This is a genomic window from Mesorhizobium sp. ORM8.1 (assembly GCF_053005525.2).
In genome coordinates this window covers 3,036,760-3,093,536 of record NZ_CM132600.1, presented here as the reverse complement: position 1 = coordinate 3,093,536, position 56,777 = coordinate 3,036,760, and the positions used below count along the sequence as shown (strand labels likewise).

Here is a 56,777-nt window from a genome sequence, read left to right as displayed (position 1 = left end):
CACCGGGCAGCGGCCGAAGGTGGATTTCTTCGAGGATCATGCGTTCGTCGTCATGCGCATGATCGATGAAGTCACGTCCCATCGTTACGAGCAGATATCGCTGTTCTTCGGCAGGAATTTCGTCGTCACCTTCCAGGAGCGCGAGGGCGATCCGTTCGATCCTGTAAGGAAGCGCATCGCGGGCGCAATGCCCAACCGGCTGCGCTCGCGCGGTTCCGATTATCTGGCCTATGCGCTGATCGATGCCATCGTCGACAGCTACTTCCCGCCGATCGAGGCGGCGAGCGAACAGGTCGACGGCATCGAGGATCAGATGCTCAACATGCCGCATAAGCACCAGATGCAGCAACTGCATGAGCTGAGGCGGGACGCCAATGTGCTGAAGGGCGTGCTATGGCCGATGCGCGATGCGCTGGCGACGCTTATCCGCAACGACGTGCCCTTCGTGAAGGCCGAGACCAAGATCTTCTTCAACGACACGCTCGACCATTCGCTGCGGCTGATCGAACTGGTAGAGAACCAGCGTGACATGCTGACCGGCCTGATCGAGATGCACGTGTCGCTGACCCAGGCGCGCACCAACGACGTCATCTCCTATCTAACGATCGTCTCGGTGATCTTCATGCCGTTGACCTTCCTAGTCGGTGTCTGGGGCATGAATTTCGACCCGGCAAGCTCGCCCTGGAACATGCCGGAGCTGAAAGCCTATTACGGCTATCCAGTGTCGCTTCTGCTCATGGTGGTGGTGGCTGCCGGGCTGATTGCATTCTTCAAATGGAAGAAGTGGTTGTAGGCCTGGAATTCTTCTGTTTTTGCAACCGGAACCTGCGACAAGCCGGCTTGACAATTAGGCTGGTGTTTTCTCGGGAATTGCACTATATGCGCGGCAGCTTCGCGCCCTGACGCGTTGCTTGCACTGGCCCCTGCTGGACGACATCCCGGCTGTGGGCGTCCCGTTTCCTCCAACAGACAAGGAAAAGCACGATGTCGGTTACTGCCGAACGCAAACAGGAATTGATGACTGAATTCGCAACCGCCAAGGGCGACACCGGTTCTCCGGAAGTCCAGGTTGCCATCCTTTCCGAGCGCATCAAGAACCTGACGGAGCACTTCAAGGATCACAAGAAGGATAACCATTCCCGCCGTGGTCTTCTTGCTCTCGTCTCCCAGCGCCGCAGCCTGCTTGATTATCTCAAGCGCAAGGATGACGCGCGCTACCAGACGCTGATCGACAAGCTCGGTCTGCGTCGCTGACGAATTGACCGGCGGGCTCTCCAAAGGGCCCGCCGGTCGCGCATTGGCGCATCGGATAATCCGGTGTCTTAATGCTCAGGAGCGAAACTCGCTCGAGAGCGAAGTTCGCTCCACACATTCGCATTCGCGCGGGACGTGTCTCGGAAACAGGGTTTTCGACGTCATGCGCAAAGTTGGCCGATCAGTCGGCCAAGACCCGGTTCCGGACGCGCAGAGGGCCATTCGGAACCGCCCGTGGACGGTCATGGGGCAGGATTGCAGGGTGCTCGCTCGGGTGATGCCGGATCCAATCGAGCTTCCCGTTGTCTTGCCCGTGGCTGCCCGAAGGAAGCCAGGGAAGGGATGACCCGTGACCGTCAAGACGGCGCGGCCCTTTCCGCATATGAAGGACAAGATATGTTCAATCAACACAAAGTCGAAATCGAATGGGGCGGCCGGCCGCTCATCCTGGAGACGGGCAAGATCGCGCGTCAGGCTGACGGCGCCGTGCTCGCCACCTACGGCGAGACCGTGGTGCTTGCCACCGTCGTCTCGATGAAGGAGCCGAAGCCCGGCCTCGATTTCTTCCCGCTCACCGTCAACTACCAGGAAAAGACCTATGCCGCCGGCAAGATCCCGGGCGGCTATTTCAAGCGCGAGGGCCGTCCGAGCGAGAAGGAAACGCTGGTTTCCCGCCTGATCGACCGCCCGATCCGCCCGCTCTTCGCCGATGGCTACAAGAACGACACCCAGATCGTCGTCACCGTGGTTCAGCATGATCTCGAGAACGATCCGGACATCCTGTCGATCGTCGCCACCTCGGCTGCGCTCACGCTTTCCGGCGTGCCCTTCATGGGCCCGATCGGCGGCGCCCGCGTCGGCTACATCAACGGCGAATACGTGCTCAACCCGCACATCGACGAGATGCAGGAATCCAAGCTCGACCTCGTCGTCGCCGGCACCGCCGACGCCGTGCTGATGGTCGAATCCGAGGCCAAGGAACTTGACGAAGAGCTGATGCTCGGCGCCGTCATGTTCGGCCACAAGGGCTTCCAGCCGGTCATTGACGCCATCATCAAGCTGGCCGAAGTCGCTGCCAAGGAGCCGCGCGATTTCACCGCGCCGGATCATTCCGCGCTTGAAGCCGAGATGCTGAAGATCGTCGGCGACGAGCTCAGCAATGCCTACAAGAACGTCGACAAGCAGAAGCGTTACGCCGCCGTCGACGCCGTCAAGGCCAAGGTCAAGGCAGCGTTCGCTCCGGCCGAAGGCGAGGACGCCAAGTACACTTCCGAGCAGATCGGTTCGGTGTTCAAGGAGCTCCAGGCCAAGGTCGTGCGCTGGAACATCCTCGACACCGGCTCGCGCATCGACGGCCGCGACCTGAAGACGGTCCGCAAGATCGTCTCCGAAGTGGGCGTCCTGCCGCGCACCCATGGCTCGGCGCTGTTCACCCGCGGCGAGACCCAGGCGCTGGTCGTTGCCACGCTGGGCACCGGCGAGGACGAGCAGTATGTCGATCCGCTGACCGGCATGTACAAGGAGAAGTTCCTCCTTCACTACAACTTCCCTCCCTACTCGGTCGGTGAAACCGGCCGCATGGGATCCCCGGGTCGCCGCGAAATCGGCCACGGCAAGCTCGCCTGGCGCGCTATCCGCCCGATGCTGCCCTCCGCTGACCAGTTCCCCTACACGCTGCGCGTCGTCTCGGAGATCACCGAGTCGAACGGCTCGTCCTCGATGGCCACTGTCTGCGGCACCTCGCTGGCGCTGATGGATGCCGGCGTGCCGCTGGCCAAGCCCGTTGCCGGCATCGCCATGGGCCTGATCAAGGAAGGCGAGCGCTTCGCGGTTCTTTCCGACATCCTGGGTGACGAAGATCACCTCGGCGACATGGACTTCAAGGTCGCCGGCACCGATGGCGGCTCACCTCGCTGCAGATGGACATCAAGATCGAGGGTATCACCGAGGAGATCATGAAGATCGCGCTGGACCAGGCCAAGGATGGCCGCCAGCATATCCTCGGCGAGATGGCGCATGCTCTGACGGGCGCCCGTCCCGAACTCGGCGAGTTCGCGCCGCGCATCGAGGTCATGCACATCCCGACCGACAAGATCCGCGACGTCATCGGTTCCGGCGGCAAGGTGATCCGCGAGATCGTCGAGAAGACCGGCGCCAAGATCAACATCGAGGATGACGGCACGGTCAAGATCGCTTCGTCGAACGCCAAGGAGATCGAGGCGGCCAAGAAGTGGATCCACACCATCGTTGCCGAGCCGGAAGTCGGCGAGATCTACGAAGGCACGGTCGTCAAGACCGCCGACTTCGGCGCTTTCGTCAACTTCTTCGGTCCGCGTGATGGCCTCGTCCACATCTCGCAGCTCGCCAACGACCGCGTCGCCAAGACCTCGGACGTCGTCAAGGAAGGCGACAAGGTCTGGGTCAAGCTGATGGGCTTCGACGAGCGCGGCAAGGTCCGCCTGTCGATGAAGGTCGTCGACCAAGCCACCGGCAAGGAAATCGCCCGTGACAAGAAGGCCGAGGGCGAAGAAAACGCCGCCTGATCGGCCTGGTGAAGTAATCAAAACGGGCGCGCCGCAAGGCCGCGCCCGTTTTCGTTTGAAGAATGGACGAATGGTCGCGGAGCCGCTGAAGACGCTGTTCTATCCTTTTGAGGCTGAGGCGTTGCCTCTGCCGCGAAAGGATGCCCGCGTCCTGTTCCTGGGCGCCGAGCCCGGTTTCCGTCTGCCCGACGGGTTCGAGGCGGCACTGCATCTCGTGCAGGGTTTTCGGCCGTATTTTCGCGCCTTGCAGGGATCGGGCCGGACGGTCACACCACGAGCAGAGGGGGCGGACTTCGACATGGCCCTGGTGCTTGCCGGCCGTCACCGCGGTCAGAATGAGCGGCGCATCGCCGATGCCATCGAGCGTGTCCTTCCGGGCGGACTGGTCATCGTCGCCGGCGGCAAGGAAGACGGCATCGACAGCTTGCGCAAGCGCATCAACGCGCTGGTGCCGCTCGAAGGCCATTTGCCGAAGCATCATGGCCTGGTCTTCTGGTTTCGCCCGATGGCCACCGATACCGCAGCGGCACTTCGCGCCGCCAATCCAGATCATCTCGTCGAAGGCCGCTTCCACACCGCGCCCGGCATGTTCTCCTTCGATCGGATCGATGCAGGGTCGAAACTGCTGGCCGCGAGCCTGCCCGGCGATCTGAAGGGCAATGTCGCCGATTTCTGCGCCGGCTGGGGCTACCTGGCCGCCGAGGTCGCGGCGCGCTCCCCCAGGCTGTCGGGTCTCGATCTCTACGAAGCGGATTTCGAGGCGCTGGAGGCGGCGAAGCTTAATATCGCGGACGGCGCAGTGGCGCGCCTTGGCGACGCAGTGGCGTGCCCTGGCGACGCGGTGGCATCCCGCTTTTTCTGGACCGATCTGTTGAACGAACCGGTCGAGCGGCGCTACGACGCCATCGTCATGAACCCGCCCTTCCACAGCGGGCGCGCAACCGAGCCTGAGATCGGCGCCGGCATGATCCGCGCAGCGTCGAAGGCGCTGAAACCGGGCGGTCGCCTGTTCATGGTCGCCAATCGTCAACTTCCATACGAACAAGTGTTGTCGGCGGGCTTTGCCAGCCATGCCGAGATCGCCCGCGACGGCATGTTCAAGGTGTTTTCGGCGCGCCGCTGAGGGGCCGCTGCAGCTGCTCTACTGCACGCTGACGATGCGTGCCGGCTCGCGCGTTTCAAAGGCCGGGCGCGCCTCGCCGAGGTCGATCTTGAGCGGCGCCGGCCGGCCGAACAGATAGCCTTGCACCACCTCGCAGCCGGCAGCCCTGAGCAGGGTCGCCTGGTTCTCGGTCTCGACGCCCTCGGCGATGATGCTCACACCCAGCGCCCGCGACAGTCCGACAATGGTCGAGACGATCGCGCCGGAGCTGGAATCGGTGTCGATACGGCTGACGAAGGAACGGTCGATCTTCAGTTTGCCGAACGCAAAATCGATCAGATAGCTGAGATTGGAATAGCCGGTGCCGAAATCGTCGACAGCCACCGAAATCCCCATCTCGGCAAGCTGCTCCAGGATCGCAGCCGCGCGGTCGCGATCCTGCATCATGGCCGTTTCGGTGACCTCGAGCTCAAGCCGCGACGGCTTGATGCCGGTCGATTCCATCGTCTCTCGCACGATGCCGACAAAGTCCCTGGTCATGAACTGCACAGGCGAGATGTTGACGGCGACGAAGCACTCTTCCGGCAGATACCGGGCATCGTTGCAAGCCTTGCGCAGCACCCACTCGCCGATCGGGTTGATCATGCCGGTTTCCTCGGCGATCGGAATGAACTCCATCGGCGGGATCATGCCGCGTTCAGGATGCTTCCAGCGGATCAACGCCTCATAGCCGACGATGCGGCCGCTCGGCAGGTTGAGCTGCGGCTGGTAGTGGAGGCTGAAGTCACCGCGGTCGAAAGCGGTCTTCAGCTCGGACTCGATCCATTGCCGATAGTCCGCCACGCGGCCCATGTCGGCATGGAATACCGACCAATTGCCGATGCCGCTGGCGCGTGCGTTCTGCAACGCAAGGTTCGAGCGGCGCAGGATCAGGACCGGATCGACGCCGTCCTTCGGCATCGCCACGATGCCGACCGAAAGGCTGACCGACTGCAGATGCGTCTGCAACTGGTAGGGCTCCATCATCTCGTTGATCAGCTTTTCGATAAGCCGCTCGATCGAGCCTCTTATCTCGCGATCCGGCAAAAGCACGGCGAATTCGCCGGCGCCGATGCGCCCGATCAACACATCCTTCGGCAGGTTTTCCTTCAGCCTGCTGGTGAAGCCCCGGATCAATTCGTCGCCCTGGCTGTAGCCGATGGCGTCGTTGATCTGCTTGAAGCGGTCGATGTCGATGTCGACCAAGAACATCGGCTCGCCGGTCCTGATTGTCTGGGAGGCGGCATCGGCGATCTTGCCGACCATGGCCGGACGCGACAGCAGACCCGTCAGCTTGTCGAAATGGGTTTCCTTGAAGACATAGGCCGCGGATTCATCGACGCCCGCGAAGAAGGAGAGCGCGGCGCCCCCGGCAGCCAAAGCGCAGAGCGCGGCGATGACGCCCGCCATCGTTTCGGCCGGGATGCCGGCCATGCCGTCACCGAAGCCGAAGCGCAACCCCCACAGCCCAAGGATGAAACTGCCCATGCCCGAACTGGCGATGGTGATCAGCCGGAACAGCGGCGTTCGCTTCGGGTTGCTGACTGCAGGCATGCATGGTCCCTAGATTACAGAACCTTTTAGCGGACATCTCCTTAAAATGCGTTTCCGCCAATGCATCCAATTTTACGGAAGGTTAATATTTGGCCGGTGAATTACTCGCGGCCGCCGTCGTTCTGCTTCAATTCCTCAAGCGCCGGCATCGAAACAATATGGTAACCGGAATCTACATAGTGGATTTCGCCGGTGACGCCCGACGACAAGTCGGACAAAAGGTAAAGCGCCGAGCCGCCGACCTCGTCGATGGTGACGGTACGCCTGAGCGGTGAATTGCGCTGCTGGTAGGAAAACATGTGGCGGGCGTCGGAAATGCCCGAACCGGCCAGCGTCCGCACCGGCCCGGCCGAGAGGCCGTTCACCCTGATGCCGCGCGGACCATAATCGTTGGCAAGGTAGCGCACGCTGGCCTCGAGCCCGGCCTTGGCGACGCCCATGACATTGTAGTTCGGCATGACCCTGACCGAACCGGCATAGGTAAGCGTGATCATCGAGCCGCCATCGGTCATCAGCGCGGCGGCATTGCGGGCAATCTCGGTGAAGGAATAGCAGGAGATCACCATAGTGCGCACGAAATTGTCGCGGCTGGTGTCGGCGTAGAGGCCCTTGAGCTCGTTCTTGTCGGAAAAACCGATGGCGTGCACCACGAAGTCCAGGCCGCCCCAGGCCTTGCCCAGCGTCTCGAAGGTCGCGGTGACGGAGGCGCTGTCCTCGACGTCGCAAGGCACGACAAGCGAGGCTCCCAGCTTCTCGGCCAGCGGCTTGACCCGCCGCCCGAAGGCGTCGCCCTGATAGGTGAAGGCGAGCTCCGCCCCGTGTTCGGCGAGCTTCCTGGCGATGCCCCAGGCGATCGAATGATCGTTGGCGACACCCATGACAAGCCCGCGCTTGCCCTTCATCAACCCGTCCATAGAAGGCAATCCTTATAAAAACGCCGGCTTTATGCGGAGTAACGCTGGAAAATCAGCGTCGCGTTGGTGCCACCGAAACCGAAGGAATTGGACAGGACGGTGTCGATCCTGGCGTTGTCGATACGCTCGCGCACGATCGGCATGCCTTCGAATTCCGGATCGAGTTCCTCGATATGGGCGCTCTCGCCGATGAAGCCCCCTTGCATCATCAGGATCGAATAGATCGATTCCTGAACGCCGGCCGCACCCAGCGAATGGCCCGTCAGCGACTTGGTCGATGTGATGTAGGGCATCTTGTCGCCGAACACCTCGCGGATGGCGCCCATTTCCTTGGAATCGCCGACCGGCGTCGAGGTGCCGTGGGTGTTGATGTAATCGACCGGCGATGACACGGTGGCAAGCGCCTGCCGCATGCAGCGCATGGCGCCCTCGCCGGATGGCGCCACCATGTCGTAGCCGTCGGAGGTCGCGCCATAGCCGACGATCTCGGCATAGATCTTGGCGCCGCGCGCCTTGGCGTGTTCAAGCTCCTCCAGGATGAGGACGCCAGCGCCGCCGGCGATGACGAAGCCGTCGCGGTTCACGTCATAGGCGCGGGACGCGGCCGAGGCCCGGTCGTTGAACTTCGACGACATCGCGCCCATGGCGTCGAACAGGTCCGACATCGTCCAGTCAAGGTCTTCGTGGCCGCCGGCAAACATCACGTCCTGCTTGCCCCATTGGATGAGCTCATAGGCGTTGCCGATGCAGTGCGCGGAGGTCGAGCAGGCCGACGAGATCGAATAGTTGACGCCGTGGATCTTGAACCAGGTGGCCAAAGTGGCCGACGCGGTCGAAGACATCGCCTTAGGCACCGCGAACGGGCCGATGCGTTTGGGGCTGTTGTTCTTGAGCGTGGTTTCCGCCGCCTCGACGATGGTGCGCGTCGACGGGCCGCCGGAGCCCATGACGATGCCGGTCCGCTCATTGGTGATGTCGCTTTCGCTTAAGCCGGCATCGGCGATCGCCTGGTCCATGGCAACGTGGTTCCAGGCCGCGCCCTGGCTCAGGAAGCGCATGGCGCGGCGATCGATCATCGCCGACGGATCGAGCGTCGGCGCGCCCCATACCTGACAGCGGAAGCCGTGTTCGGCGAAAGAATTGGAAAAGCTGATGCCGGATTTGGCATCGTAAAGCGAGCTCTGCACCTCATTGGCATTGTTGCCGATCGACGACACAATGCCGAGGCCCGTCACTACGACCCGTCTCATTCGCAACTCCTTCCGGCGTATTTGGCGAAAAACCTAGTCGGTTTTCACCCAAGATCATACGCAAAACAAACTGTTGCGACGCCCTTCGCGTGTCCGCCGGACACCATGGACGCCGTGGCGAAACAGATCAGGCGGCCGACTGTTTGGACAGGCCGACCTTCAGATCCGTTGCGGCGTATATGGGTTCGCCATCCGCCTTGAGCCAGCCATCGGCGATGCCGAGCACCAGGCGGCCGCGCATCACGCGCTTGAAGTCGATGCCGTATTCCACCTTCTTCACCGACGGCGTCACCATGCCCTTGAATTTCACTTCACCGGTCGACAGCGCCATGCCTTTGCCGGGCTCGCCGAGCCAGCCGAGGTAGAAGCCGGTCAACTGCCACATGGCGTCGAGGCCGAGGCAGCCCGGCATGATCGGATTGCCGATGAAGTGGCAGGCGAAGAACCACAGGTCCGGCTTGATGTCGAATTCGGCGCGGATGAAGCCCTTGTCGTGGGCGCCGCCGGTCTCGCTGATCTCGGTGATGCGGTCGAACATCAGCATCGGCGGATAGGGTAGCTGGGCGTTGCCCGGTCCGAACAACTCGCCGCGGGCGCAGGCAAGCAGTTCCTCGTAATCGTAGCTGGACTTTTGACCCGCCATCAAATTTCTGTCCCCATAGTTCTTCGCGGACGCCGGGCGCCCTTGTCGTTGGTTTCCTAACACACTCTGTTTGTGGCCGGAAACCGGCGTTTGCGCTTAACCCGTGCGCCTGCCCGGGTCAATGCGCGCTATTGATCGCATCCGGACTACAGAATATATCTCGAATGGTGTCCGGTTTTGGCTTTTGACGTCTTTTTGCCATTCCGGATCTGTTTAAGGGCTGGGCCATAAGCTTCGACGCATAGATGGATACGGGCTACCGGAAGGAAAATGTCGCTGTGGACAAGCGGGTTCGCGAAGCCGGCCTGAGGCCGACACGCCAGCGCATCGCGCTGGCCGATCTGCTTTTCGCCAAGGGCGACCGCCACCTTTCGGCCGAGGAACTGCACGAAGAGGCGATCGCGGCCGGCGTGCCGATTTCGCTGGCAACCGTCTACAACGCGCTCCACCAGTTCACCCAGGCCGGCCTGCTGCGTATCCTGGCGGTCGAGGGCTCGAAAACCTATTTCGACACCAATACCTCCGATCACCATCATTTCTATATCGAAGGCGAAAATCGCATCTTCGATATCGAAAGCGGGCCAGTGACGGTCTCCAACCTGCCGGCGCCTCCGGAAGGCATGGAAATAGCCAATGTCGACATCGTCGTGAGGCTGCGCCCGAAGCGCGGCGGCTGACCGGTTCGCGATGCGGCCCGTCGACCTGGTTGTCCGGTTTGAATGGGTCTCGGCCGCCGCGGTGGCTATCATTTTCTACGCAATGTCGGGCGTCTCATGGTGGCTGTTCGCGCTGCTTATCCTGGCGCCGGACCTATCGATGCTGGGCTATTTGGCCGGGCCGCGTGCCGGCGCTGTCGCCTACAATGCGTTGCACATCCTTATTGCCCCACTTGTCCTTGGGATCGCGGGCATCCTGCTTGCCGGGCCGATCACCACCGCCGTGGCGCTGATCTGGATCGCCCATATCGCCATCGATCGCGCTCTGGGCTACGGCCTGAAGTTGCCCACCGGTTTTCAGGATACCCATCTCGGCCGCATCGGTCGCGACCCGAAGGCCAGCTAGCTCAATTCTTGAACTTCTCGCCGGGATAGGCGCCCCAGACCTGCGACTGGGCCATCCAGCCGGTATGACCCTCGAAGGTCATCTCGCACCACTGGCCATCGCATTTCTTGATGGCGCCGATCACTCCAGGCTCGATGATGGCGACGACGCCGGCATCCTTGTCGGGCTCGTTGAGCAGATTGATTCGCCCACCCTTGCTGCGCTGCCAAGGCGCCACGATCGCGGTGCGGCGGCCCGAAAGCAGCGACTGGTTGATCCAGCCTTCCGATCCGTCGGCGTCGCGCACGCGCCGCCATGTGTCGAATTCCTGGATTATTTCCATAGGCAGCCCGGCCTTCATGTACATCCAGTTGACGGAATAGTTGGCGCCGGGACCGACGCGCGCGTTGACGCGTGCGGGCTTCAGGCTGACAAAACGCGGCAGCGGCAAGCCGCTCGGGCCCAGTGTGATGGTTTGCGCCGGTGCGGCGGCACTTTGCGCCAGCGCCTGGGGCGCGCAAAGCAGGGAGCCGAGAACGGCCGCGCTGAGGACCAGGCGAAGCGACGCGAAACCAGACACTTTCTTATCCTTTCGGCGCTCCTCCTTCAGGATGAGCGCCCCTTTTTCTTTGTCTTCGGCGGCACTGCTTGTTACAGGAGTGGGCTGATACCGCGACTGGTTACAAGTTTCGCCTGTCTTGGTTAAAGAGGTCTCAACGAGATCGGTTTCGAGAGCAATATCCCGAAAAGTGGGAACCGGTTTTCGGAGAAGATCATGCGCCAAAAAAGAGTAGGATCAGGATGGCGATCCAGCGAAACGTCATTCTGATCTAGCAAGCTTCAGGGATAAAATGGCAGGCAAAAAACGGCCCCTCGTCGTCATCACGCGCAAGCTGCCCGATCCGGTCGAGACCCGCATGCGCGAGTTGTTCGACGCGCGGCTGAATGTCGAGGACCGGCCGATGACACAGCCGGAGCTGGTCGCGGCGGTCAAGGAAGCCGATGTCCTGGTGCCGACCATCACCGACCATATCGATGCCGCGCTGATCGCCCAGGCCGGCGAGAACCTCAAGCTGATCGCCAACTTCGGCAATGGCGTCGACAAGATCGATGTCGCCGCCGCCGCCAAGAAGGGCATCACCGTCACCAACACGCCGAACGTGCTGACCGAAGACACCGCCGACATGACCATGGCGCTGATGCTTGCCGCGCCGCGGCGCCTCGCGGAAGGCGCCAATGTGCTGACCGGCGAGAAGAAATGGGCCGGCTGGTCGCCGACCTGGATGCTCGGCCGGCGCATCTGGGGCAAACGTCTGGGCATTGTCGGCATGGGCCGCATCGGCACGGCCGTCGCCAGGCGCGCCAAGGCTTTCGGCTTGTCGATCCATTACCACAACCGCCACCGCGTGCTGCCGGCGGTCGAGGACGAGTTGGAGGCGACCTATTGGGAAAGCCTCGACCAGATGCTTGCCCGCATGGACATCATCTCGGTCAACTGTCCGTCGACGCCGGCGACTTTCCATCTGTTGTCGGCGCGCAGGCTGGCGCTGATGCAACCCACGGCCTACCTCGTCAACACCGCGCGCGGCGACATCATCGATGAGGACTCGCTGGTCAAGCTGATCCAGGACGGCAAGATCGCCGGTGCCGGCCTCGACGTCTACGAGCACGAGCCGGCGCTGAACACCAAGCTCCTCAAGCTCGCCGCCAAAGGCAAGGTCGTGCTTTTGCCGCATATGGGTTCGGCCACGCTCGAGGGCCGCATCGACATGGGCGAGAAGGTGATCATCAACATCCGCGCCTTCTTCGATGGCCACCGCCCGCCGGACCGTGTGCTGCCGCTCAGGACGTGAACAGGACCTGAGCAGCCGCGGTCGTTCAGGCGGCGACGCTAAGCGAGCCGTTTTCAGCGACTTTGACAGAGCGGCCCCGATAGGTGTCGAACCCTCCGCGGTCGAGGCGCACCGCGATCGGCGTCTCCCAACCCATCTCCTTGGCAACGATCAGCCCCAAGAGCAGGATGGCGTCCGGCTCATGCAGCACCAGCGCCGCCGGCGCGTGGCCGTTATGCGCCAATTCCATCAGCACCGCCGAGGCGGATGACGAGCCGATCGTGCCCGGCAGGAACAGCACCCGGCCCGAAATGCTCTCGCCATGCTGGGGATGGCGGACGTCGGCGATACGACCGGTTCTGGCGTCGACACCGCCCCAGAAGCTGATCGGCGCCGTCAGCAGCAGGGCCTCGCCTTCGCCCGCCTTGCCCTGGACCAGGATTTCAGCAACGGCGCTCATGCGGCGATATCCGTAAAGACGGGCCTACCCAGCACCGCGCTCTCCACACAGTCGGCGAGCGAGGCATAGAGCACCGCGTAACCGGTGTTGCCCGGCGCGTAATGCGCGAACTTGCCCGAATTGGTCATCAGCACGCCATTGCTGAGCTCCGGCATGATCGGCGTCACCACCACGCAGGTGTCGGCGACGATGACGACGCCACTGGCTTCCAATGCCTTGCGTCGGCCGTTCTGTTCCAGCGCGACAAGCGCGTGGCGGCCGGTGCAGGCATAGAGCGGCACGGCGAGCCGCCGCCCGGCGATCAACCGCTCCAGCAGATCGAACTCGGCTGGCGACAGATGCGGGCTGCCGATCGCCACCGCATCTATGGCCTTGGCCTGCGTGGCGGTCGATAGCCTGGCGCGAGCCGTCGCTATCATCTCTGGCGTGACCCGGACCACTGCTTCCGGTTCCTTCCCGGCTAGAATGGTTTCAGCATCGGGCGCTTCCGGCGTCACGCCGGCGATGTGGAACAGGCCGACCGCGCCGGAAGACGCGGCGGCGGCGCCAAATGCCTTCAACGCATCCTCGCCGGGATGGCTCGCAATGCCGGTGACGACAGCGATCGCGTTGCCGACCTCGCGGCCATAGAGGCTGCCCAGCACCGGCCAGGCGATCTCCGAGGCGAGAAAGGACGGTGACAGGTCCGAGACGTCGAAGACAAGTCGCGCGAGGCGGTTCTCCGGCCGGTGCAGGCCGTAGTCCGGCGCGCGACCGGTGATGGCGCAGGCGATGTCGAGAAAATCGCCGTAGCGGTTGGTGCGCGCGCCCAGCACCGAATTGCAGAACACCACCGCGTTGGACTCGCCCCAGGCGACGTCGCTGCCTTGGGCCGGCCTATGCCCGGCCTGATAGGGCGCGCAGGTCCAACTCTGTTCGCAGCCAAGCTTGCGATAGGCCTCCATCATCCGCCGCGCCATGCCGCGCTGCGGCTCCTCCAGCCGGATGCGCGAGCAGCCCATCAGGTCGAGCGCGCCGACATTGAGCGTCGAGCGCACCGCGACCCTGGCGCCGCCTTCGACCAGTCTCTCGGCAAACAGCGTGCCGGAATCGCCGTGGTAAAGCGCGCCATCGATATGCGTCGAGGCGATCGGGATCAGCCGTGGCGCGCCGAGCAGGCGCGCGCTCTCGGCGACGATGCGCATCGCCATCGCCTTGCCGTCGTGGCCGGCGGCGACGGCCTGTTCGTCGGCACTGAGCATGAGGGTCATGAGAGTTCCTTGCGCATGGTGATCGAGGTCGGGTGGTCGTAGCCCCGATGCGCCGTGCGTTCCGTCTCACGAAAGCCGAGGCGGGCAAAGGCCGCGTGGTTCGCGGTCAGTTCGATACGGGTCTGCAGTTCGATAGCGTCTTTGCCGCTCGCACGGGCAAGCCGTTCCACGGCTTGCATCAACCGGGCGCCGACACCTTGGCCCTGACGTTGCGGGTCAACGGCAAGCTTGCCGACATAAAAATCCGTCTCTCTGGCCAGCGCGAACACGCAGCCGACGATCCGGGTATTGTCGATGGCCAGGAACACGGTTTCCAGTTTCGCTTTCTCACGAAGGCTCCCGGGCGTCAAAAGATGGGCCGAGGATGGCGGATCGATGACGGCGTTCATATAGGCGAAGGCGCGCAGGATCAGCGCCAGCAATTCGTCCCACTGGGTGAAATCCGGCGCAAGCCCGGTGATTGAGATGCCAATTTTCTGATCCATTTGGCTCAAGTCGCCTTGTAGCGGATGGTTTCAAATCGCGCGGTGAGCGCATCGTAGAGCAACAGCCGGCCGATCAGCGGTTCACCAATGCCGGCGATGAGCTTGATCGTTTCCATCGCCTGCAATGTACCGATGACACCGGTCAGCGCACCGATGATGCCGGCGACGGCGCAGGACGGCACCAGGCCTTCCGGCGGCGCTTCCGGGAACAGGTCTCGGTAGCTCGGATTGCGCTTGCCGTCGGCGCCAGCCTCGAACGGCTTCAGCACCGTCAGCGAGCCGTCGAAGCGGCCAACGGCGGCATGCACGAGCGGCTTGCCTTCAACCTCGCATGCATCGGCCACCGCATAGCGCGTCTCGAAATTATCCGAGCCGTCGACGACCACGTCGTAGCGCGCGACGAGGGCAGGGGCGTTTTCGGCAGTCAGCCTGAGGCGATGCAATTCCACCGTGACATTGGGATTGATGCGCTTGATCGCCGCCGCGGCGCTGTCGGCCTTGGCCATGCCGATCGCGTCGCTGCCGTGGATAACCTGGCGTTGCAGGTTGGACAGCGACACCGTGTCGTCGTCGACGATGCCGAGCGTGCCGACGCCGGCCGCGGCCAGATATTCGAGCACCGGGGCGCCCAGCCCGCCGGCGCCGATCACCAGCACCCGCGCCCGCTTCAGCTTCTGCTGGCCAGGGCCGCCGATCTCAGGCAGCACGATATGGCGGGCGTAGCGTTCGAGCTCTTCGTCGGTCAGCACTGTGTTGGTCATGGCCGGACCATATCGCCGGCGCGCTGCCTTGTCATGCACGGGCAAGGCGAAGCCTTGTCCCGCGGGCAAGCGCCGCCATCCCTGATCTCCAAACGAGATCAGCCGGTTGGGCCGACGCTGCCGTGATCGACCGTGAGGAATTGCGCCCGCCCTGCAAGACTGGAAAACAGCGCCGCATCCGTTCCGGTCATGAAGGACTGGCAGTTCAGATCCTCGAGGATGGCAAACAGCGCCGCGCGGCGGCCTGCATCGAGATGCGCGGCGATCTCGTCGAGCAACAGGATCGGCGTCAGGCCCGACATCTCGCCGGTCAGCCGCGCATGCGACAGGACGATGCCGACCAGAAGCGCCTTCTGCTCGCCGGTCGAGCACAGTTCCGCCGGCATCGACTTCGGCCGGTGCCGTACCACCAGGTCGGAGCGGTGCGGACCATCCAGCGTGCGGCCGGCGGCCCGATCGCGCTCGCGACCGCTGGCAAGGGCACGGCGGAAACGTTCCTCGACATCGACGGCTGGAGCGACCGCAACCTCGCTTTCCAGTTCGCCGGAGAGGCTGATGTCGGCCTGCGGAAACGGACCGCTGTTCGGCAGCTTGTCGATCATGGCGGCAAGCAGGCGTACCAGCTCGGCCCGCGCCGCGGCGATCGCCACGCCGGTCTCTGCCATCTGCATCTCGATGGCGTCGAACCAGGCGCCATCGCGCGAGCCTTCAGTAAGCAAGCGGTTACGGCCGCGCATGGCTTTCTCATAGTCGAGCGCGCGCTGACCGTGGCCGGGATCTATCGCCAGCACCAGACGGTCGAGGAAGCGGCGGCGGTCGGCGGCCGGACCTGGGAACAGTCCATCCATCGCCGGCGTCAGCCACACCACGCGCAGCCATTCCAGCATCTCCTCGATCGATCGCGCCGGCGCGCCGTTGATACGCACGCGCCTGCCGCCTTCGCCGGCCGCGTCGCCGCCGGAAATCCCGGTGCCGATCTCGACCTCGCCTTCCGGCCCCTCGATCCTGGCGTGCAATGCAAATCCGCCGTCACCACCTTCGCGCGCCACGTCGCCATAGGGTGCGCGCCGCAAGCCGCGGCCTGGCGTCAACAACGAGATCGCTTCCAGGAGGTTGGTCTTGCCGGCGCCATTGTCGCCCGACAGCACAACCGCGCCAGGCGCAAGGTCGAGCGACAGTGCCGCATAATTGCGAAAATTGGTAAGTATCAGCTTACTTATGTGGCTCTGTTGCCGGAGCTGTTTGGCATCCTCGGTCACGGCGACACGGTAGCCTGCTCAGGCCTATACACGCATCGGCATCAGCACGTAGAGCGCGGTCTCGTCGGCCATGTCATGGATCAGCGTCGGCGAGCCGGCGTCGGCAAGCATGAATTTCGCTTCCGTACCGGTGAGTTGCGCCGCGACATCGAGCAGGTACTTGGCGTTGAAGCCGATCTCGATCGGGTCGGATGAATAGTCTGCCGCCAGTTCCTCGGTGGCGCTGCCGGAGTCCGGATTGTTGACCGCAAGCGTGACCTGGCCCTCGGCGATCGAAAGCTTCACCGCGCGGCCACGCTCGGAGGAAATCGTCGACACGCGGTCGACGGCGGCGGCAAAGCTCTGGCGGTCGATGATCAGCTTCTTGTCGTTGCCGGTCGGAATGACGCGCTGATAGTCGGGGAAGGTGCCGTCGATCAGCTTCGAGGTCAAAATCACGCTGCCGATGGTGAAGCGGATCTTGGTGTCCGACAATTCCGTCGTCACCGCCACATCCGGATCGTCGACCAGCTTCTGCAACTCGCTCACCGTCTTGCGCGGAATGATGATGCCGGGCATGCCTTCGGATCCGGCCGGCGCGTCGATCTCGGCGCGCGCCAGGCGGTGGCCATCGGTCGCCACCGAACGCAGCTTCAGCTTGCCGCCGGATTCATGCGTGTGCAGGTAGATGCCGTTGAGATAGTAGCGCGTTTCTTCGGTCGAGATGGCAAACTGGGTCTTGTCGATCAGTCCTTTCAACGCGGCGGATTCAAGCCGGAAGATATGCGAGAACGACCCGGCCGAAAGCTCCGGGAAGTCGGATTGCGGCAGGCACTGCAGGCGGAAGCTGGAGCGGCCGGAGGTGACGGTCATCGCATTGCCGTCTTCGTCGGTCTTCAGCATCACCTCGGCGCCATCGGAAAGCTTGCGCACGATGTCATAGAGCAGATGCGCCGGAACAGTCGTTGCGCCGCCGCGTTCGACCTTGGCGGGCGTCGCTTCCGTCACTTCGAGGTCGAGATCGGTGGCCTTCATCTCGAGGCTGGCGCCCTCGGCGCTGAGCAGCACGTTGGACAGGATCGGTATGGTGTTGCGCCGCTCGACCACGCGGTGGACGTGGTTGAGGGACTTCAGGAGATTGGACCGTTCCAGGATAACACGCATGACGAAACAGGCTCGCTTCAATGAATGAGCGGGTCACCGTAGGCGGCATCCCGCGAAAGCTCTGAAAGGCTTCAGAATCTTTGTAAGCTGACAGTAAAAAGCCTGCGAACGCAAGCCCGCGGCACCGGTTCAGGCCGGTTGCGCGGCCTTTCTGGGGATAAAGCCGGCCAGCGCGCCGCCCAGCGCATGTCGCCCAAAAGTGTGTAACGGTTTTGGGCCACGACATGCGCCAGAAACAGACGCCTGTCGCCCAAAAACCCGCGGCGGCTTTGGGCAAGCTACATGCATAAAAACAAACAGTTAAAGCGCGTCGCCCAAAACCGTTGCGGGGCGACGCGCTTCAGGATTTCAGAACCGGCTTAAGCCTGGTCGTTGATCAGCCTTCGGAGCAGTTCGAGTTCCTGCGCCAGCGTGTTGTCGGCGCCCGAAAGGTCCTCGATCTTGCGCACGGCATGGAGCACGGTCGTGTGGTCACGGCCGCCGAAGCGCCGCCCGATCTCCGGCAGCGAGCGTGGTGTCATCACCTTGGACAGATACATCGCCACCTGCCGCGGCTTGACGATGGTGCGCGTGCGCCGGTTGGACAGAAGCTCCGTCTTCGACACGTTGTAGTGACGTGCGACGATACGCTGGATGTCCTCGATGCGCACCCGCTTCGGCTCACCGGAGCGGTAGATGTGGCCGAGGATCTCGTCGATACGGTCGATGGTGATCTGCGGCTCGAACGACTGGCGGAACAAAAGCTGGTTGAAGGCGCCTTCGAGCTCGCGTCCGCTACCCGTCACCGTGCGCGCCACATGGTCGAGGATCTCGTCTGAAATGTCGAGTGAGGTGTCATCGGTCTTGGCGGTGGCGCGGCGCAGCTTCAGCATGCCGAGCCGCATGGCGAAATCGGGCGCCGACATTTCCAGCGCCACGCCGCCATTGAGGCGAGAGCGAACGCGCGGCTCCAGCGATTCCAGTTCCGAAGGCGGACGGTCGGCCGCGACCACAACCTGCTTGGCGCTGTCGAGCAGCATGTTGATCAGGTGGCAGAACTCGTGCTGGATCGACTTGCCTTGCAGGAACTGCATGTCGTCGATGATCAACAGATCGATGTCGCGCAGCTGCTCCTTGAGCGTCAGGGCGTTGTTGTCGCGGATCGCGGTGGCAAAGCGCCACATGAAATACTCCGCCGTCAGATAGACGACGCGCGACTTCGGGTTGTGCCGCAGCGATTCCGCCGCGATCGCCTGCAGAAGATGCGTCTTGCCGAGCCCGACAGTGGCATGCAGGAAGAGCGGATTGAAACGCACCGCGCTCGACTGCGATTCCGCCACCGCCCTGGCAGCCGCGAAGGCGACCCGGTTCGACGGACCTTCAATGAAGGACGCGAAGGTGTAGCGCGGGTCGAGTGGCGATCCGAGCACGTTGTGCCGGAACTCCTGCTCGATAGGCGCACCCGGGCGCGGTGCCGGCGCCCGCTCCACCCGACCGGCGGCGACGGTGCCGGCGGCCAAAGCGGTCTGCGTCTGCTTGGTCATCTTGCGCGCCGGCGCGACTTCCGGCTCGATCGGGTTGCGGCCCTGGCGCGTGGCGGTGCGCACGACGATCTCGATCTTGAGGATGTTCGGATCCTCATGCCGCCACAGCTCCGCGATCAGGTCCAGATAATGACCGTTGATCCACGACCGCAGGAAGGCCGTGGGCACGGAGATGCGTATAATACCGCGGGAGGCCTCCGCGACCTTCATGCGGCCGAACCAGCTCGAATAAACCTCGACTCCAAGACGCGCCTTCAGCTGGGTCTTGACCCGCTCGAACTTCTGTTCCGCGTCGTTGGATGCCACCATGTCGTCCCCTCCGACAAAAGTTGCTGGAAATGGCAGTTCGCCCGTCAGATCCCGTTCAATGCCGCTTTGCATGTCAAGTCCTTCGCTCTCTCGTACCCTTCATTCCGTCGGGAGTGCGCCTCCTGCACCCTTGGTCCGACGATCCTATTCGTCGCTTCGCCACCGCCGCCGGTGACTGGCAACTTCACGCAAGGGACCTGCGCCAGCTCGCATAAGCCAGCTTGCTGACAACGTCAGGACAATACGATACCGCCCGGCGAAAATCGCCGGCACAAGATCGACCGCCATGTACAATTACGCCAGTCCCCTACCCGCACCGCAGAGACAAACCAAACCCTGCGCGGAATTGCTCCACGTCATGAATTCTGCCATTTTGTGCTGGCCGATCCAGGCTTGGGTCAGGGGCAAAAGCCCGTCCCTTCGATGAATGGACATTACCGAAATCGCTGTGGATAGAGCAAGGCCACGTCTAACGGATTTTTAAGGAATCTGGTTACGGATGAGAGGTCGCAAGCAAGTGTCGCGACGGCATGTTTTGACAAACCCGTTGTGATTCAAACCCTTTTGCCGAGAATATGAAACGGGCAGCCTGAAACGAAATTTTCTGAAATAATTCTCTTGACACCGACTTGTCCCCCGCCGCTCGACTTTGAGTTGAACAAGCTGTGGACGACTATCTGTAACACTTTGGAAAATATAAAGATTTTCTGACAGGCTATATTGTGGCCACTGTCGCATCAAGGACGCGCCGATATCCGTGACGCGGTGTATGCCGGCAAAACAATCGCACCGTTGAAATTCAGCGGCAAGAACCCATCGCGAGCATTCTTTTAAGTACTTGCCGGCAAACGAAAAAACCCGGCCTGTCCGGCCGGGTTCAAACGCGATAGCGGAAAGCGGAGGTCGGTTAGGCCGACAGCGTCTTGACCCGCTGGGCAAGCCGCGAAACCTTGCGGGAAGCCGTATTCTTGTGGACGACGCCCTTGGTGGCGGCGCGCATCAATTCCGGCTCCGCGATCTTGAGGGCTGCCACCGCCGCGGTCTTGTCGCCGGCGGCGAGCGCCTCTTCGACCTGGCGGATATAGGTGCGAACGCGCGAACGGCGGTTCTTGTTGACCGCCGCGCGGCGGGCGATCTTGCGCGTTGCCTTTTTGGCCGAGGAAGTGTTGGCCATGATGCCTCTCTTCTGATCTGGTGGGCGCCAGCGGTATGCCGCAGGGCGCAAAAAACAAACGGGCAGCCACAGGGCCGCCTCGGTTGGTGCGGCTTATAGTTCAGCTTTTCCGGCGCGTCAACGCTATGTCACGGTCTTTTTGCGGCACCGGATGTATGCCGCCCTGAAGCGCCTCAGCGCAACGCCATCCATCAAGAGAAGCGACTGAAAATGTCTCGCTCGACTCCCTTCCGGGCGACACGCTTCAGCGATTGCTGAAATTTGGCTTCCGCTTTTCGACGAAGGCGGCCATGCCTTCCTTCTGGTCGTCGAGCGCGAACAGCGAGTGGAACAAGCGGCGCTCGAACCGCAGCCCCTCGGCAAGTGTCGTCTCGTAGGCGCGGTTGACCGCTTCCTTGGTCATCATGACGGATGGCAGCGAAAACGCCGCGATCTTTGCCGCCGCCTTCAGCGCTTCCTCGACAAGGTCCGGGGCAGGCACCACCCGCGAAACCAGCCCGCAGCGTTCGGCTTCGGCGGCATCCATCATGCGGCCGGTCAGGCACATATCCATTGCCTTCGACTTGCCGACGAAACGCGTCAGCCGCTGCGACCCGCCCATGCCCGGCATGACGCCAAGCGTGATTTCGGGCTGGCCGAATTTGGCATTGTCGGCTGCAATGATGAAATCGCACATCATCGCCAGCTCGCAGCCGCCGCCGAGCGCGTAGCCGGCCACCGCGGCGATGATCGGCTTGCGCGTCCTGGTGAGTTCCTCCCAGCCGACGAAGAAGTCCTGCGTATAGGCGTCGGCAAAGGAGATTGCCTGCATTTCCTTGATGTCGGCGCCGGCCGCGAAGGCCTTGTCCGAACCGGTAAGGACTATTGCACCGATATCGGCATTGGCGTTGAATTCCTTGACCGCCGCGACGAGCTCCGTCAGCACCTGCGAATTCAGCGCATTGAGCGCCTGCGGCCGGTTCAGCGTGATCAACCCGACCTTGCCGCGTGTCTCGACGATGATGGTTTCATAGGCCACGGCTTCGCCTCCTTGTCCGGCAACGGGATGATCGTTCCTAGCCTAACGCTGACAGGTCCGGCAATAGAAGGTCGAGCGGCCCGATTGCACGATGCGTTCGACATGGCCGCCGCAGCCCGGCGTCGGGCAAGGCGCGCCCTCGCGATCGTAGACCGCGAAGGAGTGCTGGAAATAGCCGAGCGATCCGTCAGTCTGGACATAGTCGCGCAGCGAGGAGCCTCCGGCGGCGATCGCATCGGCTATGACCGAACGGATCGCCGCGGCGAGGCGGTCGCTCTGCGCCTTGGCCTTCTTGGCCGAACCGGCAATGGTGCCGGCTTCGCGCAGCGGCGACAGGCCTGCGCGCCACAGCGCCTCCGAGACATATATGTTGCCGAGCCCGGCGATGAGCCGCTGGTCGAGCAGGGCCGCCTTGAGCGGTGATCTGCGGCCTTTGAGCAGCGAAGCGAGCAGGGGACCGTCAAGCGCGTTGCCGGTCGGCTCGACGCCCAACCCGGCAAGCATTGGGTGCGTATCCGGGGCGCCTTCGGCAAACAGCATGAAGCCGAAGCGGCGGGGATCGTTGAAGATGACGCGGGAGCGTTCGCCCCGCGGCGAGACGACGTCGAACACGACATGATCATGCGCGGCGATTTTCGAGCGCTCGTGATGAAAAGCGCCGGGCACGTCGTCGGTGCCGGCCGTCTCGATGCGGAACGATCCCGACATGCCAAGATGGCAGATCAGCAGCGGACCGTTGTCGATATGCATGATCAGGTATTTGGCCCGCCGTCCGAGCGCCGTCACGGTCTTGCCGGTCAACCGCTCTGAAAACCGCTCCGGAAAGGGAAAGCGCAGGTCCGGCCGGCGCGCCTCGACATGGACAAGCCGCGCGCCTTCCAGAACCGGCTGCAGTCCGCGTCGTACCGTCTCGACCTCCGGCAACTCAGGCATGGCCGCCTATCGTCGCAAGGAAAGAGCTGCCGTGGCGGCCGGGCGCCAGGCCGAGATGGTCCGCGACGGTCTCACCGATATCGGCAAAGCTCGGCCGAAGCCCGATATCGCCGCCTTCCAGCCCGGGTGCGATGCCGATCACCGGAATGCGTTCGCGCGTGTGGTCGGTACCCCGCCATGTCGGATCGTTGCCGTGGTCGGCGGTGAGGATGAGCAGGTCGCCCGGCCTGACGCGGACAAGCGCCTCGGGCAGCCGCAGGTCGAAGGCTTCCAGCGCCGCGGCGTAGCCGGCGACATCGCGCCGATGGCCGAATTCGGTGTCGAAATCGACGAAATTGGCAAAGACCAGGTCGCCGTCGCCGGCGTCGTCCATCGCGCCAAGCGCCTTGTCGAACATTGCCATGTTGCCGCCCGCCTTGCGCACTTCGGAGATGCCGCGATGGGCGAAGATGTCACCGATCTTGCCGACGGCGATCACCTTGCCGCCGCGCTCCGTCAGCCGGTCGAGCAAGGTCGGCTCCGGCGGCGGGACCGCATAGTCGCGGCGGTTGTGGGTGCGCTGGAACGTGGCTGGCGTCTCACCCACGAAAGGCCGCGCGATCACCCGTCCGATCTTCAGCGGATCGACCAGCCGGCGCACCGTGAGGCAGAGTTCATACAGCCTGTCGAGCCCGAAATGCGCTTCATGCGCGGCGATCTGCAGCACGGAATCGACCGAGGTGTAACAGATCGGCTTGCCCGTTCGGATATGCTCCTCGCCGAGCCGCTCGATGATCTCGGTTCCTGGTGCATGGCAGTTGCCCAGGATACCCGGCACTTTGCCCTCGCGGATGATCGCTTCGGTCAGATCGGCGGGGAAGGCGGGCACCGTGTCGGGAAAGTAACCCCAGTCGAAACGCACCGGCAGGCCTGCGATTTCCCAGTGGCCGGAAGGCGTGTCCTTGCCGCTCGACACTTCCTGCGCGGCGCCATGGAAGGAGGAGGCAAGCAGCGCACTGTCGATGCCGAGCTGCAATCCTGTCGCGATTTGCGCTGCCCGGCAGAGCCCCAGCGACATCATGTTGGGGACGGTGAGCGGCCCCTTGCGCAGGCCGTCCCGATCGGCGCGGCCTTCGGCGCAGGCTTGCAGTATATGCCCGAAGGTGTCGGCGCCGGCATCGCCATAGCGCTCGGCGTCGGCCGCGCCGCCGATGCCGAAGGAATCCAGAACGAACAGGAAAGCGCGGGCCATGGGTGTCGTCGTTGCCAGTCCTAACTGCCAGACAGTCTGAACAGCCAGATATTCTGAGCAGCCAGACATAAGGTTCGTCGGCGGCATTGGCAAATCGGAAACCAAACCGCAACGGCTTGGCGTCATAGTCGGGAGAGGCGGAACTGCGTGGGCTGGAGCGGCAAGCGGATGGTGAGGCGCGGCGGAACCGCGGCAAGGCAGGGCTGCGCGGCGGCGGTTGCGGTCCTCGTTGCATGCTTGCCGGCGCACGCCGACTGGCGCGACGACATCGGCGTCTTTCGCATCGGCGTCGTCGCCGAGCCGGGCGGCGGCAACACGGTCCCTGGCCTGGCGCGCCTGACGGAGGCCTACACCAATGCGCTTGGCATGAAGGTGGAGTTCGTCGTCGCGCGTGATTATGCGACGCTGATCGAGGCACAGGCGAGCGGCCGCGTGCAGTATGCGATCTATTCGGCACTTGCCTACGCCACGGCCTCCGAGCGTTGCGGTTGTGTCGAGCCGCTGGTCGCGCCGGTCGACACCGATGGCGCGGTCGGCATCAGGTCCATCCTGGTGACGCGTGACGACAGGCTGCCGGACCTTGCTTCCATAGCCTCGCACCGGGTCGCGATCGCGCCCGTCGACAATGTCGGCGGCGCGTTGATGCCTCTGGCGGGGCTGTCGGCCGACGGTGTCAAGATCGCGGAAGGATCGCCGTTTCTGGTGCGCGCTGCCACGGCTACCGCAGCCGAGACGATGCTTGGCGATGGCGAAGCTGACGCCCTGTTCGGCTGGGCGCCGGCCGACGCAGATGGCCAGCCGACCAATTCGGGTGGGACGGTCGCAAGATTGGAGGCCGCCGGCATTCCAAACACCTCGCTAAGGGTGCTGTGGACCTCGGGCCTGCTGCGTTACGGCCCGCACACTGTCCGCAGCGATCTCGATCCCGAGGCAAAGCGCCGGCTGACCATCTTCCTGACCAATCTCAGATCCATGACGCCCGACGTCTACGACCTGCTGGAATCGGCCCATTCCGGCGGCTTTGCATTGGCCGCGCCGAAGGACTACGCGATGGCTCTTGCGATCGTGCGGCGGGAATCTGCCGGACAGGAATAATCCGTCAGAGCATTCTAGCAGTCGCTGCAGGGAATGGCCGAGCTGCGGCGAGGCCTGAGGTAATAGGTCTCGCTCATCGATATGTTGTTGAAAACCGAGGTCAGTCCAAGCGTCTGGGCGTTGTTGGCCGACCAGGTGATCATCGGCTTGTAGCCGAGGTCGCTTTCCACGCGCACCAGGAAGGTATTGCGGATTTTCAGCGTCGCGGGAACCGTGGTGATGGTGTTCACCGCCGCGTCGGCGCTGTAGGCGGTGCCGACCAGCTTGCGCGACCACGCCACCAGCACCCTCGGCGACGTTTCATCCGTGATCTGTATGCCCGTGATGATGATTGTCGGCGATGAGCGGTTGTATGGCTGCAGTGTCGAAGTGCCGATCTTCATCATTGCCTCGAGGTCGGCTTTCTGGACCGACTGCTGCTGCGTGACGAGATCCGCCACCATGCTGCCGATGCGGCTGACCTTCTTGCTGGTCTCGATGGCCTGCGAAGCTTCCATCGTGATGAAATACATGACGAGCAGCACCGGCACGATGAACGCAAACTCGATCGCCGCGACGCCGCGCCGGTCGCGGCCAAACCGCTCGACTTTCGCCGCAATGGCCGAAATCCCCCAATGTGCCCCCGCACGGTACATATTATCTTATCCTCCATGCCGCGGTCTTAGCCGTCGAGCAGTCTTCAGTTGTCGTCGAATGGTTCGTTCTGCCAGGTCACGGACGCGAAATGCAGCGTGTTGCCATCCTTAAGATTGGCCATCGACTTGGCCAGGAAGTCGGTCATCACCGGCCATTTGTAGAACACCCGCAGCATGTTGATGGACTCCGCCAATCCCGGCGAGACCGTGAAGGCCATCGAATTGGTGCCTTGCGTCAGCACGATGTCTCCGTTCACGATCTGGAAGCCTGCCGTGGCGGCGTCCGCGAAGGTCGCATATTCGCGCAGATCAACCACCAATCCAGGACAGTCCTTGGCCACCATGATCTCCAGCCGGCTGCAGATCAGCTGCTTGATCGAGGCTTCGGTTACGTTTGACTTCTGGAGTTGCCCGGTCCGCAATTGTCGAGCGACATCGTCGGTGACGTTGGCCATCACCTCTTGACCGGCAAACGAAATGCAGCTTTCGAGGATGGCGAAGACGAGAAGCGCGAACGGGATGGCCAGCATCGCGAATTCCATCGCCGTGCTGCCGCGTTTGTCGCTGAAGAAGCCGGGGCGGGATTTCGCTCGCGCCTTGCTATCCATGCCGTTGCCGGATGTCGCGTCCTTGCTCATCTCCGTTCCTGCCGATCCCCCTTGCGGTACCGGCAGCAACATAGCGAAAACCCATTGAGGTCCGGTTTGGATGATCGTTAAATTCGCCGGGCGTGATTTAACCTGCCTTTAATATCTGCAGGTCCGGCGTCTCAGTGCCCGGCGCTCATTTCGGTCTCGGAGGCTTTCTCGGCGTCGGTCTTGTAGGCGCTCTCGCAGTAAGGCGTGCAGGACATGGTCTGCACTTCGGCGCGCCTGTAGATGCGCACCGAGGAGGCGGCCTGTCGCACAACGGTCACCTGTTCATCAATGATCGGGCTGCCGTCCGCATCGAGCACGACCAGATTGGTCACGCCAAAGCCCTTGCCGGTGAGAACGATGGTCGAGGCATCCTGCACCGAAGCGTCCGCAATCGCGGGATTGCCGATGACGACGGTGTCGGCGGCGCGTGTCAATTTGACGATCTTTGCCTGGTTCATGGTGACCTCTATACCCGCTTCGCTCTTGGCCGGCATCGCGAAAGCGGCAGTTGCCAGCAACGCGACAACTGGAAACAGCGATCTCGACAAGCTCATTTAGGCGCTCCGGGCGGCAGATTCTTCAATGGAACATGAACGAGATTGGTAAACCAACGGTTAAGCCCTGCCCACCCACGGCAGGGATCGGCCCTGCTCGTGCTTCACGCGTCAACCGGACATGCCGTCTTAGCGGTATTGCATAAGCTTCGGTTTCCGCTGTTTTCCCGGGGCATCAGGCTGGCTGACGGCGCTTAGGCCACGGTTAACCACACAACGCGTTCACCCCCGGAAAGGAATCGGTAAGGCTGTTTATTAAGCCGATTGAAAGGGCTTCTCCCTAGATTTGCAGCATCCGATCAACCGCAAGAGAAGTTGACGGAAGTGCTGTAACACGTGGAGTAGGAGCTCTCGAATGTCTAATCTCATTGCACGTTTTGTGAAGGACGAATCCGGCGCGACCGCCATCGAATATGGTCTGATCGCCGCTCTCATCGCGCTCGCCATCATGGTCGGCGCTAGCCAGCTCGGCACCGCGCTGAACACCAAGTTCGCCAACATCGCCACGGCTGTGACCAACGCCCCGTCGGCTCCGTAACAGATATCGTTTCTGTTTGAATAAAAAGGCCGCCTCTGGCGGCCCTCAGACTGCTGACAAACCCCTGGCATTTGCCGGGGTTTTTGATTCACTGGGTCATGTTGAAGCGACCCGCCCCTGAACAGACCGCGCTTGAGATGGTAACGTTGGATCAGCTGGTTCCGGCTGATCACTTGTTGCGCAAGATCGATCGAGCGATCGACTTTTCCTTCATCCACGATCTGACAGCGCCCTTGTACTGTGCCGACAATGGTCGGCCGCCGCTCGACCCGACCTTGATGTTCAAGGCGCTGTTCATCGGCTACCTGTTCGGGGTGCGCTCGGAGCGGCAGTTGGTGCGCGAGATCGAGGTCAATGTCGCCTATCGCTGGTTCCTGCGGCTGAAGCTGACCGACAAGGTGTTCGATGCCTCGACGCTGTCGCAGAACCGACGCCGTCGCTATCAAGACGAGACGGTCGCGCAAGCGATCTTCGACCGCATCGTCGAACAGGCGATCGGGGTGGGGCTGGTGGACGGGACGGTGCTCTATACCGACAGCACACATCTGAAGGCCAACGCCAACAAGGGCAAGTACGACCTTGCCATGGTGGCCAAGTCGCGCGCCGACTACTGGGCCGATCTGGACCGCGCCATCGAGGCGGAACGGACGCTGCATGGCCAAAAGCCGCTGAAGGCCAAGGAGCGCAAGCCTGCGCAGAAGCAGACCAAGATCTCGCGCGCCGATCCGGATGCCGGCTACATGGTGCGCGAGGGCAAGCCGAAGGGCTTCTTCTACCTCGATCACCGCACGGTGGATGGGCGCTGCGGCATCATCACCGACACATACGCCACGCCGGCCAACGTGCATGACTCGATCGTCTATCTAGGCCGGCTCGACCGTCAGGTTAAGCGCTTCGGCTTCACCGTGGCGGCGGCGGGGCTGGATGCCGGCTATGCCACGCCGGGCATCGCCAAGGGCCTGGAGGACAGGAACATCAGCGGCGTCATCGGCTATCGCAACCCGACCCCGCCAAAGCCTGGCAAGATGAGAAAGAGCAACTTCGTCTATGAACCGGAGGCGGACGGCTATCGTTGCCCGCAGGGCCAGCTGCTCACCTACGTCACCACCGAACGCAGTGGCTATCGCCATTACAGGAGCGATCCAGCCATCTGCCGCGACTGTCCGCTGCTGGCCTCCTGCACATCAAACGCCAAGGCCGAGCGCACGATCACGCGCCATGTCTGGCAAGATGCCCGCGAGCGGGTCGACGCCAACCGGCTCACGGCTTGGGGCAAGGCCATCTACCGGCGCCGCAAGGAGACGGTCGAGCGCTCCTTCGCCGATGCCAAGCAGCTCTTTGGCCACCGCTACGCCCGCTTCCGAGGGCGAACTCGTGTCGCCTGCCAGTGCCTGATCGCAGCCGCCGCCCAGAACATGAAAAAGATCGCAATCAGCCTCTGGCCAAAGCTCAAACCGAGCCTCGCCTGAGGCCCATCGCCGCCAGCTGTCTCCTGACATCTCCTCCCGACACAAATTTGCTGAGCCAAATCAATCCGCAAAAACAAAACCCCGCCGAAAATCGACGGGGTTTGTCAGCGGTCTGAAGGGCCGCCTCTGGCGGCCCTTTTATTGCGGTCGGCTGATTTTGAACGTCCGGCCTCATCTATCGTTAATCCGGCGCGCCTAGGATGCCGCTGGTAACTTGCCACGGGCGCGCCGCATCGATGCTTGAAGCCGTCATCTTCGTCGTTTTTCCTTTCTGCATGCTCTTTGCCGCCATCTCGGACGTGCTCTCGATGACGATAGCCAACCGTGTCCCGGTGCTGTTGGTGGTGACCTTTGCGATTGTCGCGCCGCTCACCGGCATGGATTGGGCGGCTTTTGGATTGCATTTCGCGGCAGGTGCCTTGGTGCTTGCCGTGACGTTTGGTCTTTTTGCGCTCGGCGGCATGGGGGTGGCGATGCCAAGCTTCTGGCCGCCACCGCCGTATGGATGGGACTCAACGTCAACCTGATCGGATATCTGGTGACATCGACCCTCATCGGCGGTCTGTTGACCGTCGCAATCCTGGTGTACCGGAAATCGCCGCTCTCGGTTTTAACAGGCCACAGCCGCTTTCTGCGCCATTTCGCCGACAACAGCGTCGGCGTTCCATACGCCGTCGCGCTTGGGCTCGGCGGGCTGATCACTTTTCCGGATTCGCCGCTGATGGTCTGGGCGCTGGCGAGGCTCACCGCCTGAGCCTGCCTATGCAAAAACGATCTTGCCGCGCCGCCTGAAATCGTTTCCATCGCGACGCTCGTCCAGAGGCGGCCTTGACCGCCTTTTTTGTTAACGCGGCGCCTTCCTTCGAATTTGAGTAAACCTTAAATTAATCACGATCGTAAGCATTACATTAACCTTGTTTTGACGATTGCGGTTGCAAAGTCCGGCCTGGCTTAGGGTGGTTTGCCACGAGGCGAAGGGTTTCGGACGAATGCCAGCATCCCGATTGATCATTCTTGGAGTGGCTGCGGTCGCCGCGGGGGGCGCCGGCTATGTCGCAAAGAACATGGTCGTGGCGCCGCCGCCCCAGGTCATCGTCGACGCGCCCAAGCAGCCGGCGATCGCGCTGCAGGACGTGCTGGTGCTTTCCGGCGACGTGGCGATGGGCAGCCAGATCGGCAACAACATCGGTTGGCAGCAGTGGCCGTCCGACGGCGTCAATGCCAACTTCATCACCCGCGCCGCCGAACCCGACGCAATCGATAAGCTCAAGGGCTCCGTCGCACGCATGGCGATGTACACAGGCGAGCCGATGCGGCGTTCCAAGCTCGTCGGCGAGGGGCAGAGCTTCATGTCCTCGATCCTGCCTTCCGGCATGCGCGCCGTCGCGACCGCGATATCGGCCGATACGTCGGCAGGTGGCTTCATCCTGCCCAACGACTTCGTCGACGTCATCATGACCCGTCGCGCCGACACCGGCAACGGCGGCAGCGGCTTCAACACCGAAACCATCCTCAAGAACATTCGTGTCCTGGCCATCGACCAGACCATCCAGCAAGACGAGGAGGGCAAGAAGACCAGGGTCGGCCAGACCGCGACGCTGGAGCTGACGCCGCAACAGGCCGAGATCATCACCGTTGCGCAGCAGATGGCGGACCGGCTGACGCTGGCGCTGCGCCCGATCACGGACGCTCACGAAAAAAATCTGAGTGAGGCTGACTACCTAGTCAACGGCAATGGCCGGCGCGGCACTGTGCGGTTGATCAAGTCGGGTGAAGTATCCGAGGTGGGAGCAAGGAAATGAGGCTAAACGGCAAACTGCCCTTGCTGGCGGCCGCAACAATCGGCCTGCTGCTGCTCGGCGCCGGCGCGCCTGGTTCCGCCGAAGCCAAATCCGCGACCGCCGGCGTGTCGGCTTCCGTCGCCACTCAGCGCGTCAAGCTTGGCCTCAACAAATCGGTCGTCATCGATCTGCCAAGCGATGCCTATGATATCCTTGTCGCCAATCCGGCGGTTGCCGACGCCGTCACCAGGACGGCGCGCCGCATCTATCTGTTCGGCAAGTCGGTCGGCGAAACCAACATCTTCGTCTTCGGCCCCAATGGCGAGCAGATTGTCAGCCTGGACCTGGCCGTCGAGCGCGATGTCGCCGGGCTGGAGGACTATTTGAGGCGCTTCATCCCGTCTTCGCAGATCAAGGTCGAGCTTCTGAACGACAACGTCGTCCTCACGGGCACCGTGGATACGCCTCTCGACGCCAAGCGCGCCGTCGACCTTGCGACCATCTTCGTATCCGGCGGTGAAGCGACCACCGGCCAATATTCGCAGACCGCGGCCGGCGGCTCGGTCAATGGCGGCGTCGACATCAACAATCCCGACCAGCAACGACGGACCTCCAAGATCGTCAACCTTCTGCAGATCATCGGCGACGATCAGGTGACGCTGAAGGTGACGGTTGCCGAAGTCAGCCGCTCGGTGATGAAGCAGCTCGGCGTCAACATGGTTGGCAACGGCGGCAGCAATGGCATCAGCTATGGCGCGCTCAGCGACAATTTCACGGGCCTGGGCAAACAGCTGTCGAATTCGGGCTTGAACATCGGCAGCTCGTCCCTGACGGCCTACATCAACGCCATGGAGCAGTCGGGGGTCATGAAGACCTTGGCTGAACCGACCTTGACCGCTGTGTCCGGCGAGAAGGCCACATTCAAGGTGGGTGGTGAGTATAATATGGTTGGTGGGGTCACCAGCAACGTATCGACCGATAACCAGACGGGTCAGAAGACCTATACCATCGAGAAGATCGAGTATGGCATCGGGTTGGAATTCCAGCCTGTGGTGCTGTCTCCCGGCCGCATCAGCCTGAAGGTCAGAACCGCGGTTTCCGAGCCGACGACTGAAGGATCGGTGTCGCTTTCCGCCGGCGGAACCAGCCCCGGCACCAATATCTTGTCGCTGCGCAAGCGCCTGGCGGACACCACGGTCGAATTGCCCTCGGGCGGCTCCATGATGATCGCCGGCCTGGTTCGCGACGACGTGCGTCAGGCGGTGGCTGGACTGCCGGGTCTTTCCAAGATCCCCGTGCTCGGCACGCTGTTCCGCAGCAAGGACTTCGTGCGCAACGAGAGCGAGCTCGTCATCATCATCACGCCCTATCTGTCGCGACCAGTGGCGCGCAACGATCTTGCCAAGCCGGACGACAATTTCAATCCGCCGAGCGACGGCGCCGGCATGTTCCTCGGCCGCGTCAATCGCGTCTACGGCACCATGCAGACGGACAAGCCGGCCGGTCGTTACCACGGCGTCGTCGGCTTCATCTACAAATGAGCGGGAATGCGGATATGTCGAAGTCTTCATCCAAGGTCGTGACGCTCCGGAGCCCAGCTGGCATCGAAGGGATCCGCCGCTCGGCGATCCCGGCCCTGGCGATCGCCCTTGCGGTTTCGCTTGCCGGCTGCGCCAATCGCGACAGTGTGACGGTCGGGTCGATCCCGGACGACTATCGCACGACCCATCCGATCGTCATCGCCGAGAAGAACCAGAAGATCGATCTGCCGGTCGGCGCTGGTGACCGCGGCATGACGGGTGCGCAACGTGATACGCTTCTTGGCTTCCTGGACGGCTACGACAAGAGTGCCGCTCCCTCGCTGACCATTGCGATTCCGAGGGGCTCGGCCAACGAAGTGGCGGCATTGGTGGCGGGCCGTGATTTCGCCCGCGTCGCCGTCGCGGCCGGAGTGAAGCGAGGCCGTATCGTGATGACCTCTTATCAGTCGGACGTTCCCGAAGCTTCGGCGCCGGTGCGCGTCGCCTTTGTCGCGGTACGCGCCCAGACCGACAAATGCGGACGCTGGCCGGAAGACATGCTGGAGACCTCGCAGAACAAGCACTACGCCGATTTCGGTTGCTCCTATCAGAACAATCTTGCCGCCCAGATCGCCAATCCCAATGATCTGCTCGGCCCGCGCAAGCAGACCGACATCGACGCCGAGAACCGCGGCGCGGTGATCGATCTTTACCGGTCGCGAGGTATTTCAAACGAGTTCCTCGGCAATTCGGAAGTGACGTACTGAGCCGCGCAGTTACGGAAAGAGCATGACGATGAGCAATCTTGCCTACGACACGCCTGCGGACACCGGCGACCTATCCCAGCAGGATATCGCCGCCATGCAGGCGCTGCGTCCGGTGCCGCGCATATCGATCCAGGCCTTCTGCGAGACCGAAGGTGTGGCCAACCCGGTCGAGCGCGCCGGCGAGGATCGCCGCATGGCCAAAGCCCATCTCAAGGTTCACATGGGCGGCATCCCGACCGCGATCGAATTCTATCAGTCCGCGCCGACACCGAACCTGATCATGCTGGAATCGCGCAGCGAACCCAAGCAACTGCTCGAGCAGCTCGCCCATCTCGCGGAATATTGCGATCCGTCTTCCAAGGTCGTGGTCATCGGCCACTACAATGATGTCGGCCTCTACCGCGAGCTGATCCGCTCCGGCATTTCCGAATATGTCATTGCACCGGTTTCGATGACCGACATCGTCAGCGTCGTGTCGTCGATTTTCGTCGATCCGGAATCGGAGCCGATCGGCCGCTCGATTGCCTTTATCGGCGCCAAGGGCGGCGTCGGCTCCTCGACCATCGCTCACAATGTCGCCTGGGCGATGTCGTCACTGTTCAAGTCCGAGGTCGTCATCGCCGATCTCGACCTCGCCTTTGGCACCGCCAACATCAATTTCGACCAGGACCCGGCGCAAGGCATCGCCGAGGCAGTGTTTTCGCCGGAGCGCGTCGACGAGGTCTATCTCGACCGTTTGCTGGCGCAATGCGCTGAGCACCTGTCGCTGCTGGCGGCCCCTTCGACACTCGAGCGCGTCTATGATTTCGACCCCGAAGCCTTTTCCCAGATCATCGAGACGGCGCAGCGCAGCGCGCCGCTGCTTGTGCTCGATGTCCCCCATATCTGGAGCGGGTGGTCGAAGAGCACGCTGATCAAGGCCGACGAGATCGTCATCACGGCCACGCCCGAGCTTGCCAACCTTCGCAACACCAAGAACATGGTGGACATGCTGAAGCGGCTGCGGCCGAACGATCCGCCGCCGAAGCTGATCATCAACCAGGCCGGCGTGCCCAAACGGCCCGAGATCGCGGCCGCGGATTTCGCCGAACCGCTCGGCATCTCGCCCATGGCGGTGATCAACTTTGAGCCGCTTCTGTTCGGCAATGCCGCCAACAATGGCCGCATGCTGAGCGAAATGGATGCCAAGAGCCCGGTTGTCACCACGATCAACGAGATCGCGCATGTGTTGACCGGGCGCAGCGAAATCAAGTCAAAGAAGAAGGCCGGCCTGGGCTCGATCCTCGGCAAGCTCTCGCGCAACAAGAAGTGACGCTCATCAGGCGGCATCGGGTAGTCGATCATGTTTGGTAGAAGAGGCATCGACGACGGCAGCCGGGCAACGCCCGAACTCCGTCCGCCAGCAGCTGCTCCCGCCGGTCCCGCCGCCGCCAGTACGATGGCGCCGGAGCGCCCGGCGGCGCCAGCGCCGGCGCAAAGCGCTCCTGCCGCGCCGCCTGCCCGCCGTCCGGTCGAAGCGCCGCCGATGGCGCCCGAACCGCCAAGAAAGGTTCAGCGCGAACGCAGCGAAACCTATTACGACACCAAGAGCCAGGTGTTTTCGGCGCTCATCGATACGATCGACCTGTCGCAGCTCGCCAAGCTTGATCCCGAGAGCGCACGCGAGGAAATCCGCGACATCGTCAACGACATCATCGCGATCAAGAACTTCGCGATGTCGATCGCCGAACAGGAGGAACTACTCGAAGACATCTGCAACGACGTTCTGGGTTATGGACCGCTGGAGCCGCTGCTGGCCCGCGACGACATCGCCGACATCATGGTCAACGGGTCCAAGAACGTCTATATCGAAGTCAACGGCAAGGTCGAACAGACTGGCATTCGTTTCCGCGACAATCAGCAGCTGCTCAACATCTGCCAGCGCATCGTCAGCCAGGTCGGCCGCCGCGTCGATGAATCGAGCCCGATCTGCGACGCGCGCCTTCCCGACGGCTCGCGCGTCAACGTGATCGCGCCACCGCTTTCGATCGACGGCACCGCGCTCACCATCCGCAAGTTCAAGAAGGACAAGCTGACGCTCGACCAGCTGGTCAAGTTCGGCGCCATCTCGTCGCAAGGCGCCGAGATCCTCAAGATCATCGGCCGCGTCCGCTGCAACATCGTCATTTCCGGCGGCACCGGTTCCGGCAAGACGACGCTGCTCAACTGCCTGACCAATTACATCGATCGCGACGAGCGTATCATCACCTGCGAGGACTCGGCCGAACTGCAGCTGCAGCAGCCGCATGTGGTTCGCCTCGAAACCCGGCCGCCCAATCTCGAGGGCGAGGGCGAGGTGACCATGCGCGATCTGGTTAAGAACTGCCTGCGCATGCGGCCGGAGCGCATCATCGTCGGCGAAGTGCGCGGACCTGAAGTGTTCGACCTGCTTCAGGCCATGAACACCGGCCATGACGGCTCGATGGGCACCATCCACTCCAACAGCCCGCGCGAGTGCCTGAACCGTATCGAATCGATGATCGCCATGGGCGGTTACTCGCTGCCGCAGAAAACGGTGCGCGAGATCGTCGTCGGCTCGATCGACGTGATCATCCAGGCGGCTCGCCTGCGTGACGGTTCGCGCCGCATCACCCACATCACCGAGGTGGTCGGCATGGAAGGTGACGTCATCATCACCCAGGATATCGTCCTCTATAACATCAAGGGCGAGGATTCGAGCGGCCGGCTGGTCGGCGAACATGTGTCGACAGGCATAGGCCGCCCGCACTTCTGGGACCGCGCCCGCTACTACGGCGAGGAAGCGCGTCTTGCCGGCGCGCTCGAGGCCATGGAGAAACGCGCTGATTGATGCATCTGGGATTGTCTGAATTCAAAGAGATAGAGCGGTTCGTCGTTTCCTGTGCGACGACGGAGCGCTCGGGAACCGCGGTCGATGTTCGGAATTGATACCACCGTCCTGGCTTTCGTCGTGCTGGCCGGCTTTAGCGCCGGCGCGGTGGCTTACGCTTTTTTGTTTGCGCGCATCGGCAACGAAAAACAGGCCGGCAAACGTCTCCAGATCATCAAGACGGCTGAGACCGACCGGTCCGTGGTCAAAGCCACGCGCGACCGTGCCGCCGAACAGGTCAAGCGACGTAAAAACCTCCAGGATTCGCTCAAGCAGCTCGACGAGAAGCAGAAGACCGCTGATCGCAATGTCAGAAAGCCGCCGCTGAAGGTTCAGATTCGTCAGGCCGGCATGCAGGTTACGCTCGAGCGGTTCTACATCTACTCGGCGGCTTGCGGCATCGTGCTGACGGCGCTGCTCTATTTCGTCGGTGCGCCCATGCTGGCTCTGCCGGGCGCTCTTTTGGTGGGCGGCCTCGGCCTACCGCGCTGGTTCGTCTCGTTTCGCCGCACGCGCCGCGTCAAGGCCTTCCTGGAAGAGTTCCCGAACGCGCTCGACATTATCGTGCGCGCGGTCAAGTCCGGCCTGCCGCTGAACGATGCGATCCGCCTGATCGCCAGTGAATCGCCCGAACCGGTCCGTGCCGAGTTCCGCCGTATCGTCGATTCCCAGCAGCTCGGCCTGTCCGTGCCCGACGCCGCCATGCGCATGTCCGAGACCATGCCTTGCACCGAGGCAGGCTTCTTCGGCATCGTCATCCAGATCCAGTCGCAAGCCGGCGGCAACCTGTCCGAGGCGCTGGGCAACCTGTCGCGCGTCCTGCGCGACCGCAAGAAGATGAAGGCCAAGGTCCAGGCGCTGTCGATGGAAGCCAAGGCATCCGCCGTCATCATCGGCGCCTTGCCTTTCGTCGTCGCCTTTCTCGTCTATCTGTCGAGCCCGAACTACATCATGCCGCTGTTCACCACCAGCGTCGGCAATCTGATCCTCGGTTGCTCGGGTGTCTGGATGGCGATCGGCATCCTGGTGATGCGCAAGATGATGAACTTCGAAGTGTAGGGCGCGGATCAATGACAGAACAGGTCATCAAAACCCTCACCGACCCTTCCTTCCTGATCGCGCTTCTGGTCGGCATCGCCGTGTTTGCGACCGTCTTCACCCTGATGCCGGCGCTCGGCGGCAATTCGCTCAAGTCACGCATGAAAACCGTGGCGCTCGAGCGCGACGAACTGCGCGCCAAGCAGCGTCAGCGGCTGGCGAGCGAAGCCGATCGCCGCCGCAAGGGCCTGCGCGAGGAACAATCGATCGGCATGCGCAACATCGTCGACCGGCTGGATCTCAGGCGCGCGCTTGCCGACGAAAATACGCTCCAGAAGCTCAAGGTGGCCGGCTTTCGCGGCCAGAACCCGCTGACGCGGTTCCTGTTCTTCCGCCTGGTCCTGCCATTCGTCGGCTTTGCGCTGGCGGCCATCTATCTGTTCCTGCTCGGCGGCCTGCCGCTGCAGCCGGCCTTCGTCAAATTGTTCGTCTGTGTCGTCGTCGCCTATGGCGGCTTCTACGCACCGATCCTTTACGTCAACAACCGCGCGACCAAGCGCAAGCAGTCGATCCAGATGGCGTGGCCGGACGCGCTCGACCTGATGCTGATCTGCGTCGAATCCGGCATGTCGGTGGAAGCAGCGCTGCGCAGGGTCGCCGACGAGATCGGCGCGCAGTCGGTGGCGCTGGCTGAAGAGTTCGTGCTCACCAATGCCGAGCTCTCCTATCTGCAGGACCGCAAGGTCGCTTATGAGAACCTGGCAAGCCGCACCGGCCTGGAATCGGTCAAGTCGGTGTCCCAGGCGCTGGTCCAGGCCGAACGCTACGGCACGCCAGTGGCGCATGCGCTGCGCGTGCTCGCTTCGGAAAGCCGCGACATGCGCATGAACGCGGCCGAGAAGAAGGCGGCTGCGCTGCCGCCGAAGCTCACCGTGCCGATGATCCTGTTCTTCCTGCCGGTTCTGTTCGCCATCATCCTGGGGCCGGCCGGCATCCAGGTCAGCCAGCGCGGCATCTTCGGCGATCAACACAGTGCGCCGAGCCAATAGGCGAACGGTTCGCACAACCAAAAAAGCCGCGTGGTGAATGCCGCGCGGCTTTTTTGTAAGAGATGAAACGCTTCGGGAGAACGGCATACCGTTCTCCTTTGATCAGTTGGTCGCGGTCTTCGCCTTGCCCTTGTCCTGATCCTTGAGCTGGCTCCAGGCATTCTGCTGGGCAAGCATCTGGCGCAGATAGGCGACATTGGCCTGCGCCTGCTCGGGCGACAGTTCCTGCGAGGCGATCTTCTCGGCCTCGTCGAAGCGGCCTTGCAGGCCTACCACCAGCGCGAGGTTCTGCCGCACTCGGCTGTCGGCGCCCGGTTGCTGCGCGGCCGAGCGCATATAGGTCTCGGCGGTGCGCAGATCGCCCTCGAGCACATAGGACATGCCGAGATTGGACAGCACCGAAGGCTCGTTCGGCTTGAGTTCCAGCGCTTTGCGATAGTTCTGCCGCGCCTCGTCCTTCTGGCCCATCTGGTCGAGAATGGCGGCTTCCGCCGACACCAGCTTCCAGTCCGGATATTCGGGTGTCTGCGCGCGGCGCACGGCGTCGAGCGCCGGCTCGAACTGCCCGTTGGCGGCGAGCGCCTTGCCATAAGCGGCAAGCACGTCGCGATCCTTCGGATAGGCGATCGCGAGCTTGCGCATGACGGCCAGCGACTGGTCGGCGTCACCGTCCATCTGCAGCGCTGCCGCGAAATTCATGGCTAACCGCTTGTCATTCGGGCGGTTGGCGTAGGATTGGCCGAGCCTGGATGTGGCGGTATGCAGTTCATCGGCCGACATTGTTTCCAGCGGCCTGCTGTCGGAGCGGGAAATGGAGCCTGTAACGAACTTGCTGGTGCTGCCGCAACCCGCCACGCTGGCTGCCAGCGCTGCGACGAATGCCGTGGTGATCAGACGTTTGCTCGTAAAGGTCAACGCTTTGATGGGCATGGGAAACCCTGTCTCCATTCCTGTGCGGCCATTGGCTGGCCGTCTTCCCTCCCGCAGAAATATTCTGTTAACCCTAACGGACCGTTAAGAAGCGCCGACTCGAACTGCTCAGCTGGAGACCTACCGAATGCCTGTCGAACTCGTCGAGCAGAAGCCGCAAGCAGCCTTGCCCGTTTACCTGGTGGGAAAGGACGGTCTCAGGGATCTCGCCCTCTCGCCGGCCGCAATGGCGTGGGCGGCGGCCAACGGTTTTTCCGGCGAGGCCGGCCGCACCTTGGTCCTACCCGCCGACAACGGCGCTGTCGGCGGCGCGTTGTTTGGCATCGGCGACGGCGAAGGCGCGCTTGGCATAGGCGCCCTGGCGCGAGCCCTGCCGGAAGGCGACTGGCATTTCGCATCCGAGCCGCGGCAGCCCGACCTTGCGGCACTTGCGCTTGTCCTTGGCGGCTATGTCTTCACCCGCTACGGCAAGAAACCTGCCAAGGCTTTGCGCTTCGCGCTGCCGGCGGGCGCCGGCGGCGCGCATCTTGGGCGCATCGCCGACGGCGTTTTCCTGGCGCGCGATCTCGTCAACACACCGACCAACGACATGGGACCGGGCGAGCTGGAGGAAGCGGCGCGCAAGCTGGCCGCCGCGCACGGCGCCGACATCTCCGTGGTTCGTGGCGACGATCTCCTGGCGCGGAATTTCCCGATGATCCACGCCGTCGGCCGCGCCTCCATGGGCGCGCCGCGGCTGATCGACATCACCTGGGGAAAGGCCGACGCGCCTAGGGTGACGCTGGTCGGCAAGGGCGTCTGCTTCGACACCGGCGGTCTCGACATCAAGCCGTCGGCGGGCATGCTGTTGATGAAGAAGGATATGGGCGGCGCCGCCAATGTGCTGGGCCTGGCCTCCATGATCATGGCGGCGAAATCGAATGTCCGGTTGCGGGTGCTGATCCCGGCGGTCGAGAATTCCATTGCCGGCAATGCCTTTCGTCCGGGCGATGTGTTGCGCAGCCGCAAGGGCATTACGGTCGAGATCGGCAACACGGATGCCGAAGGCCGACTGGTCCTTGCCGATGCGCTGGCGCTGGCCGACGAGGAGCAGCCGGCGCTGTTGATCGACATGGCGACGCTGACCGGCGCCGCCCGCGTCGCGCTCGGGCCCGACCTGCCGCCTTTCTACACCGGCGACGAGACGCTGGCCTCCGAGCTGACGGCCGCATCGGTCGCGGTCGAGGACCCGTTGTGGCGCATGCCCTTGTGGCGTCCCTACGACACCAAGCTTTCCTCCAAGATCGCCGATATCAACAATGTCACCACGGACGGCTTTGCCGGATCGATCACCGCGGCGCTGTTCCTCAAACGCTTCGTCGAGAGGACGCCGGGCTGGGCGCATTTCGATATTTTCGCCTGGAACCCTGCCGATCGTCCTTACGGCCTGACCGGTGGCGAGGCGCAGGGCATCCGCGCGCTGGAGCGCGTCATCGCCAGGCGCTTTGCATAAGATCGGGAAATCGCCGGCGAAACTCCAACACTGAAACGGAACCGAAACAATTTGCCGGCATGCTTATCCGCATGTCGATCTCGATGCGCCCGAGCCAGGCCTTGCGACTGTGGCAGCAAGTGATGCTGTCGCAGGTGCGCGATGGCGCGCCCGATCTGACCATGCGCCAGACTGCGATCCTGCTCACCATCTATCTCGACGCGCCGCCGCATACGGTGCGCGGGCTGGCCGGCAGGCTCAACGTCACCAAACCGGTCATCACCCGCGCGCTCGATACGATGGGCGCGCTGAAGCTGGTCTCCCGCCATCGCGACGAGCTCGACAAGCGCAACGTGCTGATCCGGCGCACGGTCGAAGGCGCGCTCTTTGTCGAGCGCTTCGGCGATGGTATCGTTGCCAGGGCACATGAGCTGCCCATCTGACCAACTGCCAATAACTGGATTCTCGATTTGACCGCCAGGGATGCCCGCCTTCACGTCTTTCGTTCCGACCTTGCCGACGCCAGGCTGAAAGGCGAGGTCGCCGCCGATCGCTTCGTCACCGGCCGCCCGATGAGGATCACGGCCTCGGTTGCCGATCTGCGCAAGGCGCCGCGTCCCGATGCCGGCGTCAACACGCAAATTCTGTTCGGCGACGACGTGCTGGTTTTCGAGGACACCGAAGGTTGGACCTGGGTGCAGGCTGAGCGCGACGGCTATGTCGGTTACGTCGCCGACAATCTTGTTGGGCCGCGCGAAGATGTGCCGACCCATATTGTGTCCGTGCCGCGGACCTTCCTCTATCCGGGGCCGGACCTGCGCTTTCCTATCAGCGGCCAATTGTCGATGGGCTCGACCGTGGCGGTGACCGGTTCCGCCGAAACGCGCGGCACGCATTATGCGCTGCTGCCGTCCGGCCAGGCGCTCATCGCGGCGCATTTGCGGCCGGTTGCGGACGTCGCGCAAGACTATGTCGCGGTCGCCGAAGGCTTCCTCGGCACACCTTATCTGTGGGGCGGCGCCTCCGGCTTCGGCATCGACTGTTCCGGTCTGGTGCAACTGGCGATGCGCATGACTGGCAAGGATGTGCTGCGCGATTCCGACATGCAGGCGGCGTCGATCGGCACGGTGCTCGAGCCGGGGCCCGACTATTCCGGCCTCCGGCGCGGCGACCTTGTCTTCTGGAAAGGCCATGTCGCGATCATGACGGACGCTGAAAACATGATCCATGCCAATGGCCACACCATGCTGGTCTCGCGCGAAGGGCTGAAAGAAGCGGTCGATCGCATCGGCTATCTCTACGGCGGCCCGACAAGGTTCAGAAGGCCGTAGCCCCTTACCTCTCCCCTGTGGGAGAGGTCGGATTGCCCCGATTTGCTCTTCGCAAATCGGTTGGCAATCCGGGTGAGGGGTAAGCGGCGCCAAGCTGGAACACCCCTCATCCATCTCGGCGCTGTCGCGCCGATCCACCTTCTCCCACAAGGGGAGAAGGGAAGAATGATCCCTTTTTGTTCCAATTTTTCTTGGCGATCGGCCCACGTCGCGCTACCTGTTGCGCGTGACCGAGCAGCCGCGCCTTGCAAAACAGAATGCCGCCGTTCTCCTGCCCGAACCATTCGTCAGATGGTTCGGCGAAAAAGCTGGTCGCCGCGCGCCCATCAGCTTGAACTGCTGGTGAAAGCTCAAGCTGGACAATCGGTGCTGCTGATCGCGCCGACCGGCGCGGGTAAGACACTGGCCGGCTTCCTGCCTTCGCTCACCGAGCTCGCCAACCGGCCCAAACGAAAGCCCGGCGCGGCGCATCGTGGCATCCACACGCTCTATATCTCGCCACTGAAAGCGCTGGCCGTCGACATCGAGCGCAATCTCGGCAAGCCGGTCGAGGAAATCGGGCTGCCGGTGACGATCGAGACGCGCACCGGCGACACCCCTTCGCACAAGCGCCAGCGGCAGAAATTGGTGCCGCCGGATATCCTGCTCACCACGCCCGAGCAGCTTGCGCTGCTGATCGCCTCGAATGACGCCAGGCGCTTCTTCGAGGATCTGCGCTACGTCGTGCTCGACGAGCTGCATTCGCTGGTGACGTCGAAGCGCGGGCACTTGCTCGCGCTCGGACTGGCGCGGTTGCGGGCCTTCGTTCCCGGGCTGCAGACCATAGGTCTATCAGCCACCGTGGCCGAGCCCGACGAATTGCGCCGCTGGCTGGTTGCACAGAACCCAGCGGGCGAAATGGCCGGGCTGATCACGGTTGCCGGCGGGGCCAGGCCCCACATCTCCATCCTCGACTCGCGTGAGCGCGTGCCATGGTCCGGCCACTCGGCCCGCTATGCCATTCCCGAAATCTACGAAGCGATCAAAGAGCACCGCACCACGCTTCTGTTCGTCAACACCCGCAGCCAGGCCGAGCTTCTGTTCCAGGAGTTGTGGCGGGCCAATGAGGATTCGCTGCCCATCGCGCTCCATCATGGCTCGCTCGATGTCGGGCAGCGCCGCCGCGTCGAGAAGGCGATGGCCGACAATGCGTTGCGCGCCATCGTCGCCACATCGACGCTCGATCTCGGCATCGACTGGGGCGACGTCGACCTCGTCGTCCATGTCGGCGCACCGAAGGGCGCCAGCCGGTTGGCGCAGCGCATCGGCCGTGCCAACCACCGCATGGATGAACCGTCGAAAGCGATCCTCATCCCGGCGAACCGCTTCGAGGTGCTGGAATGCCGCGCCGCGCTCGACGCCAACTATCTTGGCGCGCAGGACACGCCGCCGTTGATCAAGGGCGCGCTGGATGTGCTGTCGCAGCATGTGCTGGGTGTCGCTTGCGGCGGCCCGTTCGACGCCGATCTTCTGTTCGAGGAAGTGCGCAGCGCCGCCCCCTATGCCGCGCTGGAGCGTGCCACCTTTGACCGCGTCATCGATTTCGTCGCCACCGGCGGCTACGCGCTGAAGAATTACGAGCGCTATGCCCGTATCCGCCGGAACAAGGATGGGCTGTGGCGCGTCTCGCATCCGAGCGTCGCGCAACAATACCGCCTGAATGTCGGCACCATCGTCGAAATGCCGGAGCTCAACGTCCGCTATGTGCGCCAGGGCCGGGGCATGGCCGGTCGCGGCGGACCGGTACTCGGCAAGATCGAGGAGTATTTCGCCGAGACGTTGCGCCCCGGCGACAATTTCCTGTTTGCAGGCAAGGTGCTGCGCTTCGAAGGCATTCGCGAAAACGAATGCGTCGTCTCCAACGGCGCCGGCGCCAACATCATCGTGCCATCCTACGCCGGCGGTAAGTTTCCGCTCTCGACCTATCTCGCCGAGCAGGTGCGCGGCATGCTGGCCGACAGCGACCGCTGGAAGCTGCTGCCTGAACAGGTCGCCGACTGGCTTCGGATCCAGGAAGAGAAGTCGGTGCTGCCGAAACGCGGCGACCTTCTGGTCGAGACCTTTCCGCGCGGCAATCGCCACTACATGGTCGCCTATCCCTTCGAGGGGCGGCTGGCGCATCAGACGCTGGGCATGCTTTTGACGCGCCGGCTGGAGCGGGCACAAGCCAGGCCGCTCGGCTTCGTCGCCACCGACTATTCGCTCGCCGTCTGGGCGCTGGACGATATGGCGGCGCTGTTCAAGGCCAAGAAGCCGTCACTGGCCGCTCTCTTCGACGAAGACATGTTGGGCGACGATCTTGAGGACTGGCTGAACGAGAGCTGGATGCTGAAGCGCACGTTCCGCACCTGCGCCGTCATCGCCGGGCTGATCGAGAAGCGTTATCCCGGACAGGAGAAAAGCGGGCGCCAGGTGACGGTTTCGGCTGATCTGATCTACGACGTCCTGCGCAGCCACGAGCCGGACCATATCCTGCTGCAGGCGACCCGTACCGATGCCTCGGCTGGATTGCTCGATGTCAGCAGACTTGGGGAGATGCTCTCGCGTGTGCGCGGTCAGATCATGCATAAGCATCTCGACCAGATCTCGCCGCTGGCGGTGCCGGTGATGCTGGAGATCGGCAAGGAATCGGTCAATGGCGGCGCCAACGACACACTTTTGATGGAAGCCGCCGACCTGGTCGAAGAGGCGATGGGCCGAAGTTAAACGAGCTGAGAGTGCAGAGGGGATGAATTTTTCGCTGTCGCGTGCAACCCTGATCGCCGAGGCCGACCTTGTCGGCATCGCCGGTGAGCGCGCGGTCTGCGACCGGCGAGGGGTGCTTTATTTTCCCGATCTGCGTCTTCTCGCGGTTTCCGATCTGCATCTCGAAAAAGGCTCGTCTTTCGCCAAGCGCGGCGCGCTGATCCCGCCCTATGACACCGGCGCGACCTTGCTGCGGCTGCAGTCGGTCATCGCCGACTACCAGCCGCGCATCGTCGTCAGCCTGGGCGATTCCTTCCATGACGGCGGCGGTGCCGAGCGCATGCACCAGAGCTTCCGCGAACGGCTGGAAGCGATGATGGCCGGGCGCGACTGGTTCTGGGTAGCGGGCAACCACGATCCGGAGGCGCCTGCCGACCTGCCGGGCGACACGGTGAGGGAACTCGCCGTAGGCTCGCTGCTCTTCCGCCATGAGCCTTCCAAAGCTCGGGTCGAAGGCGAGATTTCTGGGCATCTCCATCCCTGCGCGCGCATCGTCCAGCGCGGACGTTCGGTGCGGCGGCGCTGCTTTGCCGGCGACGGCGGCCGCATGATCATGCCGGCCTTCGGCGCCTATACCGGCTCGCTCAATGTGCTCGATCACGCCTATTCCGGCCTGTTCCGGTTGGAAACGCTAATGGCCTATATGCTCGGCGCCGAGCGCATCTTCGCCATTTCCAGCTCGATGCTCAAGCCTGGTTAAAGTCGTTCAACGTCAGAGGTGGGGCTCAGGTCTTATTCGGCGCAACTTGGATGCGGTCAAGCGCTCTTTGTGCGCCACTATATCCCTGCGCTGCCGAGCGTTTTAGCCATTGGACCCCAAGGTCTGTATTCCGCTCAATCCCAACGCCCTTGAGATACATCACTCCTACGTTGAATTGGGCTTTGCCGTTGTTGAGCTGAGCAGCTTTTTCGCACCAATAAAAGGCTAGCTTAGGGTTTTTATCTTTAGCTTCACCGGTCAGGTAAGCGGAAGCCAAGTTAATCTGCGCGTCAACATTACCTTGCTCCGCTGCCTTTGTTGACCAAAAGATCGCGTCGGCACCACTTTTGGGAACTCCTTTTCCGACGAGATACACATATCCAAGATATTGCTGAGCTTCGGATAAGCCCTGGGTCGCCGCCCGGCGCCAGAGCTTCGCCGCTCCGGCATCATCCAGCGGAACGCCCTTACCCCAGGAATACAAAAGTCCAAGGTTCAACTCGGCTAGTGCTAGGTCCTGATCCACCGCCTTGCTCCACCATTCGGCAGCTTCGGAATAATCCAGTGGAACGCCAAGCCCCCTGGAATACAGAAATCCAACGTTAAATTGGGCGATGGCATCACCCGTTTGGGCGAGCGCCGTCCATTCTCTGTACGCTTCCGTATAGTTCTTCGCTTTGAAGGCGGCGTCGGCTTCCAGCGCTCCTGCCATCAAATCGTGGGGCGCAAGGATAGACACAAGTGCAAAGAAAAATCCGCGTGCAAGACAAGTCGGAAAGCGAACAGTCGCGAGTTTCATCGATTGATCTAGGAATAGAGAGCTGGAACGAGCTTCAACGTCGAGTCCACCATTACTGTAATATTGAATTTCACTTTCGTCCAGAAGCTAGGTAAAAATTAAATACGGCCACCTATCGCCCGTAATAGAGCGTGACCGTGTGCTTCGCCTCGGCGAAGAACAGCCAGCGTTCAACGAGCATGCCAGCGAGCTGCAGTGGTGCAGCAAGTACCGATGCCAATGCCGCGAAAGGCCACGGCGCTAAAAAGGCGGCAGCGAGCAGCAGAGCGGGCGCCGCGAATGCGAGAGCCTGTGTGACCAACCGCAACTTCGCGCCGTGCTTGCGCGCAACGCGAAAACCCATCTCCTTGAGCAGATAATTTTCTTCCGTGTGCGGCCATTCGATCGACCGCACCGTGCCACCGGCCAGGCCCGTCGCCGTGTTGGCGGTCGTCGGGATGTCGAGCCGGTCATTGTGCCGCCATGTCGCGAGCTTCCAGCCCCAACCGACAAGCGTGGCAAGCAGCGCACAGGTCAGCACCGCGCTCGAGCCGACGTTGAAACCCTGGAGCAGGGCATTGGCGAGAACGCCCCCGTCATCGCCGCAAAGATCAGATAAGCCGGCAAAGTATAGCGGCTGTGCCATTGCGCGATCGGCTTCAGCGAGGCGTAGATCATGCCGGTCGTACAGACGGTCACCACCGCGCCCACCGCCGCCAGCAGCCCGGCGACTGCCACCCATCCGCCGCTGCGGCCGAAAAACACCCAGCCGATGCCGAACATACAAGCTGGAATGAAGGTCGCAACCGACGCCACGCCTTCGCGCGACAGCCACGAGCTGCGCCATTGCGAGAAGGCGCGCCAGGCCCGCTCCGGCCGGCCGAGATGGCCGGTCGACGACAGCAATCCGGCCGCGATCAGGCCGAGTGCCAATCCCATACCGATAAAGCCCAGCCAGAAATCAACCGGAATGAAGCCCGGTCCGCCCAGCGCGCCAAGCAGCGCCAGCAGGCCGTAACCGGCGCCGGTAGCGGTGGTGAAGAAAACGACGGAAAAGGCAGGATGCATGAGCGCTAGTTCGAGAGCATGCGGTCGATCCAGCCGAGAAAGCCGCCTTCCGCCTTGATGGACTCCAATGCCGGCGCGTCTATCTTGGCCGCCCGCTCGCTGCGGGCGCGTGGCGGCAGATATCTGTTAGTCGGCTTGTAGCCAAGCTCCGGCATCAGGGCGACGCCGCCGCGTTCCTCGACAAGCTGTGAGATCGCCGAGGCTGGATCGCCGAGATCGCCGAAATGCCGGGCGCTGGTCGGGCAGGCGGCGACGCAGGCCGGCACGCGATCGTCTTGCGCCAGATTGTCGTTATAGATGCGGTCGACGCAGAGCGTGCATTTCTTCATCACGCCGACATCGGTGTCGAACTCGCGTGCGCCATAGGGACAGGCCCAGCTGCACAATTTGCAACCGATGCACTTGCTCTCGTCGATCAGCACGATGCCGTCCGAGGCGCGCTTGTAGGAGGCGCCGGTCGGGCAGACGGTGACGCAGGCCGGCGTCTCGCAATGCAGGCAGGAGCGCGGGAAGTTGACGGTGCGGCCGCCGGCCTCGGTCGTGTGCTCGTAACTATGTACGCGGTTGAACCAGACGCCGTCGACATGTCCGCCATAGGGATCGATATCGGTGAGCGGCGCCATGTGACCGCCGGTGTTCCATTCCTTGCAGGCGGTAACGCAGGCTTGGCAGCCGACGCAGGTGTCGAGGTCGATGACGAGGCCGAGCTTCTTGTCGGTATGGGCGGGAAGACAGGTCATTCGGCGGCTTCCCTCTTGGCACGAAACTCGGCGCCGAAACGGAGCACGTCGGGCGCAGCTGCGAAATGCGGCGGCTGTCGGAAGCGCTCGAATTGCGGTTCGGTGAAGCCGGCCTCCTCGGCCGCGCATTTGACTATGCGCACCCTGAGGTCGAACCACGCCGCCTGGCCGGTGACGGGGTCGGAATTGGAGTAGCGCCGGCCGTCGGCATTCGCGGATGTCTGGTCGCCGATGATGTGGTTGAGCAGGAAGCCGCGGTTGCTCTCTGCCGCGTCGTCCTTCAGCCCCCAGCTGCCGCGTCGCTTGCCGATCGCATTCCAGGTCCAGACCGTATCGACATTGACGCCGTCAATCAGCTTGATCTGCCCCTTCACGCGGCCGTTGATGCTCTCGATCCACACCCAGTCGTCGTCGACAAGGCCAAGCTTGGCGGCGGTCTCGTGATGCACGAACAACCGGTTCTGGCTGGTGATCTGCCGCAGCCACGCATTTTGCGACCCCCAGGAATGGTACATGTGCATTGGCCGCTGCGTCAGCGCGTGCAGTGGGTATTGTCCAAGGTCGACGGCATCTTCCTCGAAGGGCGCATACCAGAAAGGCAGCGGGTCCATATAGGCTTCGATACGGCCGCGCTCGGCCTCCGGCGGCTGCACCTTGCCGTGGCCGCGCGCGGCTAGGCGAAAGCGCTGCATCGGCTCCGCGTAAAGCTGGAAGATGATCGGCTCGGCCGTCGGCACAAAACCCATCTCGACCGCGAAGTCGAGATAAGAGCGGTTGCCCATCTTGTAATAGCGCTGGTCGGCGGAAAAATCGTGATGCCAGAAGCCGCCATTGTCGATGTAGCGCTGCAACTGGTCCGGATTGACGCCGCCCTTGCCGCTCGCGCCGCCATCCTTGCCGCGCCAGCCGGCGAGCGGCCCGATGCCGGGCGTGCGCTCGTGGTTGACGATATAGTCGGCATAATCGCGATATCTCGCGGAGCCGTCCTCGCTCACGAAGCCCGGCAGGCCAAGCCGCGCGCCAAGTTCGATCAGCACCGACTGGAACGGCCGCACATCACGGTCCGGCTGGACGACCGGATGGCGGATGGCGTCGCCCGGTCCGTCGGCATGGCTGATCGGCCGGTCGAGCAGGCTGATGCAGTCATGCCGTTCCAGATAGGTCGTGTCGGGCAGCACCAGGTCGGCAAACGGCACCGTCTCGGAATAATAAGCGTCGGAATAGATGATGAAGGGGATCTTGTAGTTGTCGGCCTCGTCCCGGTCGGTGAGCATGGCAATGGTCTCGACGGTGTTCATCGAGGAGTTCCACGCCATGTTCGACATGTACATCATCAGCGTGTCGATCGGGTACGGATCGCCGGCCCAGGCATTACGGATGACCGTGTGCATCAGCCCGTGCGCGGCCAAGGGCGCGTCCCAGGAATAGGCCTTGTCGATGCGGGTAGGTCGTCCAGTGTCATCGACGAGCAGATCGTCCGGCCCGCACACGAAACCGAGCGGCATGCCGTCCAGCGGCGTCATCGGCTGAATAGTCTTGCCGGCGGGCTTCGGCCCGGGCGGCGACTGGCGCGGGTAGGGCGGTTTGAAGCGAAAGCCGCCGGGGACATCCACGGTGCCGAGCAGCACCTGCAGGAGATGGATGGCGCGGCAGGTGTGGAAACCATTGGAATGGGCCGAGATGCCGCGCATGGCGTGCATCGAGACCGGCCGGCCCTTGATCGTCTCGTGCCGGCGGCCGGCCCAGTCGGTCCAGGCGACAGGCAGTTCGATCGTCTGCTCGAAGGCGACATGCGCCAGTTCCGCCGCGATGCGGCGGATCGTTTGGGCATCGACGCCGCAGCGCTCGGCGACCGCGTCCGGCGAGTAGCTCTCGTCGAGATAGCGTTCGGCCATCAGCTGGAAGACCGGCACGCAGCGCCGTCCGTTGACCGTATAGTTGCCGGTCAGCGCCGGCTTCGCCTCCGGATCGGCCGCCTTGACCGATTGCTTCGCCACCCTGTCCCGTGCAAGCGGATTGCCGTCGGCGTCGCGCACGAACAGCCCGTCATCGGACGCGCCCGGCTCCTGCACGACCAGCACCGGCGCGTTGGTGTAGCGCAGCAGATAGTCAAGATCGACGCGCCCGGCCTTGAGCAGTTCGTGGACAAGCGCCAGCACGAACAGCCCGTCCGTCCCCGGGCGAATGCCGATCCAGTCGTCGGCGATGGCATTGTAGCCTGTCCGGCAGGGATTGATCGACACCACCTTGGCGCCGCGCGCCTTGAGCTTGCCGAGGCCGATCTTGATCGGATTGGAATCATGGTCCTCGGCAACGCCGAACAGCATGAAGTATTTCGTATTGTCCCAGTCGGGCTCGCCGAACTCCCAGAACGAACCACCGATCGTGTAGAGCCCGCCGGCCGCCATGTTGACCGAGCAGAAGCCGCCATGCGCCGCGAAATTGGGCGTGCCGAATTGCGAAGCCCACCAGCCGGTCAGCGATTGCGACTGGTCGCGCCCAGTGAAGAAGGCGAGTTTCTTCGGGTCGCTGTGCCGGATCGCCGACAGCCGCTCGGTGGCTATCGAGAAGGCTTCCTCCCACTCGATCTCGCGGAATTCGCCCGAGCCGCGCGGGCCCGAGCGCAACAATGGCTTGCGCAGCCTTGCCGGGCTGTAGTGCTGCATTATGCCGGAACTGCCCTTGCCGCAGATCACGCCCCGGTTCACCGGATGGTCTTTGTTGCCGTTGATGTAGCGGATCTTGCCGTCCTTGATGTGGACATCGATGCCGCAGCGGCAGGCGCACATGTAGCAGGTGGTCTTGGCGATACGGTCGGAGACAACGGGCGAGGTATCGACGCCGTCGCCTTCGGCCGGCGCTCGGCTGTCGGCCAGCGGCCGTTGCGAGGAGCGGAATTGGCGCCGCGCGTGTCGCGCATCATGAGCCGCGAGCGCTCTGGCCGCACGCCGTCTTGGCCTTCGTCTTCGGTCCCGGTCCGCGCATATAGTGCAGTTCCGGGTGATAACGCTCACCAGCCAGTTGCCGCCGCAGGCGACGGGTCCAGTGCGCGAAAACGGATTTGAAGCGCCCGATCATTTCCTGCCTGGCCGTGGAACGGCCAATTTTTTCCAACTTCCGGCAAAAACTTAGAACAAAGCAATTGATGCGTCTAACAAGCAGCTCTTGTAATTCCGATCGATTTTGCTTCTTAGTTATCCCATGACTCTCGATCAATTGCGCATCTTCGTGGCGGTCGCCGAACTTGGCCATATGACCAAGGCCGCCGAGCGTCTCGGCATTTCGCAATCCGCCGCCTCGGCTGCCATCCGCGCGCTTGAAAACCAGCATGGCGTGCGGTTGTTCAACCGCGTCGGCCGCAACATCGAGCTTGCGCAGACCGGTCATCGTTTCCTGCCGGAGGCGAAAGCGGTCCTGGACCGCGCCGCGGCTGCGCGTGGCATGCTGGAGGATGTCTCGCAGACCGTCACCGGCAGCCTGTCGATCGCCGCCAGCCAGACCATCGCCAGCTACTGGCTGCCGCGCCGCCTGGCGTCGTTCCACGAGGCCTACCCGGCGGTGAAGCTGAGCGTCACGATCGGCAACACCAGGCAGGTCGAGACCAATGTGCTGGACGGCCGCGCCGATTTCGGGCTGGTCGAGGGCCGCACGGAATCCGATGTCCTGCGTCGCGTCACGGTGAACGAGGATCGCATGATGCTGGTGGTGGCGAACTCATATCCTGAAATTCCGATAACGAGGGCGGGAAAGCTCGACATCAGGGCATTGCGCTGGATCATCAGGGAGGGCGGGTCGGGCACGCGCGAGGCGCTGGAGGATTTCGCGCATGGCGAAGGTGTCCCGCCGGCGGAATTGCAGATATTCCTTGTTCTGCCCAGCAACGAGGCCGTGCGTCAGGCCGTGGAAGCCGGCGCCGGGGCTACAATCATCTCGGAGCTCGTTGTCGCGCGCTCGCTGGCCGAGGGTAGCCTCAGGGCAGTGCCGGTCGATTTGCCGAAGCGCGACTTCGCCATGATCACCCACCGCGACCGGCAAGCGAGCCTCGCCCAGATGGCGCTGAAGGCGCATTTGGGTGGCAGGGTCGGCTGAAGGGCGTCAGGACTGCATCTGGACTGCGTTCTGAGAATGCTGATTATCGCAAACGCCCGCGATTGGCCGATGCCTCGAACTTCGTCATCCTTGGGCGTAGCGACGCGAAGCGGAGCGCAGACCCGAGGATCCATGCCGTTACCTTGATCGTAGAACACAGCGGAGCAGAATTCTGCACCGTAGCAACGCGTCGAAGTCACGGAATGGATCCTCGGGTCTGCGCCGCGTCGCTTCGCTCCTTGCTCCGCCCGTGGATGACGAAGAGACGGGCGCTTCGGCTAATCTCCTGGCCATGCCCGCCGCTACCGGATGCACTTGCGGCGAAACCTGGCTCTCAGGCGAACTTTCGCCGCGCATCGAGCGCCAGGCCAAGGCCGACGGAGCCGAACATATCGCCTTCGATAACCGAGGCCTGCGGCACCAGCGAGAGGATTTCCCGCTTCGCCAGCGGGATAGCGGTCGAACCGCCGGTGAGGAACACGGCGGTGATGGCGGCAGCGTCAACGCCGGCATCGGCGATCGTCTGCCGGACTGTCGCTGTGACCCGTTCGATGTCGCCGCCAATCGTCTCCTCGAGGCCGGCGCGCGTAATCTCGGCCGCGAAGCGCGCGCCGGGCAGCGATACTTGCACGTTCGCCGAAGGCTGGTCGGTGAGCGCGATCTTGGCCCTTTCGACCAATCCGGCAAGCGCATGCCCATAGCGATGCTCGACGATGCGAATGAAACGATCGACAAGGTCGGGCCGTTCAGCCTCGTAGCGGACCTGTCTGAGGTCGGTCATCGCCTTGGCGGTGTAGACGAGGTTGATGCGCTGCCAAGTCGCGAGGTCGACGAAATAGGCCGCGGGCAGGTTGCGCTTGTGGTCCTTGGTCCGCGTCAGATAGCCGAGTTCAGGCATGACATGGGCTATGCTGAGCAGCCGGTCGAAGTCGGTGCCGCCGATATGGACGCCGCGATTGGCCAGGATGTCGTCCTTGCGGTCGGTCGAGCGGGCGCGCTCCGGCGAGACGCGCACGATCGAGAAGTCGGACGTGCCGCCGCCCATGTCGACGATCAGCGCCAATTCCTCGCGGACGACTTTCTGCTCGTAATCGAGCGCCGCCGCGATCGGCTCGAACTGGAAGGCGATGTGCTTGAAACCTTGCGCGTGGGCGGCCTTTTCCAGCTCACCCTGCGCCTTTGCGTCCGCGGCCCTGTCGTCGTCGACGAACTGCACGGGGCGGCCGAGAACCACGCTCTCCACCGGCGCGCCGGCGTCCTGCTCGAGCCGTTTCTTCAAATGGCCGACAAACATGCCGACAATGTCGATGAAGCCGATCTGGCGTGTCTTGATGCGCGTCTTCTCATTGGCGAGCGAACTGCCGAGCACGCTCTTCAGGGACCGCATCAGCCGGCCCTCGATGGCGTCGGTATAGTCAGCGATCGCACGGCGGCCGAAATAGGTGTGGCCGTCCTCGAAATTGAAGAAGACCGCGCTTGGCAAGGTGGGCTGCTCGCCTTCCAGTGCAACCAGTCGTGACTGGCCGTTGCGGATCACGCCGACGGTGGAGTTGGACGTGCCGAAATCGATGCCGCCGAATGCCGTTTGCATCGCAGCCTCCTGTCATTGCTTTGGCAGGATCGCTGGCGACGCCAAGCGCGCCGTCATCCGGATGGCCGGACGCTCTGCCGAACTAATTGTGCGTGTTTACCCTTGGGCCGGGAGGCGGCGGTTTATCGTATGATCGCCTGAAGGGAAACCCCTTGCGGGAAAATGGGTTTCCATTTTTCCGGCGCCTTCAATCCTTGCGGAAGACCAGCCGTCCAAGCCAGCCGGTGATCATCGCGAGCGACACGGCGAACACGCCGTAGAGGAAGGAATACTCATGCGCGACGCGGAAGATAGACTGCTCGAAGCCGGATTTGCGGATTTCGAGCTGGGCCGAGCTTTCCTTGATGAACAAGCCGCTCTTGAACAGGAACGCGCGGGCTTTATGGGTCCCAACAGGCACATTGGGCGCCAGCCGCACCGTGGCGCGAAACAGGTTCTGCGACAGGAACTGCACGCCGCCGATATTCTCGCTGTAGAGCCCCGTCGCCGTCTTGCGGTCGCGTAGCGCCGCGGTGAATTCCTCGATGGTCGCCGGGCTGTCGTTTTCGTCGGCGGGCATCATGTAGAGATTTTGCGGGCCGAGCGAGAGCTGCTTGTATTTGCTCGGCTCGGCGATGTCTTGCAGCGGCCGCGTCGTGGCGACCGAATAAGACACCGGCACATTCTCGAAAGTCTCGGACTCGAGGTTCACCCAGACGCCGAGCACCCTGTCCTTGCGGCGGACAACGACAGGCCGCGGCGGGCCTTCGAGCACGACGATGACGTCGTAGCGCCCTTGACGCGCGATCAGCGGGTCGGGGTTTTCCAGCGATCCGAAGATGGTGAGGTCGGCGCCGGAAAACCCTGCCGTGATCGAAACGGCGTCGGTCGACAGGCCGATCTGGATACTCTCGGGGACCGGCGCCTGCGCCGTTGCCGGTGACAGGGCAAAGAGCAGCGAAAGCAGGACCGTGGCGACAGACGCTCGCAATTGCGCCATCAGTTCAGGCCCGCAGCGGTGAGCGAGTAGAGATTGGGCGGCGTCACGAAAAGATCGATGGCAAGGCGGATGGCGACGGCCAGCACCAGCATCGCCAGCAGCGCGCGCAACTGTTCGCCGCGCAGCCGCTGGCCGGCCTTGGCGCCATATTGCGCGCCGGCGACCCCGCCGGCCATCAACAGGAAGGCCAGCATCACATCGACGGTCTGATTGGTGGTGGCGTGGACCAGCGTGGTGAAGGCCGAGGTGAAAATGATCTGGAACAGCGAGGTGCCGATAACGACGTTTGTTGGCACTTTCAGCAGATAGATCAGCGCCGGCACCATGATGAAGCCGCCGCCGACGCCGGTGACTGACGACAGAAAGCCGATGCTCGCGCCAAGGCCAAGCACCGGAATGACACTGACGAACACCTTCGAGGCCCTGAACCGCATCTTCAGTGGTAGGCGATGGATCCAGTTGTGCTGGCCGGATTTCTTCAGCACCGGCGCCGCGCCGCTGCGCGTGGCGCGCAGCACGCTGACGCTCTCGATCAGCATGATCGTCCCAACGGTGCCGAGCAGGGCGACGTATGAGAGCGAGATGAATAGGTCGAGCTGGCCGAGCCGGCGCAGGAAGGCGAAGACGAAGATGCCCGCCGTGGAGCCGACGATGCCGCCAGCCAGAAGCACGCCGCCCAGCTTGAAGTCGAGCGTGCCGCGCTTCATGTGCGACAGCGCGCCAGAGAAGGAGGACGCGATGACCTGGTTGGCGCCGGTTGCCACCGCGATCGCCGGCGGAATGTTGTAGAAGATCAAGAGCGGCGTGATCAGGAAGCCACCGCCGACCCCGAACATGCCCGACAGAAAGCCCACCGCCGCGCCCATCGCCAGCAGCACGAAGACGTTGACGGAAATTTCCGCGATCGGGAGATAGATGCCCACCCGGCTGTCTCGAACAGTTTGCTTGTCGGCGAATGCCGCCGTTTGGGCAGTATCGCACCGAAAAGCCAATTTTTTCTTGCACCGACGCGGCGGCGGGCCAAAGCCCGCCGCCGCGTCGAAACAAAAACCATCTCAATCAGTTAACAGGCAAATGTGTGGCAAGGCGTCGCGTATGCGACGCCTCTGCCGTTATTTGTGCGCCAGCAGCGCTTTGACCAGCGGTGCGTCGACCTCGCCGGTGGGCTTCATCTTGTTGTCGGTCTGGAAGGCCATGATGGCGGTCTTGGTCTTGCCGCCCATCACGCCGTCGGCGCCGCCGGCGTCGTAGCCATTCTTGTTGAGGATCAACTGGATGTTCTTGACCGCCTTCTTCATGTCGATGCTGGCGGTCGTCTGCGGGGTGCTGTCCTGCCAGGATTCGGGAATGTCGGCCGAGTTGGCGGCGGCGTTGAGCGGCTTTGCCTTCCACAGCTCGGTGGCGGCGCGCGCCCGCTCGAGCTGCTCGGGCCGCAGCGCATTGGCGATCTCGTCGCGCTTGGCGGCGGCGTCCTTGTCGCCGGTCTTGGCGACCAGCGCGAACCATTTGTAGGATTCCTCCAGGTTCTGCTTCATGCCGACGCCCTTGGCCGCCAGGATGCCGAGATTGAACTGGCTGTCCTTGACGCCGAGGTCGGCGGCTTCCTGGAACCAGCGCGCGGCGGACTCATTGTCGGTCACCCCGTCCGCCGCCATTGCGAACAGCACCGCCAGATTGTGCATGGCGCTGGCGTTGCCTTGTTCGGCGGCGAGCTGGTAGTAGCTCTTGGCCTTCTTGAGATCGCGCGCGACGCCGATGCCCTTCTCATAGAAATTGCCGATGCGGTATTCGCCCGGCGCAAAACCGAGCTCGGCCGACTTCTGGTACCACTTGGCCGCCGTCGCCATGTCTTCCTTGACGCCGCGCGATTCGGCGTAGCGCGAGCCGATCTCGAACAGCGCCTTGGCGTCACCGCCGGCGGCGGCATCGCGCAGAGCGATCGGGCCGATCTCGGAAGGAATGTCGGCCTTGGTCGCGGTCGTTACGGCCTGTTTGTCGGCCGGCGGCACCGCGCCGGTCATGTCAGCGGAAGTGGCGGCCGGTGCACCGGTTGCTGAGCTGTCGGTTGCCGGATTGACCGCCGCCGGTTCCTTGGCCATCGGCTGCGTGTCACCGTCCGTATCGATCGCGGTAGCGGCGGCAGGCCCGGATGGTGTCGCGACAGCCATCGGAACCGGCGCCGGCTCCGAAGGCGCGGCAAGCGCCACTGGAGCGGGTGCCGGCGTGGCCGGGATCGCGACAGTCGGCACCGCGATAGCAGGCGGTGCTGTGGCGGATGCGTCAGCGCTGGATGGCGCCGGCGGATTGTCCTTTACGGGCTCGGCCTGCCGGACTGAACGATCCGACGCGCTTTCGGGCTGCGCGGCATTGGTATCGGTCTTCGGCGCGCCGTTGGCGTTAAGCGAAGCGGTTTCGACCGCCGGCGCGGAGATCACCGGCGCCACGTCATTGCGGGCCACCGGCGCGGGATCGGACAGGAACGCCTTGCCGAGCTGCAGGCCGGCCAGCGCCATCATGATGGCCGCGGCGGCCATCAGGATCGGCTTGCGGCGGGCCTTGAGCAGGTCGCCTATCCGCAACGCCTTCACCGGGCCGGTCATCGTCGACTGCCGCTTCAGCGTGTCGGC

48 protein-coding genes and 5 pseudogenes (2 of these 53 only partly in view) are annotated in these 56,777 nt (G+C 63.1%); 24 read left to right on the top strand and 29 right to left on the bottom strand.

Annotated features, from left to right (window positions below; genetic code table 11):
* The 4 genes and pseudogenes from corA to ACVDG8_RS15635 form a co-directional block, all read left to right on the top strand.
* A protein-coding gene (gene corA, locus ACVDG8_RS15650; RefSeq protein WP_447255459.1) for a magnesium/cobalt transporter CorA crosses the window boundary here: on the top strand, positions 1-793 show its 3' portion. It extends 302 nt beyond the left edge of the window; 793 of the gene's 1,095 nt are visible here — the last part of the coding sequence; its start codon lies beyond the left edge, outside the window; its stop codon occupies positions 791-793.
* 149 nt (positions 794-942) lie between these two features.
* Positions 943-1,254 (top strand): 30S ribosomal protein S15, encoded by a 312-nt coding sequence (rpsO, locus tag ACVDG8_RS15645; protein ID WP_447257360.1) that lies wholly within the window; start codon positions 943-945, stop codon positions 1,252-1,254.
* A gap of 396 nt (positions 1,255-1,650) precedes the next feature.
* Positions 1,651-3,797: pseudogene (pnp, locus tag ACVDG8_RS15640) on the top strand (polyribonucleotide nucleotidyltransferase).
* 70 nt (positions 3,798-3,867) lie between these two features.
* Positions 3,868-4,920: a class I SAM-dependent methyltransferase gene (locus ACVDG8_RS15635; protein WP_447255458.1), complete on the top strand. Its 1,053-nt coding sequence runs from the start codon at positions 3,868-3,870 to the stop codon at positions 4,918-4,920.
* Between the two features lie 18 nt (positions 4,921-4,938).
* Here ACVDG8_RS15635 and ACVDG8_RS15630 read toward each other — a convergent pair whose 3' ends face one another.
* The 4 genes from ACVDG8_RS15630 to fabA form a co-directional block, all read right to left on the bottom strand.
* Positions 4,939-6,492, bottom strand: coding sequence for a putative bifunctional diguanylate cyclase/phosphodiesterase (locus ACVDG8_RS15630; protein ID WP_447255457.1), 1,554 nt, complete (start codon positions 6,490-6,492; stop codon positions 4,939-4,941).
* A gap of 101 nt (positions 6,493-6,593) precedes the next feature.
* Positions 6,594-7,406, bottom strand: coding sequence for an enoyl-ACP reductase FabI (gene fabI, locus ACVDG8_RS15625; RefSeq protein WP_447255456.1), 813 nt, complete (start codon positions 7,404-7,406; stop codon positions 6,594-6,596).
* 29 nt (positions 7,407-7,435) lie between these two features.
* Positions 7,436-8,656, bottom strand: coding sequence for a beta-ketoacyl-ACP synthase I (gene fabB / locus ACVDG8_RS15620; RefSeq protein ID WP_447255455.1), 1,221 nt, complete (start codon positions 8,654-8,656; stop codon positions 7,436-7,438).
* A 127-nt stretch (positions 8,657-8,783) separates the two neighbouring features.
* The gene (gene fabA / locus ACVDG8_RS15615) at positions 8,784-9,299 is read right to left on the bottom strand and encodes a 3-hydroxyacyl-[acyl-carrier-protein] dehydratase FabA (protein ID WP_447255454.1); all 516 of its coding nucleotides are present in this window, start codon (positions 9,297-9,299) and stop codon (positions 8,784-8,786) included.
* A 245-nt stretch (positions 9,300-9,544) separates the two neighbouring features.
* Between fabA and irrA the strand changes: the two genes are divergently transcribed.
* Entirely contained in the window at positions 9,545-9,976 is a 432-nt protein-coding gene (irrA, locus tag ACVDG8_RS15610; RefSeq protein ID WP_447255453.1) for an iron response transcriptional regulator IrrA, read from the top strand.
* A 10-nt stretch (positions 9,977-9,986) separates the two neighbouring features.
* A complete protein-coding gene (locus ACVDG8_RS15605) occupies positions 9,987-10,361 on the top strand; it encodes a DUF4260 domain-containing protein (RefSeq protein WP_447255452.1) in 375 nt (124 codons plus the stop codon).
* 1 nt (position 10,362) lies between these two features.
* On the opposite strand, the gene ACVDG8_RS15600 is transcribed toward ACVDG8_RS15605, so the two are convergent.
* A complete protein-coding gene (locus ACVDG8_RS15600) occupies positions 10,363-10,920 on the bottom strand; it encodes an SH3 domain-containing protein (protein ID WP_447255451.1) in 558 nt (185 codons plus the stop codon).
* A 271-nt stretch (positions 10,921-11,191) separates the two neighbouring features.
* Here ACVDG8_RS15600 and ACVDG8_RS15595 point away from each other — a divergent pair, with 271 nt between their 5' ends.
* Positions 11,192-12,193, top strand: coding sequence for a 2-hydroxyacid dehydrogenase (locus ACVDG8_RS15595; protein WP_447255450.1), 1,002 nt, complete (start codon positions 11,192-11,194; stop codon positions 12,191-12,193).
* 25 nt (positions 12,194-12,218) lie between these two features.
* On the opposite strand, the gene ACVDG8_RS15590 is transcribed toward ACVDG8_RS15595, so the two are convergent.
* The 11 genes from ACVDG8_RS15590 to ACVDG8_RS15540 form a co-directional block, all read right to left on the bottom strand.
* Positions 12,219-12,632 (bottom strand): aconitase X swivel domain-containing protein, encoded by a 414-nt coding sequence (locus ACVDG8_RS15590; RefSeq protein WP_447255449.1) that lies wholly within the window; start codon positions 12,630-12,632, stop codon positions 12,219-12,221.
* Positions 12,629-13,882 carry an aconitase X gene (locus ACVDG8_RS15585; RefSeq protein WP_447255448.1) on the bottom strand — a complete coding sequence of 418 codons (1,254 nt, stop codon included), beginning with the start codon at positions 13,880-13,882 and terminating at the stop codon, positions 12,629-12,631. The genes ACVDG8_RS15590 and ACVDG8_RS15585 overlap by 4 nt, the downstream gene beginning before the upstream one ends.
* On the bottom strand, positions 13,879-14,367 hold the full coding sequence (locus ACVDG8_RS15580; protein WP_447255447.1) for a GNAT family N-acetyltransferase: 489 nt from the start codon (positions 14,365-14,367) through the stop codon (positions 13,879-13,881). Before ACVDG8_RS15580 ends, ACVDG8_RS15585 begins: the two co-directional genes overlap by 4 nt.
* A 5-nt stretch (positions 14,368-14,372) precedes the next feature.
* Positions 14,373-15,128 (bottom strand): molybdopterin-synthase adenylyltransferase MoeB, encoded by a 756-nt coding sequence (locus ACVDG8_RS15575; RefSeq protein ID WP_447255446.1) that lies wholly within the window; start codon positions 15,126-15,128, stop codon positions 14,373-14,375.
* A gap of 98 nt (positions 15,129-15,226) precedes the next feature.
* Positions 15,227-16,387: a DNA replication/repair protein RecF gene (gene recF, locus ACVDG8_RS15570; RefSeq protein WP_447255445.1), complete on the bottom strand. Its 1,161-nt coding sequence runs from the start codon at positions 16,385-16,387 to the stop codon at positions 15,227-15,229.
* 24 nt (positions 16,388-16,411) lie between these two features.
* Complete coding sequence (gene dnaN, locus ACVDG8_RS15565; protein WP_447255444.1) at positions 16,412-17,530, bottom strand: DNA polymerase III subunit beta; 1,119 nt, start codon at positions 17,528-17,530, stop codon at positions 16,412-16,414.
* Between the two features lie 359 nt (positions 17,531-17,889).
* Positions 17,890-19,434, bottom strand: a complete 1,545-nt coding sequence (gene dnaA / locus ACVDG8_RS15560) for a chromosomal replication initiator protein DnaA (RefSeq protein WP_447255443.1) — start codon at positions 19,432-19,434, stop codon at positions 17,890-17,892.
* Between the two features lie 835 nt (positions 19,435-20,269).
* Positions 20,270-20,536: a 30S ribosomal protein S20 gene (rpsT, locus tag ACVDG8_RS15555; protein WP_371008007.1), complete on the bottom strand. Its 267-nt coding sequence runs from the start codon at positions 20,534-20,536 to the stop codon at positions 20,270-20,272.
* A 244-nt stretch (positions 20,537-20,780) separates the two neighbouring features.
* On the bottom strand, positions 20,781-21,554 hold the full coding sequence (locus ACVDG8_RS15550; RefSeq protein WP_447255442.1) for an enoyl-CoA hydratase: 774 nt from the start codon (positions 21,552-21,554) through the stop codon (positions 20,781-20,783).
* Positions 21,555-21,596: 42 nt separating this feature from the next.
* Positions 21,597-22,487, bottom strand: a complete 891-nt coding sequence (gene mutM / locus ACVDG8_RS15545; protein ID WP_447255441.1) for a bifunctional DNA-formamidopyrimidine glycosylase/DNA-(apurinic or apyrimidinic site) lyase — start codon at positions 22,485-22,487, stop codon at positions 21,597-21,599.
* Positions 22,480-23,718, bottom strand: a complete 1,239-nt coding sequence (locus ACVDG8_RS15540) for a phosphopentomutase (protein ID WP_447255440.1) — start codon at positions 23,716-23,718, stop codon at positions 22,480-22,482. The genes mutM and ACVDG8_RS15540 overlap by 8 nt, the downstream gene beginning before the upstream one ends.
* 168 nt (positions 23,719-23,886) lie before the next feature.
* Here ACVDG8_RS15540 and ACVDG8_RS15535 point away from each other — a divergent pair, with 168 nt between their 5' ends.
* Entirely contained in the window at positions 23,887-24,813 is a 927-nt protein-coding gene (locus ACVDG8_RS15535; protein WP_447255439.1) for a phosphate/phosphite/phosphonate ABC transporter substrate-binding protein, read from the top strand.
* A gap of 14 nt (positions 24,814-24,827) precedes the next feature.
* On the opposite strand, the gene ACVDG8_RS15530 is transcribed toward ACVDG8_RS15535, so the two are convergent.
* The 3 genes from ACVDG8_RS15530 to ACVDG8_RS15520 all read right to left on the bottom strand — a co-directional run bounded on the left by ACVDG8_RS15530 (position 24,828) and on the right by ACVDG8_RS15520 (position 26,640).
* Positions 24,828-25,448, bottom strand: a complete 621-nt coding sequence (locus tag ACVDG8_RS15530; protein WP_447255438.1) for a TadE/TadG family type IV pilus assembly protein — start codon at positions 25,446-25,448, stop codon at positions 24,828-24,830.
* A 44-nt stretch (positions 25,449-25,492) separates the two neighbouring features.
* A complete protein-coding gene (locus ACVDG8_RS15525) occupies positions 25,493-26,086 on the bottom strand; it encodes a TadE/TadG family type IV pilus assembly protein (protein WP_447255437.1) in 594 nt (197 codons plus the stop codon).
* Positions 26,087-26,217: 131 nt separating this feature from the next.
* Complete coding sequence (locus ACVDG8_RS15520) at positions 26,218-26,640, bottom strand: pilus assembly protein N-terminal domain-containing protein (RefSeq protein WP_447255436.1); 423 nt, start codon at positions 26,638-26,640, stop codon at positions 26,218-26,220.
* Between the two features lie 355 nt (positions 26,641-26,995).
* On the opposite strand from ACVDG8_RS15520, the gene ACVDG8_RS15515 reads away from it, so the two are divergent.
* The 10 genes and pseudogenes from ACVDG8_RS15515 (at position 26,996) to ACVDG8_RS15470 (ending at position 37,689) form a co-directional block, all read left to right on the top strand.
* Positions 26,996-27,178, top strand: a complete 183-nt coding sequence (locus tag ACVDG8_RS15515) for a Flp family type IVb pilin (RefSeq protein WP_447255435.1) — start codon at positions 26,996-26,998, stop codon at positions 27,176-27,178.
* A gap of 98 nt (positions 27,179-27,276) precedes the next feature.
* Positions 27,277-28,647, top strand: coding sequence for an IS1182 family transposase (locus ACVDG8_RS15510; protein WP_447252026.1), 1,371 nt, complete (start codon positions 27,277-27,279; stop codon positions 28,645-28,647).
* Positions 28,648-28,883: 236 nt separating this feature from the next.
* Positions 28,884-29,401: pseudogene (locus tag ACVDG8_RS15505) on the top strand (A24 family peptidase).
* A gap of 235 nt (positions 29,402-29,636) precedes the next feature.
* On the top strand, positions 29,637-30,449 hold the full coding sequence (gene cpaB / locus ACVDG8_RS15500; protein ID WP_447255433.1) for a Flp pilus assembly protein CpaB: 813 nt from the start codon (positions 29,637-29,639) through the stop codon (positions 30,447-30,449).
* A complete protein-coding gene (locus ACVDG8_RS15495) occupies positions 30,446-31,969 on the top strand; it encodes a type II and III secretion system protein family protein (protein ID WP_447255432.1) in 1,524 nt (507 codons plus the stop codon). The genes cpaB and ACVDG8_RS15495 overlap by 4 nt, the downstream gene beginning before the upstream one ends.
* Positions 31,970-31,983: 14 nt before the next feature.
* On the top strand, positions 31,984-32,715 hold the full coding sequence (locus ACVDG8_RS15490; protein WP_447255431.1) for a CpaD family pilus assembly protein: 732 nt from the start codon (positions 31,984-31,986) through the stop codon (positions 32,713-32,715).
* 28 nt (positions 32,716-32,743) lie between these two features.
* Positions 32,744-34,027, top strand: coding sequence for an AAA family ATPase (locus tag ACVDG8_RS15485; RefSeq protein WP_447255430.1), 1,284 nt, complete (start codon positions 32,744-32,746; stop codon positions 34,025-34,027).
* A 30-nt stretch (positions 34,028-34,057) separates the two neighbouring features.
* A complete protein-coding gene (locus ACVDG8_RS15480) occupies positions 34,058-35,563 on the top strand; it encodes a CpaF family protein (RefSeq protein WP_447255429.1) in 1,506 nt (501 codons plus the stop codon).
* Positions 35,564-35,647: 84 nt separating this feature from the next.
* Positions 35,648-36,661 (top strand): type II secretion system F family protein, encoded by a 1,014-nt coding sequence (locus ACVDG8_RS15475; protein WP_455707780.1) that lies wholly within the window; start codon positions 35,648-35,650, stop codon positions 36,659-36,661.
* Between the two features lie 11 nt (positions 36,662-36,672).
* A complete protein-coding gene (locus ACVDG8_RS15470) occupies positions 36,673-37,689 on the top strand; it encodes a type II secretion system F family protein (protein ID WP_447255428.1) in 1,017 nt (338 codons plus the stop codon).
* Between the two features lie 102 nt (positions 37,690-37,791).
* Here the strand turns inward: ACVDG8_RS15470 and ACVDG8_RS15465 are convergent, their stop codons facing one another.
* Positions 37,792-38,619, bottom strand: coding sequence for a tetratricopeptide repeat protein (locus tag ACVDG8_RS15465; RefSeq protein ID WP_447255427.1), 828 nt, complete (start codon positions 38,617-38,619; stop codon positions 37,792-37,794).
* 127 nt (positions 38,620-38,746) lie between these two features.
* On the opposite strand from ACVDG8_RS15465, the gene ACVDG8_RS15460 reads away from it, so the two are divergent.
* From ACVDG8_RS15460 to pdeM, 5 genes and pseudogenes are all read left to right on the top strand, one after another.
* Positions 38,747-40,111: a leucyl aminopeptidase family protein gene (locus ACVDG8_RS15460; protein WP_447255426.1), complete on the top strand. Its 1,365-nt coding sequence runs from the start codon at positions 38,747-38,749 to the stop codon at positions 40,109-40,111.
* Positions 40,112-40,182: 71 nt separating this feature from the next.
* Positions 40,183-40,533 carry a MarR family winged helix-turn-helix transcriptional regulator gene (locus ACVDG8_RS15455; RefSeq protein WP_447257359.1) on the top strand — a complete coding sequence of 117 codons (351 nt, stop codon included), beginning with the start codon at positions 40,183-40,185 and terminating at the stop codon, positions 40,531-40,533.
* Positions 40,534-40,560: 27 nt separating this feature from the next.
* Positions 40,561-41,421 (top strand): C40 family peptidase, encoded by an 861-nt coding sequence (locus ACVDG8_RS15450; RefSeq protein ID WP_447255425.1) that lies wholly within the window; start codon positions 40,561-40,563, stop codon positions 41,419-41,421.
* A gap of 226 nt (positions 41,422-41,647) precedes the next feature.
* Positions 41,648-44,166 (top strand): annotated as a pseudogene (locus ACVDG8_RS15445) (ligase-associated DNA damage response DEXH box helicase).
* Between the two features lie 22 nt (positions 44,167-44,188).
* Positions 44,189-44,905 (top strand): ligase-associated DNA damage response endonuclease PdeM, encoded by a 717-nt coding sequence (gene pdeM / locus ACVDG8_RS15440; RefSeq protein ID WP_447255424.1) that lies wholly within the window; start codon positions 44,189-44,191, stop codon positions 44,903-44,905.
* 25 nt (positions 44,906-44,930) lie between these two features.
* Here the strand turns inward: pdeM and ACVDG8_RS15435 are convergent, their stop codons facing one another.
* From ACVDG8_RS15435 to ACVDG8_RS15415, 5 genes and pseudogenes are all read right to left on the bottom strand, one after another.
* Entirely contained in the window at positions 44,931-45,704 is a 774-nt protein-coding gene (locus ACVDG8_RS15435; protein WP_447255423.1) for a tetratricopeptide repeat protein, read from the bottom strand.
* Between the two features lie 112 nt (positions 45,705-45,816).
* A pseudogene (locus tag ACVDG8_RS15430) lies at positions 45,817-46,751 on the bottom strand (dimethyl sulfoxide reductase anchor subunit family protein).
* Positions 46,752-46,756: 5 nt separating this feature from the next.
* Positions 46,757-47,491: a 4Fe-4S dicluster domain-containing protein gene (locus tag ACVDG8_RS15425; RefSeq protein ID WP_447255421.1), complete on the bottom strand. Its 735-nt coding sequence runs from the start codon at positions 47,489-47,491 to the stop codon at positions 46,757-46,759.
* Positions 47,488-50,414 (bottom strand): annotated as a pseudogene (locus ACVDG8_RS15420) (molybdopterin oxidoreductase family protein). Before ACVDG8_RS15420 ends, ACVDG8_RS15425 begins: the two are co-directional and overlap by 4 nt.
* Complete coding sequence (locus ACVDG8_RS15415) at positions 50,411-50,743, bottom strand: hypothetical protein (RefSeq protein WP_455707896.1); 333 nt, start codon at positions 50,741-50,743, stop codon at positions 50,411-50,413. The pseudogene ACVDG8_RS15420 and the gene ACVDG8_RS15415 overlap by 4 nt, the downstream one beginning before the upstream one ends.
* On the opposite strand from ACVDG8_RS15415, the gene ACVDG8_RS15410 reads away from it, so the two are divergent.
* On the top strand, positions 50,693-51,580 hold the full coding sequence (locus ACVDG8_RS15410; protein WP_447255419.1) for a LysR substrate-binding domain-containing protein: 888 nt from the start codon (positions 50,693-50,695) through the stop codon (positions 51,578-51,580). The two genes, ACVDG8_RS15415 and ACVDG8_RS15410, sit on opposite strands and share 51 nt — an antisense overlap.
* A 334-nt stretch (positions 51,581-51,914) precedes the next feature.
* On the opposite strand, the gene ACVDG8_RS15405 is transcribed toward ACVDG8_RS15410, so the two are convergent.
* The 4 genes from ACVDG8_RS15405 to ACVDG8_RS15390 form a co-directional block, all read right to left on the bottom strand.
* Positions 51,915-53,171 (bottom strand): Hsp70 family protein, encoded by a 1,257-nt coding sequence (locus ACVDG8_RS15405; protein ID WP_447255418.1) that lies wholly within the window; start codon positions 53,169-53,171, stop codon positions 51,915-51,917.
* A gap of 187 nt (positions 53,172-53,358) precedes the next feature.
* Complete coding sequence (locus ACVDG8_RS15400) at positions 53,359-54,150, bottom strand: TIGR02186 family protein (RefSeq protein ID WP_447255417.1); 792 nt, start codon at positions 54,148-54,150, stop codon at positions 53,359-53,361.
* Positions 54,150-55,073 carry a sulfite exporter TauE/SafE family protein gene (locus tag ACVDG8_RS15395; protein WP_447255416.1) on the bottom strand — a complete coding sequence of 308 codons (924 nt, stop codon included), beginning with the start codon at positions 55,071-55,073 and terminating at the stop codon, positions 54,150-54,152. Before ACVDG8_RS15395 ends, ACVDG8_RS15400 begins: the two co-directional genes overlap by 1 nt.
* A gap of 189 nt (positions 55,074-55,262) precedes the next feature.
* Positions 55,263-56,777: the final stretch of a peptidoglycan-binding protein gene (locus tag ACVDG8_RS15390; protein WP_455707779.1), read on the bottom strand. Its footprint extends 2,556 nt past the window's final position; the window shows 1,515 of its 4,071 coding nt (coding positions 2,557-4,071); the start codon falls outside the window, past its right edge — the gene reads right to left on this strand; the stop codon is at positions 55,263-55,265.

What these genes read in the sequence shown, in the direction of transcription:
- ACVDG8_RS15635 (WP_447255458.1), top strand. Translation starts at nt 3,868, where the DNA reads ATGGTCGCGGAGCCGCTGAAGACGCTGTTCTATCCTTTTGAGGCTGAG.
- ACVDG8_RS15630 (WP_447255457.1), bottom strand. Translation starts at nt 6,492, where the DNA reads ATGCCTGCAGTCAGCAACCCGAAGCGAACGCCGCTGTTCCGGCTGATC.
- fabI (WP_447255456.1), bottom strand. Translation starts at nt 7,406, where the DNA reads ATGGACGGGTTGATGAAGGGCAAGCGCGGGCTTGTCATGGGTGTCGCC.
- fabB (WP_447255455.1), bottom strand. Translation starts at nt 8,656, where the DNA reads ATGAGACGGGTCGTAGTGACGGGCCTCGGCATTGTGTCGTCGATCGGC.
- fabA (WP_447255454.1), bottom strand. Translation starts at nt 9,299, where the DNA reads ATGGCGGGTCAAAAGTCCAGCTACGATTACGAGGAACTGCTTGCCTGC.
- irrA (WP_447255453.1), top strand. Translation starts at nt 9,545, where the DNA reads ATGGATACGGGCTACCGGAAGGAAAATGTCGCTGTGGACAAGCGGGTT.
- ACVDG8_RS15605 (WP_447255452.1), top strand. Translation starts at nt 9,987, where the DNA reads ATGCGGCCCGTCGACCTGGTTGTCCGGTTTGAATGGGTCTCGGCCGCC.
- ACVDG8_RS15595 (WP_447255450.1), top strand. Translation starts at nt 11,192, where the DNA reads ATGGCAGGCAAAAAACGGCCCCTCGTCGTCATCACGCGCAAGCTGCCC.
- ACVDG8_RS15590 (WP_447255449.1), bottom strand. Translation starts at nt 12,632, where the DNA reads ATGAGCGCCGTTGCTGAAATCCTGGTCCAGGGCAAGGCGGGCGAAGGC.
- ACVDG8_RS15585 (WP_447255448.1), bottom strand. Translation starts at nt 13,882, where the DNA reads ATGACCCTCATGCTCAGTGCCGACGAACAGGCCGTCGCCGCCGGCCAC.
- ACVDG8_RS15580 (WP_447255447.1), bottom strand. Translation starts at nt 14,367, where the DNA reads ATGGATCAGAAAATTGGCATCTCAATCACCGGGCTTGCGCCGGATTTC.
- ACVDG8_RS15575 (WP_447255446.1), bottom strand. Translation starts at nt 15,128, where the DNA reads ATGACCAACACAGTGCTGACCGACGAAGAGCTCGAACGCTACGCCCGC.
- dnaN (WP_447255444.1), bottom strand. Translation starts at nt 17,530, where the DNA reads ATGCGTGTTATCCTGGAACGGTCCAATCTCCTGAAGTCCCTCAACCAC.
- dnaA (WP_447255443.1), bottom strand. Translation starts at nt 19,434, where the DNA reads ATGCAAAGCGGCATTGAACGGGATCTGACGGGCGAACTGCCATTTCCA.
- rpsT (WP_371008007.1), bottom strand. Translation starts at nt 20,536, where the DNA reads ATGGCCAACACTTCCTCGGCCAAAAAGGCAACGCGCAAGATCGCCCGC.
- mutM (WP_447255441.1), bottom strand. Translation starts at nt 22,487, where the DNA reads ATGCCTGAGTTGCCGGAGGTCGAGACGGTACGACGCGGACTGCAGCCG.
- ACVDG8_RS15540 (WP_447255440.1), bottom strand. Translation starts at nt 23,718, where the DNA reads ATGGCCCGCGCTTTCCTGTTCGTTCTGGATTCCTTCGGCATCGGCGGC.
- ACVDG8_RS15535 (WP_447255439.1), top strand. Translation starts at nt 23,887, where the DNA reads ATGGTGAGGCGCGGCGGAACCGCGGCAAGGCAGGGCTGCGCGGCGGCG.
- ACVDG8_RS15530 (WP_447255438.1), bottom strand. Translation starts at nt 25,448, where the DNA reads ATGTACCGTGCGGGGGCACATTGGGGGATTTCGGCCATTGCGGCGAAA.
- ACVDG8_RS15525 (WP_447255437.1), bottom strand. Translation starts at nt 26,086, where the DNA reads ATGAGCAAGGACGCGACATCCGGCAACGGCATGGATAGCAAGGCGCGA.
- ACVDG8_RS15520 (WP_447255436.1), bottom strand. Translation starts at nt 26,640, where the DNA reads ATGAGCTTGTCGAGATCGCTGTTTCCAGTTGTCGCGTTGCTGGCAACT.
- ACVDG8_RS15515 (WP_447255435.1), top strand. Translation starts at nt 26,996, where the DNA reads ATGTCTAATCTCATTGCACGTTTTGTGAAGGACGAATCCGGCGCGACC.
- ACVDG8_RS15510 (WP_447252026.1), top strand. Translation starts at nt 27,277, where the DNA reads ATGTTGAAGCGACCCGCCCCTGAACAGACCGCGCTTGAGATGGTAACG.
- cpaB (WP_447255433.1), top strand. Translation starts at nt 29,637, where the DNA reads ATGCCAGCATCCCGATTGATCATTCTTGGAGTGGCTGCGGTCGCCGCG.
- ACVDG8_RS15495 (WP_447255432.1), top strand. Translation starts at nt 30,446, where the DNA reads ATGAGGCTAAACGGCAAACTGCCCTTGCTGGCGGCCGCAACAATCGGC.
- ACVDG8_RS15490 (WP_447255431.1), top strand. Translation starts at nt 31,984, where the DNA reads ATGTCGAAGTCTTCATCCAAGGTCGTGACGCTCCGGAGCCCAGCTGGC.
- ACVDG8_RS15485 (WP_447255430.1), top strand. Translation starts at nt 32,744, where the DNA reads ATGAGCAATCTTGCCTACGACACGCCTGCGGACACCGGCGACCTATCC.
- ACVDG8_RS15480 (WP_447255429.1), top strand. Translation starts at nt 34,058, where the DNA reads ATGTTTGGTAGAAGAGGCATCGACGACGGCAGCCGGGCAACGCCCGAA.
- ACVDG8_RS15475 (WP_455707780.1), top strand. Translation starts at nt 35,648, where the DNA reads ATGTTCGGAATTGATACCACCGTCCTGGCTTTCGTCGTGCTGGCCGGC.
- ACVDG8_RS15470 (WP_447255428.1), top strand. Translation starts at nt 36,673, where the DNA reads ATGACAGAACAGGTCATCAAAACCCTCACCGACCCTTCCTTCCTGATC.
- ACVDG8_RS15465 (WP_447255427.1), bottom strand. Translation starts at nt 38,619, where the DNA reads ATGCCCATCAAAGCGTTGACCTTTACGAGCAAACGTCTGATCACCACG.
- ACVDG8_RS15460 (WP_447255426.1), top strand. Translation starts at nt 38,747, where the DNA reads ATGCCTGTCGAACTCGTCGAGCAGAAGCCGCAAGCAGCCTTGCCCGTT.
- ACVDG8_RS15455 (WP_447257359.1), top strand. Translation starts at nt 40,183, where the DNA reads ATGTCGATCTCGATGCGCCCGAGCCAGGCCTTGCGACTGTGGCAGCAA.
- pdeM (WP_447255424.1), top strand. Translation starts at nt 44,189, where the DNA reads ATGAATTTTTCGCTGTCGCGTGCAACCCTGATCGCCGAGGCCGACCTT.
- ACVDG8_RS15435 (WP_447255423.1), bottom strand. Translation starts at nt 45,704, where the DNA reads ATGAAACTCGCGACTGTTCGCTTTCCGACTTGTCTTGCACGCGGATTT.
- ACVDG8_RS15425 (WP_447255421.1), bottom strand. Translation starts at nt 47,491, where the DNA reads ATGACCTGTCTTCCCGCCCATACCGACAAGAAGCTCGGCCTCGTCATC.
- ACVDG8_RS15410 (WP_447255419.1), top strand. Translation starts at nt 50,693, where the DNA reads ATGACTCTCGATCAATTGCGCATCTTCGTGGCGGTCGCCGAACTTGGC.
- ACVDG8_RS15415 (WP_455707896.1), bottom strand. Translation starts at nt 50,743, where the DNA reads ATGGCCAAGTTCGGCGACCGCCACGAAGATGCGCAATTGATCGAGAGT.
- ACVDG8_RS15405 (WP_447255418.1), bottom strand. Translation starts at nt 53,171, where the DNA reads ATGCAAACGGCATTCGGCGGCATCGATTTCGGCACGTCCAACTCCACC.
- ACVDG8_RS15400 (WP_447255417.1), bottom strand. Translation starts at nt 54,150, where the DNA reads ATGGCGCAATTGCGAGCGTCTGTCGCCACGGTCCTGCTTTCGCTGCTC.